Origin of the sequence: Novosphingobium sp. TCA1, assembly GCF_009811895.1 — a bacterium.
GTDB lineage: Bacteria > Pseudomonadota > Alphaproteobacteria > Sphingomonadales > Sphingomonadaceae > Novosphingobium > Novosphingobium panipatense_A.
In genome coordinates, this window is the sequence record NZ_BLJH01000005.1 from 56,837 (window position 1) to 114,507 (window position 57,671).

The 57,671-nt window shown below is 67.2% G+C and carries 46 protein-coding genes and 1 riboswitch (2 of these 47 running past the window's edge); of the genes, 20 read left to right on the forward strand and 26 right to left on the reverse strand.

All coding sequences use genetic code 11. The features are described from left to right. From NTCA1_RS08130 to NTCA1_RS08140, 3 genes are all read right to left on the reverse strand, one after another. Positions 1-1,311, reverse strand: partial view of an MFS transporter gene (locus NTCA1_RS08130; protein ID WP_159829930.1) — the 5' portion only. Its footprint begins 24 nt before the window's first position; the window shows 1,311 of its 1,335 coding nt (coding positions 1-1,311); the start codon lies at positions 1,309-1,311; its stop codon lies beyond the left edge, outside the window. 55 nt (positions 1,312-1,366) lie between these two features. Continuing rightward, positions 1,367-2,191, reverse strand: coding sequence for a 2-keto-4-pentenoate hydratase (locus tag NTCA1_RS08135; RefSeq protein WP_374705168.1), 825 nt, complete (start codon positions 2,189-2,191; stop codon positions 1,367-1,369). 86 nt (positions 2,192-2,277) lie between these two features. After that, entirely contained in the window at positions 2,278-3,795 is a 1,518-nt protein-coding gene (locus NTCA1_RS08140; RefSeq protein ID WP_159829932.1) for a UxaA family hydrolase, read from the reverse strand. 226 nt (positions 3,796-4,021) lie between these two features. Here NTCA1_RS08140 and NTCA1_RS08145 point away from each other — a divergent pair, with 226 nt between their 5' ends. The 5 genes from NTCA1_RS08145 to NTCA1_RS08165 all read left to right on the forward strand — a co-directional run bounded on the left by NTCA1_RS08145 (position 4,022) and on the right by NTCA1_RS08165 (position 9,623). Next, positions 4,022-5,056, forward strand: coding sequence for a LacI family DNA-binding transcriptional regulator (locus tag NTCA1_RS08145; protein ID WP_159829934.1), 1,035 nt, complete (start codon positions 4,022-4,024; stop codon positions 5,054-5,056). A gap of 150 nt (positions 5,057-5,206) precedes the next feature. Continuing rightward, positions 5,207-6,043: a 5-dehydro-4-deoxy-D-glucuronate isomerase gene (kduI, locus tag NTCA1_RS08150; protein WP_086490108.1), complete on the forward strand. Its 837-nt coding sequence runs from the start codon at positions 5,207-5,209 to the stop codon at positions 6,041-6,043. Between the two features lie 111 nt (positions 6,044-6,154). After that, positions 6,155-6,910 carry a 2-dehydro-3-deoxy-D-gluconate 5-dehydrogenase KduD gene (gene kduD, locus NTCA1_RS08155; protein WP_159829936.1) on the forward strand — a complete coding sequence of 252 codons (756 nt, stop codon included), beginning with the start codon at positions 6,155-6,157 and terminating at the stop codon, positions 6,908-6,910. Positions 6,911-6,924: 14 nt separating this feature from the next. After that, entirely contained in the window at positions 6,925-7,935 is a 1,011-nt protein-coding gene (locus NTCA1_RS08160; protein ID WP_159829938.1) for a sugar kinase, read from the forward strand. A 134-nt stretch (positions 7,936-8,069) separates the two neighbouring features. Further along, positions 8,070-9,623, forward strand: coding sequence for a carboxylesterase/lipase family protein (locus tag NTCA1_RS08165; protein ID WP_159829939.1), 1,554 nt, complete (start codon positions 8,070-8,072; stop codon positions 9,621-9,623). Positions 9,624-9,646: 23 nt separating this feature from the next. On the opposite strand, the gene NTCA1_RS08170 is transcribed toward NTCA1_RS08165, so the two are convergent. The 4 genes from NTCA1_RS08170 to NTCA1_RS08185 are packed head-to-tail and all read right to left on the reverse strand — an operon-like array spanning position 9,647 to position 16,751. Continuing rightward, positions 9,647-9,925, reverse strand: a complete 279-nt coding sequence (locus NTCA1_RS08170; protein ID WP_236549178.1) for a DUF1294 domain-containing protein — start codon at positions 9,923-9,925, stop codon at positions 9,647-9,649. Between the two features lie 13 nt (positions 9,926-9,938). Beyond that, positions 9,939-10,820: a transglutaminase family protein gene (locus tag NTCA1_RS08175; RefSeq protein WP_159830152.1), complete on the reverse strand. Its 882-nt coding sequence runs from the start codon at positions 10,818-10,820 to the stop codon at positions 9,939-9,941. Then, complete coding sequence (locus NTCA1_RS08180; RefSeq protein WP_159829940.1) at positions 10,820-13,357, reverse strand: circularly permuted type 2 ATP-grasp protein; 2,538 nt, start codon at positions 13,355-13,357, stop codon at positions 10,820-10,822. The genes NTCA1_RS08175 and NTCA1_RS08180 overlap by 1 nt, the downstream gene beginning before the upstream one ends. 4 nt (positions 13,358-13,361) lie before the next feature. Continuing rightward, entirely contained in the window at positions 13,362-16,751 is a 3,390-nt protein-coding gene (locus tag NTCA1_RS08185; RefSeq protein WP_159829941.1) for a DUF2126 domain-containing protein, read from the reverse strand. Between the two features lie 199 nt (positions 16,752-16,950). Here NTCA1_RS08185 and NTCA1_RS08190 point away from each other — a divergent pair, with 199 nt between their 5' ends. Then, positions 16,951-19,119 (forward strand): RNA degradosome polyphosphate kinase, encoded by a 2,169-nt coding sequence (locus tag NTCA1_RS08190; protein WP_201282446.1) that lies wholly within the window; start codon positions 16,951-16,953, stop codon positions 19,117-19,119. Positions 19,120-19,166: 47 nt separating this feature from the next. Beyond that, a complete protein-coding gene (locus tag NTCA1_RS08195; RefSeq protein WP_159829943.1) occupies positions 19,167-20,648 on the forward strand; it encodes a Ppx/GppA family phosphatase in 1,482 nt (493 codons plus the stop codon). A gap of 221 nt (positions 20,649-20,869) precedes the next feature. On the opposite strand, the gene virB11 is transcribed toward NTCA1_RS08195, so the two are convergent. The 8 genes from virB11 to NTCA1_RS08235 form a co-directional block, all read right to left on the reverse strand. Then, complete coding sequence (gene virB11 / locus NTCA1_RS08200; RefSeq protein WP_086490118.1) at positions 20,870-21,901, reverse strand: P-type DNA transfer ATPase VirB11; 1,032 nt, start codon at positions 21,899-21,901, stop codon at positions 20,870-20,872. Between the two features lie 6 nt (positions 21,902-21,907). Continuing rightward, a complete protein-coding gene (locus tag NTCA1_RS08205) occupies positions 21,908-22,993 on the reverse strand; it encodes a TrbI/VirB10 family protein (protein ID WP_159829944.1) in 1,086 nt (361 codons plus the stop codon). Between the two features lie 3 nt (positions 22,994-22,996). Then, complete coding sequence (locus NTCA1_RS08210; RefSeq protein WP_159829945.1) at positions 22,997-23,926, reverse strand: TrbG/VirB9 family P-type conjugative transfer protein; 930 nt, start codon at positions 23,924-23,926, stop codon at positions 22,997-22,999. After that, positions 23,923-25,200 (reverse strand): type IV secretion system protein, encoded by a 1,278-nt coding sequence (locus tag NTCA1_RS08215; protein ID WP_159829946.1) that lies wholly within the window; start codon positions 25,198-25,200, stop codon positions 23,923-23,925. The genes NTCA1_RS08210 and NTCA1_RS08215 overlap by 4 nt, the downstream gene beginning before the upstream one ends. Positions 25,201-25,205: 5 nt before the next feature. Beyond that, positions 25,206-27,635 (reverse strand): VirB4 family type IV secretion/conjugal transfer ATPase, encoded by a 2,430-nt coding sequence (locus NTCA1_RS08220; RefSeq protein ID WP_159829947.1) that lies wholly within the window; start codon positions 27,633-27,635, stop codon positions 25,206-25,208. Positions 27,636-27,660: 25 nt separating this feature from the next. Next, a complete protein-coding gene (locus NTCA1_RS08225) occupies positions 27,661-27,942 on the reverse strand; it encodes a type IV secretion system protein VirB3 (protein WP_086490123.1) in 282 nt (93 codons plus the stop codon). A 3-nt stretch (positions 27,943-27,945) separates the two neighbouring features. Then, entirely contained in the window at positions 27,946-28,299 is a 354-nt protein-coding gene (locus NTCA1_RS08230; RefSeq protein WP_159829949.1) for a TrbC/VirB2 family protein, read from the reverse strand. 252 nt (positions 28,300-28,551) lie between these two features. Continuing rightward, positions 28,552-28,926: a hypothetical protein gene (locus tag NTCA1_RS08235; protein ID WP_159829951.1), complete on the reverse strand. Its 375-nt coding sequence runs from the start codon at positions 28,924-28,926 to the stop codon at positions 28,552-28,554. A 296-nt stretch (positions 28,927-29,222) separates the two neighbouring features. Here NTCA1_RS08235 and NTCA1_RS08240 point away from each other — a divergent pair, with 296 nt between their 5' ends. The 4 genes from NTCA1_RS08240 to NTCA1_RS08255 all read left to right on the forward strand — a co-directional run bounded on the left by NTCA1_RS08240 (position 29,223) and on the right by NTCA1_RS08255 (position 35,676). Then, positions 29,223-30,830 carry a hypothetical protein gene (locus NTCA1_RS08240; RefSeq protein WP_159829953.1) on the forward strand — a complete coding sequence of 536 codons (1,608 nt, stop codon included), beginning with the start codon at positions 29,223-29,225 and terminating at the stop codon, positions 30,828-30,830. Positions 30,831-30,952: 122 nt separating this feature from the next. Continuing rightward, positions 30,953-33,655: a TonB-dependent receptor domain-containing protein gene (locus NTCA1_RS08245; RefSeq protein ID WP_159829955.1), complete on the forward strand. Its 2,703-nt coding sequence runs from the start codon at positions 30,953-30,955 to the stop codon at positions 33,653-33,655. A gap of 256 nt (positions 33,656-33,911) precedes the next feature. Beyond that, positions 33,912-34,065: riboswitch (yybP-ykoY riboswitch) on the forward strand. 58 nt (positions 34,066-34,123) lie between these two features. After that, complete coding sequence (locus NTCA1_RS08250; RefSeq protein WP_159829957.1) at positions 34,124-34,699, forward strand: TMEM165/GDT1 family protein; 576 nt, start codon at positions 34,124-34,126, stop codon at positions 34,697-34,699. Between the two features lie 137 nt (positions 34,700-34,836). Continuing rightward, complete coding sequence (locus NTCA1_RS08255; protein WP_236549179.1) at positions 34,837-35,676, forward strand: IclR family transcriptional regulator; 840 nt, start codon at positions 34,837-34,839, stop codon at positions 35,674-35,676. A gap of 168 nt (positions 35,677-35,844) precedes the next feature. Here the strand turns inward: NTCA1_RS08255 and NTCA1_RS08260 are convergent, their stop codons facing one another. Both NTCA1_RS08260 and NTCA1_RS08265 read right to left on the reverse strand, forming a co-directional pair. After that, positions 35,845-36,915: a glycosyltransferase family 1 protein gene (locus NTCA1_RS08260; RefSeq protein WP_159829959.1), complete on the reverse strand. Its 1,071-nt coding sequence runs from the start codon at positions 36,913-36,915 to the stop codon at positions 35,845-35,847. After that, positions 36,912-37,874 (reverse strand): UDP-2,3-diacylglucosamine diphosphatase, encoded by a 963-nt coding sequence (locus tag NTCA1_RS08265; RefSeq protein ID WP_236549180.1) that lies wholly within the window; start codon positions 37,872-37,874, stop codon positions 36,912-36,914. The genes NTCA1_RS08260 and NTCA1_RS08265 overlap by 4 nt, the downstream gene beginning before the upstream one ends. Before the next feature lie 232 nt (positions 37,875-38,106). Here NTCA1_RS08265 and NTCA1_RS08270 point away from each other — a divergent pair, with 232 nt between their 5' ends. Then, positions 38,107-38,781, forward strand: coding sequence for a response regulator transcription factor (locus NTCA1_RS08270; RefSeq protein WP_086490130.1), 675 nt, complete (start codon positions 38,107-38,109; stop codon positions 38,779-38,781). Between the two features lie 14 nt (positions 38,782-38,795). On the opposite strand, the gene NTCA1_RS08275 is transcribed toward NTCA1_RS08270, so the two are convergent. The 8 genes from NTCA1_RS08275 to NTCA1_RS08310 form a co-directional block, all read right to left on the reverse strand. Continuing rightward, positions 38,796-38,957: a hypothetical protein gene (locus tag NTCA1_RS08275; RefSeq protein WP_159829961.1), complete on the reverse strand. Its 162-nt coding sequence runs from the start codon at positions 38,955-38,957 to the stop codon at positions 38,796-38,798. A 134-nt stretch (positions 38,958-39,091) separates the two neighbouring features. Further along, the gene (gene phoB / locus NTCA1_RS08280; RefSeq protein WP_086490131.1) at positions 39,092-39,778 is read right to left on the reverse strand and encodes a phosphate regulon transcriptional regulator PhoB; all 687 of its coding nucleotides are present in this window, start codon (positions 39,776-39,778) and stop codon (positions 39,092-39,094) included. Beyond that, on the reverse strand, positions 39,775-40,470 hold the full coding sequence (phoU, locus tag NTCA1_RS08285) for a phosphate signaling complex protein PhoU (protein ID WP_086490132.1): 696 nt from the start codon (positions 40,468-40,470) through the stop codon (positions 39,775-39,777). Before phoU ends, phoB begins: the two co-directional genes overlap by 4 nt. A gap of 30 nt (positions 40,471-40,500) precedes the next feature. Further along, entirely contained in the window at positions 40,501-41,295 is a 795-nt protein-coding gene (gene pstB / locus NTCA1_RS08290) for a phosphate ABC transporter ATP-binding protein PstB (protein ID WP_159829963.1), read from the reverse strand. Between the two features lie 4 nt (positions 41,296-41,299). Continuing rightward, positions 41,300-42,217 (reverse strand): phosphate ABC transporter permease PstA, encoded by a 918-nt coding sequence (gene pstA / locus NTCA1_RS08295; protein WP_086490134.1) that lies wholly within the window; start codon positions 42,215-42,217, stop codon positions 41,300-41,302. Continuing rightward, on the reverse strand, positions 42,210-43,583 hold the full coding sequence (gene pstC, locus NTCA1_RS08300) for a phosphate ABC transporter permease subunit PstC (RefSeq protein ID WP_086490135.1): 1,374 nt from the start codon (positions 43,581-43,583) through the stop codon (positions 42,210-42,212). The genes pstA and pstC overlap by 8 nt, the downstream gene beginning before the upstream one ends. Positions 43,584-43,620: 37 nt before the next feature. Continuing rightward, on the reverse strand, positions 43,621-44,664 hold the full coding sequence (locus tag NTCA1_RS08305; protein WP_086490136.1) for a substrate-binding domain-containing protein: 1,044 nt from the start codon (positions 44,662-44,664) through the stop codon (positions 43,621-43,623). 123 nt (positions 44,665-44,787) lie between these two features. Continuing rightward, a complete protein-coding gene (locus NTCA1_RS08310; protein ID WP_133084332.1) occupies positions 44,788-45,153 on the reverse strand; it encodes a hypothetical protein in 366 nt (121 codons plus the stop codon). A gap of 78 nt (positions 45,154-45,231) precedes the next feature. Here NTCA1_RS08310 and NTCA1_RS08315 point away from each other — a divergent pair, with 78 nt between their 5' ends. The 3 genes from NTCA1_RS08315 to NTCA1_RS08325 all read left to right on the forward strand — a co-directional run bounded on the left by NTCA1_RS08315 (position 45,232) and on the right by NTCA1_RS08325 (position 48,946). Further along, entirely contained in the window at positions 45,232-46,665 is a 1,434-nt protein-coding gene (locus NTCA1_RS08315; protein WP_159829965.1) for an OprO/OprP family phosphate-selective porin, read from the forward strand. 248 nt (positions 46,666-46,913) lie between these two features. Then, complete coding sequence (gene miaB, locus NTCA1_RS08320) at positions 46,914-48,239, forward strand: tRNA (N6-isopentenyl adenosine(37)-C2)-methylthiotransferase MiaB (protein WP_159829967.1); 1,326 nt, start codon at positions 46,914-46,916, stop codon at positions 48,237-48,239. Next, positions 48,236-48,946, forward strand: a complete 711-nt coding sequence (locus NTCA1_RS08325) for an alpha/beta fold hydrolase (protein WP_159829969.1) — start codon at positions 48,236-48,238, stop codon at positions 48,944-48,946. Before miaB ends, NTCA1_RS08325 begins: the two co-directional genes overlap by 4 nt. 13 nt (positions 48,947-48,959) lie before the next feature. Here NTCA1_RS08325 and NTCA1_RS08330 read toward each other — a convergent pair whose 3' ends face one another. Then, positions 48,960-49,958 carry a cell wall metabolism sensor histidine kinase WalK gene (locus NTCA1_RS08330; RefSeq protein ID WP_159829971.1) on the reverse strand — a complete coding sequence of 333 codons (999 nt, stop codon included), beginning with the start codon at positions 49,956-49,958 and terminating at the stop codon, positions 48,960-48,962. Positions 49,959-50,327: 369 nt separating this feature from the next. On the opposite strand from NTCA1_RS08330, the gene zwf reads away from it, so the two are divergent. From zwf to NTCA1_RS08355, 5 genes are all read left to right on the forward strand, one after another. Beyond that, a complete protein-coding gene (gene zwf / locus NTCA1_RS08335; protein WP_255490439.1) occupies positions 50,328-51,785 on the forward strand; it encodes a glucose-6-phosphate dehydrogenase in 1,458 nt (485 codons plus the stop codon). Between the two features lie 219 nt (positions 51,786-52,004). Beyond that, positions 52,005-53,819 carry a phosphogluconate dehydratase gene (edd, locus tag NTCA1_RS08340; protein WP_159829973.1) on the forward strand — a complete coding sequence of 605 codons (1,815 nt, stop codon included), beginning with the start codon at positions 52,005-52,007 and terminating at the stop codon, positions 53,817-53,819. Positions 53,820-53,827: 8 nt separating this feature from the next. After that, positions 53,828-54,820: a glucokinase gene (locus NTCA1_RS08345; RefSeq protein WP_159829975.1), complete on the forward strand. Its 993-nt coding sequence runs from the start codon at positions 53,828-53,830 to the stop codon at positions 54,818-54,820. Continuing rightward, entirely contained in the window at positions 54,817-55,443 is a 627-nt protein-coding gene (gene eda, locus NTCA1_RS08350; protein WP_086490142.1) for a bifunctional 4-hydroxy-2-oxoglutarate aldolase/2-dehydro-3-deoxy-phosphogluconate aldolase, read from the forward strand. The genes NTCA1_RS08345 and eda overlap by 4 nt, the downstream gene beginning before the upstream one ends. Positions 55,444-55,481: 38 nt before the next feature. Beyond that, a protein-coding gene (locus tag NTCA1_RS08355; protein ID WP_374705170.1) for a phosphoenolpyruvate carboxylase crosses the window boundary here: on the forward strand, positions 55,482-57,671 show its 5' portion. 597 nt of this gene lie beyond the right edge of the window; 2,190 of the gene's 2,787 nt are visible here — the first part of the coding sequence; its start codon is at positions 55,482-55,484; the stop codon falls past the right edge of the window.

Genomic DNA, 57,671 nt, shown 5'->3' on the forward strand with positions numbered 1-57,671 from the left:
CGGGCTGAGCAGGTGGACCACCGCCAGGGCCAGCAGGTAGGCGCTGGCGCAAATGGCGAAGAGCACTTCGTAGCTGTGCGTCGCATCGAGGATGTAGCCTGCGAAAAGCGCCATGCCCATACCGCCGAACGCGCCGACCGTGCCGCCGATCCCCACGACCGATCCTACAGCGCCGCGCGGGAACACGTCGGACGGCAGGGTGTAGAGATTGGCCGAGAAGGCCTGGTGTGCGGCCGTGGCAAGGCCGATCACCAGCACGGCTGACCAGACGCTGTCGATGCTCTGGGCGAACCAGATCGGCAGGACGCAGAAGGCACAGATCAGCATCGTGATCTTGCGGGCGAAATTGGGCGTCTTTCCGGCCTTGATCAGCTTTGAAGACAGCCAGCCGCCGCCCACGCTGCCGAGGTCGGAAATCAGGTAGATTCCGGCGAGCGGCAGGCCGAAGGTCTTGAGATCGAGATCATAGCGTTCGAACAGGTAGCCGGGCAGCCAGAACAGGAAGAACCACCAGATCGGATCGATCAGGAACTTGCCGAGGGCATAGGCCCAGGTCTCCTTCACGGTCAGCAGGCGCGCCCAGCCGATCTTCTCCACCGGGTCGGCCGGGTCCTGCTGGATCCAGTCGAGTTCGCCGCGCGTGACGCGGCCGTGCTGCGTGGGATGGCGGTACATGGCCCACCAGGCGGCCAGCCACACGATGCCGAAGATGCCGGTGACGAAAAAGGCCATGCGCCAGTCGAACCAGAGCACCAGCAACGGCACGATCAGCGGCGTCAGGATCGCGCCGACATTGGCGCCCGCATTGAACAGGCCGATCGCGAAGGCCCGCTCCTTCTGCGGGAACCAGTCGGTCACGGCGCGGATGCCTGCCGGGAAATTGCCCGATTCCCCGATCCCCAGGCCGAAACGCGCCGCCGCGAAAGAGGTGACCCCGCTGGCGAAACCATGCGCCATGTGGCTCACCGTCCAGATCACCAGCGCGATGGCATAGCCCAGCCGCGCGCCCAGCACGTCCACGACTTTACCGAACGAGAGGTAGCCGATGGCATAGGCCAGCTGGAACCAGAAGACGATCTCCGCAAAGTCGGATTCGGTCCAGTGGAACTCGGCCTCCAGCGTGGGCTTGAGCACGCCGATCATCTGCCGGTCGACATAGTTGATCGCCGTCGCCGCGAAGAGCAGCGCCACGATCACCCAGCGGTAGCGCCCCGCCGTGGGATGGAGCCCCGCCCGATCGACTGTGGAAGTTCCCGCGATTTCGCCGCCTTCGATCGCTCCGCTTCCGATCTCTTTGGCACCTGCGTTCATGTGATCCTGCTCCCTTTTCGGCGGCGCTGTTTTCCGGCCTGCCGATGGATCCTTGTCAGGCGGGTGCTGCCGCCACGATCTTGCAGCCGATGCTGCCGTGCCCGTCGAAATGGGCCAGGACATCCTGCCCCGGCGTTACGGGATGGACCCCGGTGACGGCGCCGGTGGAAACCCAGGTGCCGCCACTGCAATCCAGCCCCCGCGCGGCGAGGTTCGCCAGGAGGAACCGCACCGCGCCAAGCGGGCCGTCCAGCATGGTCGCCGTGGTCGCCGAGGCGATTTCCAGTCCCTCGATCTCGAAACGGACGGTGATCGCATCGAAATCGGCGCTTTCCCAGCCTTGCAGCAACGGGCCGACCACCATGCCGGCATTGTTGCCGAAATCCGAGATCGTGACCGGCGGCCCATCGGCATTGATGCCGGGATAGGGCGAGCTGGCCACTTCGATGCCGATATGCACCGCATCGAGCACCGCGCGGGTGGCCGCGTCGTCCGTGGGAACCACGCCGTTCCAGCCGGGCGCGACATGAAGCAGGAATTCCGCCTCCGCCGCCGCGAACCCTTTGGCGAAGACGGGCATTTCCGGCGTCTCTCCGCCCTCGGCCAGGACCACGCTGTCCGCGAAGATCGGGCCGGACAGGCGATCTGCGCCAAGGCGCGCATCTTCGGGCACGTTGATCCTGCCGACTTTCCAGCCCGCGACCGGGCGGCCGTCGATCCCGATGGCAAGGTCCTGGATGGCATAGGCGGCGGCAAGGTCCGAAGGCGCCTCACCGGGGTATGTCGTCAATGCACGCTTTTCACGGCGCGCCGCCACGAATGCCCCGGCAACCGCGCGGGCGCTATCGTGGGAGGCCTGTTCCTTGGAGCTCATCCCCATCCCTTCTTTATTCTGTTTCGGTGGTTAAAGGAAACCGGTGTCATAAGCAAATCAAAAGCATCGCGCGGCATCGAGTCATGGCGTTTTCAGAGAGTTACGCCGCGCTTCCAGACGGCGATCGCGCGCTGGCCCGCGCGTTCGGATGCGGTCGGCGTTCCGCTCGCGAAATCGCAGATCGCTTGCAGGAACGCGGCGTCGGCCGCGCCCTGTCCCTGGTCCAGCGCGATCGAGGCGTCGAAGTCGATCCAGTGCGGCTTGGCTTCGGACAGGCGGCGGTTGGAGGCAACCTTCACGGTCGGCACCGGAAAGCCCAGCGGGGTGCCGCGCCCGGTCGTGAAGAGCACCAGCGTCGCGCCCGAAGCGGCCAGCGCGGTGGAGGATACCGCGTCGTTTCCGGGCGCTTCCAGCAAGGTCACGCCCGGCACGCTCGCCTGCCCGCCATAGTCGATGACGTCGGCCAGCGGCGCCGTGCCTGCCTTCTGCACCGCGCCCAGAGACTTTTCCTCCAGCGTGGTGATGCCGCCCGCGATATTGCCGGGCGAGGGATTTTCCGAAACCGGCAGGCCCTGATCGAGGTAGTAGCGCTTGAAGCGGTTCACGAGGCCCGCCGCCGCCTCGAACACCGCGCGCGAGGTCGCACGGTCCAGCAGGGCCTGCTCGGCGCCGAAGATCTCGGGAATTTCGGTCAGGATCGCCTTGCCGCCCGCCTCGGAGATCGTCTCGGAAAGCCGCCCCAGCAGGGGGTTGGCGGTCAGCCCGGAAAAGCCGTCCGACCCGCCGCACTTGAGCCCGATGGTGAGCGCCGAGAGCGGCAGTTCGCTGCGCTCGGCGCGGGCCGCCTCCGCCACCAGCTCGTCCACCAGGCGCCCCGCTTCCGCGATCTCGTTGCCGGCCGACTGGCTGGAGAGCATGCGCAGCGTGGAGCGGGCCCAGACCGGCACCGCTCCCACCAGCGCGTCCAGTTGATTCGATTCGCAGCCCAGCCCCAGCAGCAGCACGCCTGCGGCATTGGGACTGGCCGCAAGGCCCGCCAGCAGCGCGCGGGTGCCGTCCAGATCGTCGCCGAGCTGCGAGCAGCCGTGCGGGTGGGCGAAGGCGTGGATGCCGTCCACCTTGCCTGCGGCGATCAGGTCTCCGTGGCGTGCCTGCGCCTCGCGCGCGACTTGCTCCGCGGTCATGCCGACGCAGCCGACGGTGGGCAGGATCCAGATCTCGTTGCGGGTGGCGGCGCGGCCGTCGGCGCGCAAGTAGCCGCGCCAGGTGGGGTGCCCGCCCTTAGGAGCGGCAGGGCCTTCGCGCTGGCCGAGATGCGGCGAATAGGCCAGCTCGCCCGCCAGCGCGGTTTCGACATTGTGGACATGGACATGACTGCCCGCCGGAATCGCCTGCTTCGCGCGGCCGATCGGCTGGCCATATTTCACGACCGTATCCCCTGCGGCGATATCCGCGAGCGCGAACTTGTGCCCCTGCCCCACGTCTTCGCGCAGGATCACGCCATTTCCGTTTTCTCCGGCCACACGCTCCCCGGCAGAAAGCGGCCGCAGCGCGACGGCCACGGTATCGCGGGGATGAATACGGATCGAGGGGGGAATTTCGAAAGACATCGTCTGACCGGAACCGAGGAGAAATTGAGGGGCTATCCAGATCTGGAAACCGGTGTCATCTTGCCTTTCCGCGTGCAGGAAGGCAAGCGGAACCGCGATGGCCTGAAACGGATACGTCACCGCACGGGTTTTCCCGCAGCGGGTCGGTTTCAGGCGCTTCATTGGTGATGCACTTCAGGTGCAATCGATTAACTGGCGTTATCGGGCGCATCAAGCAGGGACCAGAATGCCGGACGAACCCAAACGCGACACCAAGCCGACCATCAACGATGTCGCGCGCCTTTCCGGCGTATCGAAGAAGACCGTCAGCCGCGTCATCAACAAGTCGCCCCTGCTGAACCAGGCCACCCGCGAAAAGGTCGAGGCGGTCATCGCCGAGATCGGCTACGTGCCCAATCCGCAGGCCCGCGCCCTTGCCCTGCGCCGCAATTTCCTGATCGGCCTGATCCACGACAATCCCAACGCGCAGATGGTGCTGGGGGTGCAGGAAGGCATTCTCGAGGCCATTCGCGACACCGAGTTCGCCCTCGTCGTGCGCCCGGTGGACCGCCACGCGCCGACGATGCTCGACGATATCCGCCGCTTCATCGAACAGCAGCGGCTCTACGGCGTCTTGCTGCTGCCGCCGATTTCCGAGAACGACGAACTGGCGGCGGTCTGCCGCGAGCTGGGCTGCACGCTGGTGCGCATGGGCTCGGCCAGGCTGGACCACGACCGGCACCTCGTGGCTTCGAACGATCGCCACGCCGTGCGCGAGGCGGTGTCCTGGCTGACCACCCTCGGCCATCGCCGCATCGGCTTCATTGCCGGGCCTGAGGGCTTCCGCTCGGCAAGCGAGCGCGAACTCGGCTTCATCGACGGACTGGCCTCGGCCGGACTGAAGCTCGACCCCGCCCTTTCCCAGCGCGGCAACTACCGCTTCGAATCGGGCCTGGCCGCGGGCGAGCGCCTGCTCTCCGCCGATCCGCGTCCTACCGCGATCTTCTCCAGCAACGACGAGATGGCGGCAGGCGTGCTCCATGCCGCGCGGGCCAAGGGGATTTCGGTGCCCGAGCAACTCTCGATCATCGGCTTCGACGATACCGCCATCGCCGCGCATATCTGGCCGCCGCTCACCACCGTGCGCTGGCCGATCGTGGCCATGGCGACCGCCGCCGCGCACAAGCTAATCGAACCGGCCAATGCCGCCGACCAGCCCTCGCTGTTCCTGTCCGATCTCGTGCGCCGGGCCTCGGTCGCACCGCCCTCATCCGGCACCTGACAGCGCCTGCTCCCGCAACCGACCCACGCAACAGGCCCGGCAATATCGGTCCTCCGCATTGACACCGGTTACCAAGACCGGATAAGACTTGACCTGAGGCGTAATGACGTCCCACCATACGGAACTGAATTCCACAAGGGAGAGTCCCCCGTGTTCTGCAAGACCTACCACGCCACCCATCCCGACATGATGGAGTGCGTCTCCAACGAGGAACTGCGCGATCGCTACCTCGTCGGCGGCATGTTCGAAGACGGCAAGGTCAACCTCAACTATTCGCATAACGAACGCTTCGTGATCGGCGGCGCGGTGCCCTCTCAGGGTCCGCTCAAGCTGCCCGCGCAGACCGTTCCCAAGAGCGCGGAAGGCAAGCCGTTCCTGGAGCGCCGCGAAGCCGGCATCACCAATATCGGCGGCCCCGGCGCGATCACGGTCGACGGCCAGCGCTTCGAAGTGGGCAACAAGGAATGCCTCTATGTGCCGATGGGCTCGGACGAGGTGATCTTCGAAGGCGAGACCGCGCGTTTCTATATCGCCTCGGTTCCCGCCCACAAGGCCTGCCCGATCAAGCTCATCACGCTTGAAAACGCCAACCCGCTGGCGCGCGGCGACCTGGCCAATTCGAACCAGCGCACGATCTACCAGCTCGTCATCCCCGGCGTCTGCGAGAGCGCGCAGCTGCTGCTGGGCCTTACCGTGCTGGAGGAAGGCTCGGTCTGGAACACCATGCCGCCGCACCTTCATGACCGCCGCAGCGAGATCTACCTCTACTTCGAACTGCCCGAAGAGAACGACCGGATCTTCCACTACATGGGCGAGCCGGAACAGATGCGCCATATCGTGATCGCCAACGAAGAGGCCGTGATCAGCCCGCCCTGGTCGATCCACATGGGTTCGGGCACCAAGAAATACGCGTTCATCTGGGCCATGGGCGGGGAAAACCTCGACTATACCGACATGAACGTGCTGGATATCTGCCAGCTTCAGTAGGCCCATCGCCCCTGGCGGGGCGGAACGGGAACACGGTGGCAAGTCGATCCGGGGCATGGCTCCGGGTCGCTTCGACCTGCCACGAACGAGATTGGGACAGGACTGAACTTTATGGCGATTTCCTTCAGCCTCGAAGGCAAGGCCGCGCTGGTGACCGGCGCCAATACCGGGATCGGGCAGGCCATAGCCGTGGCGCTCGCCGAGGCCGGTGCCGATGTCGCGCTGGCCGGGCGCAGCGAACCCGCCGAGACTCTCGCCCTGATCGCGGCGACCGGGCGCAAGGCGGTGAACATCAAGGCCGACCTTTCCTCGATCGAACCCGTCGGCCGCGTCATCGCGGAAGCCGAAGCGGGTCTCGGCAAAGTGGATACCCTGGTCAACAATGCCGGGATCATCCGCCGCGACGACCTGCTGCAGTTCTCCGAGGAAGACTGGGACGCGGTGATCGACACCAATCTCAAGACCCTGTTCTTCCTCAGCCAGGCGGCGGCCAAGGGCATGGCCGCGCGGGGGAGCGGCAAGATCGTCAACATCGCCTCGCTGCTGACCTTCCAGGGCGGCATCCGCGTGCCCAGCTATGCGGCGGCGAAGTCCGGCGTGGGCGGCGTTACCAAGGCCATGGCCAACGAGCTGGCCGCCAGGGGCGTGCAGGTGAACGCGATCGCGCCGGGCTATATCTCCACCAACAATACCGCCGCCCTGCAAGGCGACGAGACGCGCAACCGCCAGATTCTGGAGCGGATCCCGACCGGCCGCTGGGGCCGTCCCGAAGATATTGCGGGCGCTGCGGTGTTCCTGGCTTCCCCGGCATCGGACTATGTGACAGGACACGTGCTCGCCGTGGACGGCGGTTGGCTAGCACGCTGAGGAATATCGATAGAATGACCGGTCACGTTACCTGCTTCGGCGAAGTTCTCATCCGTTTCGCCACCCATGATGCGCGGCTGATGGTCCAGTCGGATGCGCTCGACATGGTGGTCGGCGGGGCGGAAGCGAATGTCGCCTCGGGCCTCGCCTCGCTCGGGCATCCGGTGCGCATGGTGTCGCGCCTGCCCGCCAGCCCGCTGGGCGACAAGGCCCGCGCGGCGCTCGGCGCGGCGGGGATCGGCCTGTCCGGCGTGACCTCCGGGCCGGGGCGCATGGGCCTCTACTTCCTCGAAACCGGCGCCGGTCTGCGGCCCTCCTCGATTACTTACGACCGCGCGGGCAGCGCCTTCGCGCAATCGGCGGTGGAGCATTTCGACTTCGCCGCCGCGCTGGACGGCGCCCGGCTGCTGCACCTTTCGGGTATCACGCCCGCGCTCGGCCCCGGCGGCGTGGCGCTGGCCAAGGCCGCCGTGCGCGCGGCGCAGGAAGCGGGCGTGCCGATCTGCTTCGACGGCAACTACCGCGCGCTGCTCTGGGAAAGCTGGGACAGCAACCCGCGCGAAGTGCTGACCGAGCTGGTCTCCGCCGCCACGGTGATGATCGGCAACCACCGCGACATCTCGCTCCTGCTCGGCAAGACGTTCTCGGGCGACGGCGAGGATCGCCGCCGCGAGGCAGCGGAAGCGGCCTTCGCCGCCTTCCCGGGCCTCCAGGTGATCGCCTCCACCGCGCGCCACGTCGTCAACGCGGCGCACCACCGTATCGCCGCGCGGGTCGATGCGCGCGATAGCGGCTACCAGACCGACGAGGCCGACGTGACCGGCATCGTCGACCGCATCGGCACCGGAGACGCTTTCGCGGCGGGCGTGCTGCACAAGTGGCTGGAAGGCGCGGACATCCGCGCCATGGCCGATGCCGGGCTGGCCTATACGGTGCTCAAGCATTCGCTTCACGGCGACATGAGCCTGATCGGCAAGGCGGAACTCGAAGCGTTCTCGATCGCGGGAGCTGACGTGCGGCGCTGACCGGCAGGAACAGGTCGTCCCGGACCTGATCCGGGACAGCTGGCCTGACCGCGCCCGGCCCGCAGACTCGCGCCTCAAGGACTGACAGCGGTCCCGGATCAAGTCCGGGACGACGGGATGGGGGAGAGAAGCACATGACGGCCAGCGGCATGACCCGGCGCTCGCTCGTGACGACGGCAGCCGCCGCCGTGGCGGCCGGTTCCGCCCCTCTCCTTGCACGGTCTCCGACAACTCCGGTCGTGGGCCGCTACTTCGGCCTCGACGAACAGGGCGTGCGCGCCTTCAGGGGCATCCGCTATGGCCGCGCGGCGCGCTTCGCCCGTGCCGTGGCCGAGCCCTGGGACGGCCCGCGCGCCGATGCGCTAAGCTTCGGCCCGATCTGCCCGCAGCGCGGCATGGATGGCGAGCCGCAGTCCGAGGACTGCCTCTTCCTCAACGTCTGGACGCCCGAGGCGAACCCGGCCGCCCGGCGCGCGGTCATGGTCTATTTCCACGGCGGCGCCTATACCACCGGCTCGGTCACCGACCCGCTGACACAAGGCGCGCGGCTGGCGGCGGAGGGCGACGTGGTGGTCGTCACCGTCAATCACCGGCTCAATGCGCTGGGCTATGCCTGGCTGAAACCTTTCGGCACGCGCTATGCCGATAGCGGCAATCTCGGTCAGCTCGACCTGATCCTCGCCCTGCAATGGGTGCGCGCGCATATCGCCGCGTTCGGCGGCGATCCGGCGCGGGTCATGGTGTTCGGCCAGTCCGGCGGCGGCGCCAAGATCGCGACGCTCATGGCCATGCCCGCCGCCGCAGGCCTGTTTCACAGCGCCGCCACGATGAGCGGGCAACAGGTCCAGGCCAGTGGGCCGATGCATGCCTGGGCGCGTACCCAGGCGCTGATGGCGGCGCTGAAGCTGGCGCCCGGCGATGTCGAAGGCCTGCGCACGATGCCGGTCGAGCGATTGGTCGAAGGGCTCGCCGCCAGCGATCCCGTGATGCGCGGCCCGGTCTATTTCGGCCCGGTGCTGGACATGACCAACCTGCCGCGCCACCCCTTCTGGCCGGACGCCGCGCCGCAGTCGCGCGCGGTGCCGATGATCCTCGGCAATACGCACGAGGAAACCCGCGCCTTCATCGATCCGCGCGGCAGCAAGCTCAAGGGTCTCGACTGGAGCAATCTGGCGGAGCGCATGGGCCGCGAGGTGAAGATCGACCTCGACCCGCAATGGGTGGTGGACCAGTACCGCGCCCGCGAACCGCTCTGGAGCGCGGAGCAGGTGTTCTATGCCGCCACCACGGCGGGCCGGTCCTGGCCGGGACAAGTGATCGAGGCGGACGAACGCGCGAGAGCCGGGGCCGCCGCCACCTGGGTCTACCAGCTCGAACGCCCCTCCCCCATCGATCCCCTGCGGGGCGCGGCGCATACCGACGATATTCCCTACGTCTTCGGCACGCTGGACGCACCCGGCAGCTATTCGGGCAGCGACGCCGCCGCGCAGGCGCTTGGCCGGGCGATGATGGGCGCCTTTACCGGGCTGGCCAGGACCGGGCGGCCGGGGCTGCCCGGCTGGTCGAACTATGTCCTGCCGTCCCGCGCGACGATGATGTTCGGCAACACCGTCCGCATGGAAAACGACCCGCGCGGCTGGCAGCGCGAACTCTGGGCGAGAGCGCCCTACGTCCAGCCCGGAAGCTGATTCCTCCCCGTTTCGGGGAGGAACTAAATGGCCATCCACGCCAGACCGGCCAGGACCGCCGCTTGCAGCGTCACGATCGCGAAAAGCCGGCCGACGAAAGGCTGCTTGCGCGTCTTGTGGCGCAGGACGCGGCGGGCCAGCAGGGCGCCGGGAGAGCCTCCGGCCGCCGCCAGGGCCAGGAGGCGCCGTTCCGGCACGCGGCGCCCGCCCGCCATGGCCCGGCCCTTGTCGAAGGCGAAAGCGAAGAAGGCGGCAAGGTTCATCAGGCCGAGGTAGACGGCGAGTGCGGCGGACATATCCATGCCCGCGCCTTTCTCAGTCCAGCGGCGCGACGTCCACTGAGAACAGCATGGTCTGCTGCGACGATCCCCGGAACGTGCCGTCGAGCGGGGCGACATCGGAATAGTCGCGGCCCATGCCGATGAAGACATGGTCGGTATCGGCCAGGATGGCATTGGTGGGATCGAAACCGACCCAGCCGAGTTCCTCGCCGCACCACAGGTTCACCCAGGCATGCATGGCGTCCACCCCCACCAGCCGCGCCTGCCCCGGCGGCGGCAGGGTGCGCAAGTAGCCGCTGACATAGGCCGCCGGAATGCCGTGGGCACGCGCGGCGATGATCATGATATGGCTGAAGTCCTGACAGACCCCGTGGCGCGCGTGGAAGGCCTCGATCGGCGGGGTATCCGCCGCCGTAGCCCCGGAATCGTAGGCGAACTGATCGTGGATCGCCGTCATCAGCGCGCGCCCGGCATCCATCACCGGCATCGCATCGCTCAGGAACCCGCTGGACCAGAGGGCGATGTCGCGCTCCGGGGCGGCGAGGGGCGAGGCGAAAATGTAGGACGCCGGCCCCAGCGCCGAGAGATCGGGCAGCCGCATGGCCCGTTCGCGCAAGTCGGAAAGGACCGGCCCGCTTGCGGCGGTGACGTAGAACGGCAGGGCTTCGCGCTCCACCACGAAGCGGCTGTCTATCCGCAACCGGCTGATCGGTTCGCGCAAGGAAAAGCGGGTCTCGTTGACGTAGTAGCCGCCGTCGCCATCCGTCACTTGCGCCGGGCCGGGGTCCAGCGCGAGGGCATAGTCGCTGACCTGCTGGCCGGGCCAGGACGCCGGGCGCAGCCGCACGTTGAACTGCGCGAGCTGCACGGGCGCGGCATATTCCAGGGTCGTGGCATGGCTGACGGCGTAGCGCATCACAGCACCGGGGTCCGTTTCTCCGCCTCGTCGGGATCGAACTGTAGAAAATAGCGCGAGGAAATGGCGTCGGACAAGTCCAGCAGCCGCGCCTCGATCCCGGCGATCCAGTTCCAGTCGGTATCCCCCGCCGTCGCCGCCTGGACTTCGCCCAGCAGCGCCCGCGCCGCGCGCATCGGCGGCTCGGGCAAGTTGTCGTCGCGGGCGCTGGGAAGCGCGGCGAGGTGCTCGACCACGCCCGCGATCTGGAACACCAGCGCGCGCGGATTGTCGGGATCGAGCAGGACGAGATCGCGTACCGGTCCCGGCATCGGCCCGGTCAGGTAGCGGGTGCGGTAGATGATCTGGCTGTCGCAAAGGTCGAGCAGGACACCCAGCGCGCCCGGCGCTTCCGCCAGTTCGCCAAGGCGGCGGACCATGCGGCAGATGCCCTGTGCGCGCTCCATGCGCTGGCCGATCTCCAGGAAGCGCCAGGCCGCCGAGCGCACCATGTTTTCGGAAACCAGGCCGGACAAGGCGCTGAAATGCTCGGTCAGCGTGCGAACGGCGCCCAGCAGGCTGGCCGGACGGTGCAAGTCGAAGTCCGGCATTGGCCTGCTGACGAGGCGCCAGAAATCCCGCGCAAAACGCTCGCGCAGCGAAAGCCCCACCGCCTGCCTGCGCCTGAGCAGCGCGGCGACGCCGCCGGGAAGCTGCGTCTCTCCCAGGGCCGCGGCGCAGGTGGCGGCGGCGGGCTGGCCGGGCGGCGGCGCGAGCACGGCTCCGCTTTCCACCAGCATGTCCACCAAGGCCTGCAGCACCCCGGATTCGTCGCCCGTACCGTCATAGGTGCTGGCGCTCAGGCCCCCGTCCACTTCCACCGAGCCGTCGAGCAGCGCCCGCAGCAGGCGGGTGACGAACTGCGCGCGTTCGTTGTAGCGGCCGAACCAGAACAGGTTGTCCGCCGCCTGGCTGGCGAGGATCCCGCCCCCGCGCGAGATCGGCGGCTCGCCCGCGGCGCGCACCGGCTGGAACCCGGCACCGGGCTGGTCCTCGATCACCCAGAGATCGGCGGAAAGATCGCCCTCGCCCATCAGCGAAGTCGGCAGCGCCTTGGCCGAGGACAGGCGCGCGAACCCGCCGGGCATAACCCTCCATGCGCCTTCCGCATCGCGCGCCACGAAAGCGCGTACCGTGAAGGGCCGGGGTGCGAGTTCACCGGCGATGATCGCGGGAGTGGTGGAAAGCTTGACGATCTCCTGCCCGCAATAGTCCATCGGGCGCCGGGAAAGCGCTTCGAGCAGGGCCGTGCGCTCGGCCCCGGAAAGCTCGGACGCGGCGACAGGCTCGCGGCGGGAGAGGCCCTCGACCGGCTGGCCGAAGGCGGGCAGGACTGCCAGTTCGTCCAGCCGCGCGGCCACGGTGGCGCTTTCGGCCGCCTGCCCGCACCACCAGGTGGCGATATTCGGCAGCAGCGGTTCCTCGCCCAGCAGGACCCGGCAGAGGCGCGGCATGAAGGCGGCGAAGGCAGGCGTTTCCAGCACTTCGGTGCCCGGCCAGTTGACCATGCCGACACTGCCGCCCGCCCAGGCCTCGAACAGGTTGGCGACGCCGAGCCGAGACTTGGCGTCGAACGAGAGCGGATCGAGCGCATCGGTATTGATCCAGCGCCAGATCGCATCGACGCGCTTGGGCCCGGCGATCGTGCCGACCCATAGCCGGTCCTCCACCACCGAGAGATCCCGCCCCTCGACCAGCGGAAAGCCGAGATAGCGCGCGAGATGGGCCTGTTCGGCGTAAGTCTGGTTGAAGCGCCCGGCCGTGAGCAGGGCGATGCGCGGCGATTCGCGCCCGCAGGCTGCCACCATGCCTGCGCGCATCTGCCCGAAGAACTCGACGATGCGCCGCACATGGTTGTCGGCCAGCACGGTGCCGCCGGTACGCGTCATCGCCAGGCGGTTTTCCAGGGCATAGCCGATGCCGCTGGCCATGCGCACCCGGTCCTGCAACACCCGCCAGTGTCCGCGCGGCCCCCGCGCAAGGTCGGCGGAATAGACCTGGATGAAGTGGCCGTCACCGCCTTGCCCGCCCTGAGGCGCGCGGCCGGGCATCTTGCGCGCGAAATAGGGGCTGCCGGCAATGACGGCGGCGGGAAGGTGCCCCTCCCTGACCAGCCGCTGCGGCCCGTAGATGTCCGCGGCGAGCCTTTCGAACAATGTGGCGCGCTGGATCAGGCCGCGCTCGATTTCCGCCCATTCCGCCGATCCCACCACCAGCGGCATGGCGTTGAGCGGCCAGTCGCGCTCCTCCTCGTCCCCGGTGACGCGGAACGTCAGGCCGAGATCGGCGGCATGGCGGGTTGCCGCATCCTGCAAGGCCGAGGGGTCGCCTTCGGCCAGCAGCGAAAGCCCCGCCGCCACCTTGTGCCAGTGCGCGGCGATCGGCTCGGCAGCGTCCCCGAACAGGTCTCCGCCGCTGACCGCCACGGGATAGGCATCCAGCCACCCCGCAGCGGGTCCGATCAGGTCCGTGGGACCGGAAGGGGAAACGAGAGACATAGGCTCACACTACGCGCGGCGGGCGGCGAAGATCCAGCGAACAGGGAAATTCGCCCGGCGCTTCCTCCGGCGGGAGCGGCAGGCTACCCGGCGAATGGCCGTGCGGCAGGAACCGCGCCTTGCGCCGCGCTTCCGCCTCGTAGCCGTTGATCGGCACATCGTCGTAATTGCGGCCGCCCGGATGGGCGACATGATAGACGCAGCCGCCCAGCGAGCGCCGGTTCCACAAGTCGTAGATATCGAACGTGAGCGGCGCATGGGCGGCCATCATCGGATGGAGGCATTCGGCAGGCGCCCAGGCCTTGTAGCGTACGCCCCCGATCCCCACCGGGCCTACCCCCACCTCGCCCGCACCGGTCATCGTCAGCGGCACGCGGCGGCCGTTGCAGGAAATGACGTGGCGCCCGGCCACCAGCCCCTGCGCCCGAACCTGGAGGCGCTCGGTGGAACTGTCGACATAGCGCACGGTGCCGCCGATCGCGCCGGTTTCGCCCAGCACGTTCCACGGCTCCAGCGCATGGCTGATTTCCAGCGAGACGCCCCCGCCCTCCACCGCGCCGTGGACGGGGAAACGGAACATGCGCTGCGCCTCGAACCAGGCGGGATCGAAGCGGTAGCCCGCCCGGCCGAGGTCATCCAGCACATCGAGGAAATCGGCCCAGACGAAATGGCCCAGCATGAACCGGTCGTGGAGCTGCGTGCCCCAGCGCACCAGTTCGCCCCCTTGCGGTTCCTTCCAGAACCAGGCGGTGAGCGCCCGCAGCAGCAGTTGCTGGGCCAGGCTCATCTTCGCATCGGGCGGCATCTCGAAGCCGCGAAACTCGACGAGGCCGAGACGGCCGGTCGGCCCGTCGGGGCTGAACAGCTTGTCGATGCAGATCTCGGTGCGATGGGTATTGCCGGTGACGTCCACCAGCAGGTTGCGCAGCAGGCGGTCGATCACCCAGGGGGCGGGCGGGGCTTGCTCCCCATCCGGTCCCGGCACTTGCGCCAGGGCGATCTCCAGTTCGTAGAGCGCATCGTGCCGGGCCTCGTCGATGCGCGGCGCCTGGCTGGTCGGGCCGATGAACAGGCCGGAGAACAGGTAGCTGAGCGAGGGATGGCGCTGCCAGTAGGTGACGAAGCTCTTCAGCAGGTCCGGGCGGCGGATGAAGGGGCTTTCGAGCAGGCTCGGCCCGCCCAGCACGATGTGATTGCCGCCGCCGGTGCCGATCGAGCGGCCATCGACCATGAACTTGTCCGCCGTCAGCCCCACGTCGCGCGCGGCGTCGTAGAGCGTCTCGGTGATCTCCACGGTCTCGCGCCATGAGGCCGAGGGGTGGATGTTCACTTCGATCACGCCGGGGTCGGGCGTGACTTTCAGCACTTGCAGGCGCGGGTCGGGCGGCGGCGGATAGCCTTCGATGCGGATCGGCAAGCCGTGCCGCTCGGCCACGACTTCCACCGCGGCGATGAGTTCGAGATAGTCTTCCAGCCGCTCGGTGGGCGGGATGAACACGGCCAGATAGTCCCCGCGCGGCTCCACGGTGATCGCGGTGCGCACCGCGCCCTCGATGATCCGCTGCTCGACCAGGTCCTGCGCGCCGTGCCCGCCTTCGGCCTGCTCGACATGCTGCACCCGCTGCGCGCCGAGATGTTCCGCCCCCCGTGCCGCCGCCTGCTCCCGGAAATCGCCCAGCGGCACGCGCGGCTCGGCCGTGTCGCGCGGGTGGATATAGGGATAGTCGGAAGGCGGCACATAAGGCAGCGAACCGAGCGGCAGGCGGTAACCGAGCGCGGAATCGCCCGGCACCGCAGTCAGCATGTCCTTGCGCAGGCGCCAGCGCTCGCTCTTCCAGCGCACCGGAGAGGCATCCGCCGCATTCCAGCGCTGCACCGGCAGGACATAGCCCACCGCCTTGTCCAGCCCGCGCCGGTAGGTTCGCACGAAGCGGCGCGCCAGTTCCTCGTCGGCCACCTTGGGGTCGAGCGGCGTGACGTTGACGGGCAGCTCGGCTTCCTTCTCCGCCCAGTCCCCGGTGTCCTCGTAGACCGGCTGGACGAAGCCTTCCTCGACGCCGAGGCCCCGCGCCGTCTCGCGCAGCAGGGTTTCGGCCAGGGCCACGTCGAGCGTAGGCGCAGGTTCGGCCTCGTCGTGCTGCCCGCGCGGATGCTCGGGCGCGATCAGCGCAGGGTCGCGCCAGATCGGCGTGCCGTCCTTGCGCCAGTAGATCGAAAAGCCCCAGCGCGGCAGGCTCTCGCCCGGATACCACTTGCCCTGCCCGTAATGGAGCAGCGAACCGGGTGCGAACTTCTCTCGCAGGAGGCGGATCAGGCGGTCGGCATAGGCCGCCTTGGTCGGGCCGACAGCGCCGTTGTTCCACTCGTCCGCCTCGAAATCGCGGTCGGCGATGAACGTCGGCTCGCCGCCCATCGTCAGCTTGGCACCCACAGCGTCAAGGTCCGCATCGACCCGGTCGCCAAGCTCGAGCAGGGCCTGCCAGCGTTCCTCGGTGAAAGGCCGGGTGATCCGCACCGCCTCGGCGATGCGGCTGACGCCCATCTCGAAATGGAAGTCCACTTCCGCAGGCTCGGCCATGCCCTCGATCGGGGTGGCGGAGCGATAGTGAGGCGCGGCGCAGAGCGGGATATGCCCCTCCCCCGCGAACATGCCGGACGTGGCGTCGAGCGCGATCCAGCCCGCGCCCGGCACGTAGGCCTCGGCCCAGGCGTGGAGGTCCGTCACGTCCTCCAGCACCCCCTGCGGCCCTTCCTTGGGGATCACGTCGGCCACGAGCTGGATCGAATAGCCCGAGACGAACCGCGCCGCGAAGCCCAGGCGGCGCAGCAGCTGCACCAGCAGCCAGGCCGAATCGCGGCACGAGCCGATCCCCGCCGCCAGGGTTTCCTCCGGGGTCATCACCCCGGTCTCCATGCGGATCACATAGCCGATGCGCTCTTGCAGGCGGCGGTTGATCTCCACCAGGAAATCGACCGTGCGTCCCTCGTAGCCGAGGTGCGACGCCACCAGCGATTCGAACAGCGGCCCCTGTTCCTCCAGCTCGAAACAGGCGGCCAGATCGGATTGCAGCACCGGCGAATAGGCGAAAGGATAGTTCTCCGCCTCCGGCTCCACGAAGAAGTCGAAGGGGTTGATCACGGCCAGGTCGGCCAGCAGGTCCACCTCGATCGAAAAATGATCGACCGGATCGGGGAACACCACGCGCGCCTGCCAGTTACCGTGCGGATCCTGCTGCCAGTTCAGGAAATGCTCGGGCGGGCTGATCTTGAGCGAATAGTTCGGCACCGCCGTGCGGCTGTGCGGCGCCGGACGCAGCCGGATCACCTGGGGGCCGAGACGCACCCGCCGGGAATAGCGGTAGCGTGTGAGATGGTGGAGCGCCGCCTTGATCATCAGGCGTGACTGTGCGTCAAACGATGCTGCACTGCAACGATGTTCCATCATCGTGGTCAACAAAGGCGGATTGATTGCGCGAAAACTCGGCGCGCGGGAATAACCGCCGGACAGAAGACTGGCTCAATTGAAGCCAAGCTGTCATGATGCGCGTGCAAGGGCCTAAACCGTAGAAGGGGCAAAAGTGAAGACCAGCGATATGCTCGAAGTTTCCGAAACCACTGAAGAACAGGACGGCGCAGAGGCCGTAGCGCTTGCCGACCAGCCCTCCCGTTTCTTCAACCGCGAGCTGAGCTGGCTCGCTTTCAACGAGCGTGTCCTGGCCGAAGCCACGAACCCCAATTATCCGCTGTTGGAACGGCTGCGGTTTCTCTCGATTTCCGGCAGCAATATCGACGAATTCCTGATGGTGCGCGTCGCCGGCCTGTCCGGGCAGGTGCGCCGCCAGATCGAGGAAATCTCGATCGACGGCCTCACCCCCTCGCAGGCCCTCGCCTCCACCCACGAAAAGGTGATCGCGCTGGAGCAGATCCAGCAGGAAATCTGGAAGGGCCTCAAGGTCCAGCTGGGCGAAAGCGGCATCCGCGTAGTGGGCGACGAGCGGCTCGACGGCGATCGCGAGGCCTGGCTGCGCAGCTATTTCCTCGAACATGTCATGCCGGTGATCACGCCCCAGGCGATCGACCCGGCGCACCCCTTCCCCTTCGTGGCCAACCAGGGCATCGGCGTGCTCTTCGCGCTGACCCGCCTGGCGGACGATGCGCCGGTCATGGAAATGGTGCTGATCCCCGCCCCCCTACCCCGCTTCGTGCGCATTCCGGGTGAGGAAGCGGCCTGGATCTCGATCGAGGACCTGATCTGCCGCAATGCAGGCGAACTGTTCCCCGGCTTCGGGGTCAACGGCCACGGCGTGTTCCGCATCCTGCGCGACAGCGATATCGAGATCGAGGAAGATGCCGAGGATCTGGTGCGCTACTACCGCACCGCCATCCAGCGCCGCCGCCGCGGCCTCGTCATCGTGCTCCAGCTTCAGGGCGCCTTCGATCCCTCGGCCGAGGACCTGCTGCGCAACCAGCTGGGCCTCGACAAGGCGCTGATCATGAAGACGGAAGGCCTGATCGGCTTCTCCGGCCTTTCCGCGATCTGCGACGAGGACCGGCCGGAACTCAAGTTCGAGCCTTATTCCCCCCGCTATCCCGAACGCATCCTCGAGCATGACGGCGACATCTTCGCCGCCATCCGCGAGAAGGACATCGTCGTCCAGCATCCCTACGAAAGCTTCGAGGTGGTGATCGACTTCCTGCGCCAGGCCGCCCGCGACCCGGACGTGATCGCCATCAAGCAGACCCTCTACCGCGCCGGCAAGCAGTCCGCGATCATCTCCGCGCTGATCTACGCCGCCGAACAGGGCAAGTCGGTAACGGCCGTGGTCGAGCTGAAGGCCCGCTTCGACGAGGAGCAGAACCTGCTCTGGGCCAGCCAGCTCGAACGCGCGGGCGTTCAGGTGATCTACGGCTTCGTGGACTGGAAAACCCACGCCAAGACCTCGATGATCGTGCGCCGCGAGGGTGAGGGTTATCGCACCTACTGCCACTTCGGCACCGGCAACTACCACCCGATCACCGCGCGCATCTATACCGACTTGTCCTACTTCACCGCCGATCCGGCGATGGGGCGCGATGTGGGCCGGCTGTTCAACTTCATCACCGGCTACGTCGAACCCAAAGTCACCGAGTGCCTCTCGATCTCGCCGATCTCGCTGCGCTCGACGATCTATGCCGGGATCGACGGAGAGATCGAGAACGCCCGCGCCGGCAAGCCTGCGGCGATCTGGGCCAAGCTCAATTCGCTGACCGATCCCGACCTGATCGACCGGCTCTATGCCGCCAGCCAAGCGGGCGTCGATATCGATCTGGTGGTGCGCGGCATCTGCTGCCTGCGTCCGGGGATCGAGGGCCTTTCCGAGAATATCGCCGTCAAATCAATCATCGGCCGCTTCCTCGAACATTGCCGCATCTGGGCTTTCGCCAACGGCGCCGAACTGCCCAACCGCAAGGCCAAGGTCTACATCACGTCGGCCGACGCGATGAGCCGCAATCTCGACCGCCGTGTGGAAGTGATGGTGCCGATCACCAACAAGACCGTCCACGACCAGGTGCTGGACCAGGTCATGCTGGCCAATCTGCTGGACACCGAACAGTCCTGGATTCTCCATCCCGACGGCAGCTACGACCGGGTGGGAGAAGTGGACAACCCCTTCAATCTCCACCGCTATTTCATGACCAACCCGTCGCTTTCGGGGCGCGGTGCATCGCTTGCCAGTGGACGAAAAGTGCCAAAGCTCTCGCTAAGACGCGGCAATATCTGACATAGGGGGTGCAGGCTGCCCGGTTTCGGGCGATTCGTCTGAACGGAATGATCGGCATTAGCCAAAGCAGCGAAAAGCGCGCAATCATCGACATCGGTTCGAATACGGTTCGCTTGGTCGTCTATAACGGACCGCCACGCGCTCCGGTCGTTATCCTGAACGAAAAGGTCAATGCCCGGCTCGGCCGCGATCTGGGCAAGACCGGGGCGATCAACGAAAAGTCGATGAAGACCGCGCTGGTGGCGCTGGCCCGTTTCTCGGGGCTGCTGCGCCTGCTCGACGTCAGGGACGTGGAATGCGTGGCCACGGCCGCCGCGCGCGATGCCTCCAACGGCAAGGTGTTCCTGGACGCCGTGCGCCAGTTTGGCCTTTCGCCGCGCCTGCTTTCGGGTGAGGAAGAGGCCCGCGCCAGCGCCACCGGCGTGATCGCCGCCTTCCCCGGCGCGCAAGGCGTCGCGGCCGATCTCGGCGGCGGCAGTCTCGAACTCGTCGAGATCGCGGACGGTCGCAGCACGGGCGGCATTACCCTGCCGCTGGGCACCCTGCTGCTGCCGGATCTCCGCGCGGCGGGCGAGGCGAAGTTCTCCGAGACCGTGAAGAAAGGCCTCGACAGGGCCGGGTGGGACCGGGGGCGCGGCCAGCCGCTCTACATCGTCGGCGGTTCCTGGCGTGCCCTGGCGCTTCAGGCCATGCGCGCGCTCGACTTCCCGGTGGACGATCCCCACGGCTTCGAACTGCCCGCCTCCGAGGCCATGCGGCTCGCCCGGATCTTCGCCAGGGGCAAGCTCAACAACGTCGATCCGCGCATCTCTACCAGCCGCCTCGCCAGCCTGCCGGACGCCGCCGCGCTGATGGTGGAAGTGATCGCCCGGCTCAAGCCGTCGAAGCTGGTATTCTCGTCCTGGGGCCTGCGCGAAGGCCTGCTCCATGCCCAGCTTCCCGCCGAGATCCAGGCGCAGGACCCGATGCTGGCCAGCGTCGCGGGCTTCTCCGCCTCGGCCCGCGTCACCGCCGAGGATGCCATGGCCCTGGCCCGCTGGACGGCCCCGGTCTGCCGCGAGGAACCGCAGGACCGCCAGCTCCGCCAGGCCTCCGGCCTGCTCGCCCTCGCCGCCATGCGCACCGAACCGAACTTGCGCACCGAGGAAGCCATGACCTGGGCGCTACGCAAGCGCTGGATCGGCCTCGACATGCACGGGCGCGGGATGATGGCCATGACCGTCTTCGCCAATTCCGGCCAGACCGAAGTGCCCGAGCAGTTCACCCGCCTCGCCTCGCAGGAGGATCTCGACCGCGCGATCGGCTGGGGTCTTGCGGTGCGCCTGTGCCGCCGCCTCACCGGCTGCTCCGCGACGGGCCTCGCCCGTACCTCGATCCGCAGCGAGGACGGCAAGCTGGTCCTGGCCCTCGATGCCTCGATGCGCCCGCTCTACAGCCCCGGCGTGGCCAAGGACCACAAGGCGCTGGCCGACTGGCTTGGGCTGGAATGCGAAGTCCGCGATTCGAGCGGACTGGCTCTGGTGGACTGAACGACAGGCGCGGCTTTGCGCTTGTCACGAGGGCAGAGTTTGTCGCGAGAATCGCGCCGTAAACCGACGTCATCCTGAACTTGTTTCAGGATCTATCTTGCCGATCGAACTGCCGTCGATGGTCAGAAATGGATCCTGAAACAAGTTCAGGATGACGGTTGTTCTTGAACGGGGTGATGCGCCTATAGTGCCGCCGATAGAGACGACGGGCAGTAGCACCACTACCCCACCAGACTCGCGCTTTCGGCAATGGCCGAGATGCCGCGCTTGCCGCCCTGACGGTCCAGCTGGACGACGATATCGATCACCGAGGCCGCATATTCCAGCGTCTCGGCGCGGGTGAGGCCGATGCCGGTCTGCATCGACATCAGCGCGATCTGTTCCAGCGCGCCGCGCGGGGTGTTCGCGTGGACGGTGGAGAACGAGCCGGGGTGGCCGGTATTAATCGCGCGCAGGAACGAGACGGTCTCACTGCCGCGCAGCTCGCCCAGCACGATGCGGTCGGGGCGCAGGCGCAGCGCGGCCTGGAGCAGGTCGTTGGCGGAAACCTTGGCCTCGCCCAGTTCGCCCTTCACCGCGATCAGGCCCACGCCGTTGGCGCCCGGCAGGCGCAGTTCGGCGGTATCCTCGACCAGGACGACGCGCTCATGCTCCGGTATCTCGGACAGCATGGCGTTGAGGAAAGTGGTCTTGCCGGTGGAGGTGCCGCCGGAGATCAGGATCGTGCGGCGGCGCCGGATGGCATCGCGCAGGAAGGCGATAGGCTCGGCCATGGGATCGGGCGTCGGCGCTTCCTCCGGTGCGGCGATGGGGCCGCGATCGTAGGCGTCCAACGGCAGTTCCAGCAGGCGGTGGCGGCGGATCGCCATGGCCCAGTTGGCACGCGTCGCGGGCGGCCCGACCAGCTGGATACGCGCGCCGCTCTGGCTGCCGTAGCCGGGCAGCGTGGCGGAAAGCAGCGGATGTTCGCGGTTGATGCCCTGATGGCTGATCCGCGCGACCTGCTCGGCCAGGCGCTGGAGCAGACGGTTGTCCATTTCCGGCAGCATGATGTGCTGCATGCCGGGATGGGCGGCATCCTCCACCCAGATCTCGCCGGGGCGGTTGACCAGGATTTCGGTGACGCTCTCCCGGTCCAGCCAAGGCCGCAAGGGCGCGAGATAGGCGTCGAGATAGACGGAGCGCGCCGCCGCCAAGGTGGGCGGCGCCTCAGCCACCGGCGCGGCGCCTTGCAGAGTGAGGATATCGGCCATCGTGCGTCACTGGACCTGGCTGAAATCGAGATCCTTGGCGGTGAACACCCGGATCGGCTCGCCCTGTCGCACGCGGATCGTCGGGCCGACGCTGCCGCTCTGCTGGACTGCCGCCGCTGCCGCCGACTGGCCGCCGCCGATCACCACGCTGGAGCCGCTGGTGGCCAGCGTCGAAAGCCCGCCGACCACCGAAAGCAGCATGGCCGAGCCGAAGCGTTCGAAGAAGTGGCTGTTGACCTTGCCGGGCAGGCCGGTTTCGCCGCCGAAGGCGATCGCGGGCGAGCCGAGGTTCACCGAAACGCCGTCCGGGCGGATCAACCGGCTCCAGATCACATAGGCGCGCTTCTGTCCGGCAGTGAGGCCGCTCTTGTACTGGCCAATCAGGCGCGAAGAGCGCGGGACGAGCGTACGCTTGCCGTCGAAGCTGCGCACGTCGGCCGAGACGATGGCGCGGACATAGCCCGGCACGTCGGTGTCGATCGCGGTTTCCAGCACGGCGGGAATCAGTGTGCCCTGCGTCACCGTGGTGGCGGGGTCGAACGTGCGCGCGGCGGCGGCGGTGCTGCCGGTGCCGCCGATGCGGGCGGCGAAATCGTCGTTGGCATTGCCGCCCTTGGCTTCGCCCGCCGGACCCACTGCCGGGATCGTGACGGCATTGCCGCCCGCGTCGAAGACGACGGTGGGGTTGGCGAAAGGATTGGCCTCCGGCGCGGGCGCGGCGCCCGGCGCGGCGGCGAGCACTGGCGCAGGGGCAGGCGCGGGTAGCGGCGCGGGCGTCTGCTGGGGCTGCGGCACGGCCGCCACCGGAGCGGGGACGGCGGGCGCGGGCACGGCTGGCTGCGGCGCGGCGGCCTGCGGCTGCGCGGCGGGGCCGTTGCGCACCGAGTCCATCGACCACAGGGTCAAACCGCCCAGCGCGGCGACGATCAAAACGCCTGCGGCAAGGCCCAGGCCGTCGGCCTTCTTGCGCTGGCTGACCTGCGGCATGACGTTGCGGGTTGCAAGGTCGATGACCTGTGCGCCCTCGCCGTCACGCGGATCGGCGGCAGCCGCCTTGTCGAACGTCTCGCGCAAGTTGGAATTGGGCGCCATGGATCAGTTCCCCTGAGGATTCGGGCCATTGGCCGGAGCGGCCGTGGCGACGGCGGTAGTCGCGGGATTCGGCGTGATCTTCCCGGAAGCCGCGGCAGGCGCGACGGCCGGAGCAACCGGCGCAGCAATCGGGGGGCGCGAGGCCACCGGACGCGCATTGACCAGTTCGGCGCTGGACTTGCCCGAACGCAGGATGATGTTGTCCGGCACGTCGTCGATCACGATCATCGCGCCGCGCACCGCATAGTTCACCGGGCCTTCGTCACCCTTCTCGTTGGTGACGAGGATCGCGGGAACCGAGGTCTTTTCGGGCCACAGCAGATAAGTGGAGGTGCCGTCGTCATAGATGCGGCTGGGCAGCAGCTTTGCCGTGCCCACGCGCTTCCATTCGAAATTGAGCGCCGCCGGATCGGTTGGCAGCGCAGCGGGATCACCGGCGGCCAGCGCCTGTTCGTCCGGGTCCAGTCCCGCCACTTGCGGCCCGCCGGGCGTGCCCGGCAGGGGTTCGGCAGGCTCGTCCTTGTAGGTGAAGCGCAGCATGTAGAGCGGGCGCGACTTGGGCGAGGCGACGAGGTCGAAGAAATAGGTATGGTGGTTGGTCACCACCGTCATGTTGGTGCGCGCGCCGGCTTCCAGCGGCTTGACGAACAGCAGGTCGGCCCGCTTGTTCGGCGTGATCTGCCAGGTCTGCGAATCGCCCACGGCCACGTTCTCGATCGCCTCGTTCTTGCCGAAGGCGATCGTGGCCTGAACGCCGGTCCGCCCGTCGATCCGCACCACCTCGTTCTCGGAATAGGCGTGCTGGACCAAGCGGTCGTCCGCCTGTGCGGCGGTCACGGCGAGAGGCGCCATCACGGCCAGCGCGGCGGTCGCGGCCAGGGCGCGGGCCCCGGACAGGACCTGGGCCTGAACCTGGGCCTGGTGGCGGATCATTTGAACGTCTCCTTGGCCGCCCCGCGGCCGGTACTGTTGGAATTCACGTCGTTGGAAGCGCGGAAACGGCTGCCGATCCCGCGTGTGCGCGAGGCCTGGCTGGCGCCCAGCGGCTCGATCCCGCCGCCCGAAACCTGGGTGATCACGGTGCGCCGGTCGCCCTGTTGCGGCGCCGCGCCCTGCTCCATGGCCGGTGCGGCGGCCATGGCGGCGGCGCTGGCGGCCGATACGGCAGGCGTGCGCGAGGCCGTTCCCGCCGGTACGAAAGGCTGGACCTGACCGCCCACCGAGACCGCCGGAGCCGGAGGCGCCGCGCTGTCACGCCCGCCGCGCGAAGTCTCGCTGCGCGCCAGGCCGAAGACCTGCCAGCCGGATACCAGCGTGCCCGCGACCTTGAGCACCATGCCCATCAGCGCGAGGTGGACCGCCGCGACCACGAACAGCGCCATGGCAGCGCGCCCGTCGATCTCGCCCAGTTGCGCGCCCTGCACCAGCGCCGAGACGATCGGCACCAGCAGTTCGAGCGTGATGCCACCGCCGAGCACGACGAAAAGCGGTGTTGTCGCGGTCAGGACGACGCCGCGCAGCCAGCCCGCGGTCAGCCCGCGCGTGCCGCCGAACAGTGCCATGACCACGAAGATCGGGCCGAGCGCGAGCAGGATGGCCAAGGCGATGCGGGCCGTGAGGAGCACGCCCACGGTGCCGAGCAGCAGCATCAGCGCGCCCATCCACATCACGCTGTCGGGCGAGAACAGCCCCGCCGCGCCGCCGCCAGCCGCCGCGGCCTTGGCGGGGGCGGCACCCTCGGTAGCGGCCTGCGCGGCCTCGCCGCCGCCCTGCCCTGCATTCTGCGAGGCTTCGGCAATGGCGTTGAAGACCACGTCGATGCGGTCGCCAAAGATCTGCGTCGCCGATCCCTTGGCGCCCATCAGCTGTGAGGCGATCCAGTCCGGCCCGCCCACCGCAAGGTTCCAGACCACGCCCTGATAGGCGATCCAGCTCGTTGCGAAAGTGAGCACCAGTCCGAGCGTCAGCATGCGCGGGGTCAGTGCCGAAATGCCGAGGCTGGAGCGTCCGGTCAGCAGCGAGATCGCGAAGAAGGCGATGTAGAGCGTGAGCAGGATGGTCAGCACCGGGGCCATGGCCCCCTCGGCGCCGAACAGGCGGCCGAAGGCGGCGGATGCCATCTCGTTGGCCACGCAATCGACCGCGCGCAGCGCCGGAGAGACCCCGGCGCTGGCGACTTCGGTAAGCTGTTCGCAGGCGCTGCTCATGGCGCCTACTCCGCCGCCTCGATCCAGGCGGCGTCTTCGTCACCTTCTCCCGGCCACTGGAAGCCGGTGAGCACCGGATACCAGGCCGAGGGATCGTCACCGTAGCGCTCGCGCAGCTGGTCGAGCTTGCGCACAGTGCTTTCGCGGCCGGACAGGACGGTCAGCACTTCGGGCATGCCCGAAAGGTCGAGCCTTACGACGGCCGAGGCATCGGGCTGGCGCACCAGGAAGCAGCGCGACTGCGCCGGCAGGGTCTTGATGACGTCAAGCTCGTGCTGCGAGAGGCCGAAGCCCTCGCAGTAATCCTCGTAGCGGGCGCGGGCATTGGGCATGAAGACCATCGTCGCGGTCTGTTCGACCAAGGCGGTGGCGATCTTGCTGTCCAGTGCATCGCGCGCGGACTGGGTGGCAAAGCCCACCAGCGCGTTGCGCTTGCGCAAGGTCTTGAGCCAGTCGCGGATGCGCGCGGCGAAGACTTCGTCGTCCAGCGCTTTCCAGCCCTCGTCGATGAGGATCATCGTCGGTTCGCCATCCAGCCGCTCGTCGATGCGGTGGAACAGGTACATCATGACCGGCGTGCGCAGACGCGGGCTTTCCAGCAGCGCGGTCATGTCGAAGCCGAGCACGCGGGCCGAGAGGTCGAGCCGGTCGTACTGGTTGTCGAACAGCCAGCCATGCTCGCCACCCTGAATCCAGGCGTCGAGGCGCGATGCGAGGTCGCCCGGTTCGGGGCGACGCGCGCCTGCCAGCAGTTCGCGGAAGTGCGAAAGGCGGCGCAGCGAGGGATCGTTGTGATAGGCCGCGTCGACCGCACCGGCGATCGTCGCAAGCTCTTCCGGTCCCTTCGCTTCCAGCAGCACGCCCAGCCAGTCGCGCAGGAAGGCGCGGTTGGCGGCGGTGTCCGGCAGCGAGAGCGGGTTGAAGCCGGTGGGATGCCCGGCGGCGACGCGGCTGTAAGTGCCGCCGATGCCGCGCAGGAACACCTCGGCGCCGCGATCCTTGTCGAACAGAACAGTGCGCGGCGCGAACTTCTGCGCCTGTGCGGCCAGGAAGTTCATGACCACCGTCTTGCCGGAACCCGACGGTCCGATGACGGTGAAGTTACCGAGGTCGCCCTGGTGGAAGTTGAAGAAGAACGGCGTCGAGCTTGTGGTGGAGAGCAGCGTGACTGCATCGCCCCAGTGATTGCCGCTCGCCTGTCCCATCGCGAAGCCGTGGAGCGAGCCGAAACAGGCCATGTTGGCGCTGGAAATCAGCGCGCGGCGCACGATGAAGGCCTCGTTTCCGGGGAGCTGGCCCCAGAATGCGGGCTCCATGTTGACGTCCTCGCGCACGGCCACCGCACCGGCATCGGCCAGCGAGGCGGCGCACATCGCCGTCACTTCGTCGAGCGCGTCGAGCGTGTCGGCACGTACCAGCACCGAGAGATGATGGTCCCCGAAGCCGACCGCGCCGGTGCCGAGCGAATCGCGCGCGGCAGACATTTCGCGGCGTTCGGCCATGGCTTCCTCGTCGGCCGAGCGCAGGCGGCGGATGGCGAGGTCGATGCGCTCGCGGGCGATCTGACGATCGGCGGGCGCATAGCTTTCGGTGAGCACGAGTTCGCAGGGCAGGCGCAGCAGGGCGTCGGTCAGGCCCGGCGCGGTGCTGTCGGGATAGTCCTTGAGGCTGACCACCGAACCGAACGAGGGTCCGGCGGCGCCGCGCAGTTCGAGCGCGTCCATGCCGAAGTTGATGCGACGATAGGGCAGCATGTGGCCGATGTCGGTGCCCTCAACCGGCCTGCGCACGGGGCGCATTTCGCCGTTGTAGAGCGCCGAGAGCAGTTCCAGCACTTCCGAGCACTGCCCCGCCTGCCCTTCGTAGTCGCCGAGCAGGCGCGCGCCATAGGCGCCGAGCGAGGCGACCATGGCCGAGGCGGCGGCGCGCAGCGAGCGGACATCGCCGGCGTCGGCTTCGGCCGGGGCCTGGCCCTTGTTGCGCAGCATGCGCGAGAGCTTGTCCGGCCAGCCCGCCTTGCCGCGCGCGGGACGGCGCACCAGGGTGATGAACTGGTCGTTGACGAAGAGCGCGCCCGAACCGGTGCGTGCGCGCCAGCGGGCATCGATATGGGCCGCGAGCGGATCCTCGAACCGTCCTTCCATGGCGATCTGCACGCGGCGGCGGATGACATGGTGGTACAGCACGAAGCGGGCATCGAGCGAGGAGCGCAGCAGCACTTCGCGCGTGGCGACGTGGGCGTTGAGTTCCTCGCTGTCGGCGGTTTCGAACGCAAGGCCCGGCACCATCAGCGACAGCATGACCGAGCCGTCGCGCAGCAGCACGACGTTCTCGTCCACCAGTGCCTGGTAAGGCAGCCGGTCTCCGACCAGCGTTTCCTTCGCGCCCCAACCGCTCAGCACGCCCTTGAAGGCCGTTTTCCTGCTCTTGGACATCGTCGTTTCCCCCGCGTCCCCCGTTTCAGGGCGCGTAGCTGTTGCAACCCCAGCGCTGCCAGTTGGGCACGCGCGGGCACTTGCTGACCTTGGCGATCCACAGGTCGAACACCCGGGGTTCGCGAAGACATGCGAGGTATCCGGCGCCGTGGATCGCGAGCGCTGCTGGCAGCGCCCAGAAGCTCTTGGTGATGAGGAAGATTTCCGTCGTCACCGCCGCATTGATGATGAAGAAGCTGTACGTCACGCCCGCGAACATCTGCGGCCGTGTCAGCGCGCGGTGAACGGGGAAGCGCGCGAGGCTCATGGCTCAGCCCGCCGCCGACTGGATGCCGGACACGATCGCGCCCGCACCGAACAGCACGAAGCAGCCGATGATCACGGTGGCGCCAAAGCGCCAGTTCATGCGGCCGGTCAGCATCATGAAGCCCACTGCGGCCACCGCCATCACCGCAACCGCCGTGGCGACATTGCCGAGCAGCGTGCCCTGGAGCCAGCCGAGCGCGTTCACGATCGGGCCGGAGCCGGCCGGATCGGCGCGCGTCACCTGCTGGGCCTGCGCCGCCGCCGGCACGCAGCCGAGCGTGGCGACAACCAATGCCGCGAAATTGGAGAAATATACCCGTGCCTTACGGGTCTGAAGCTGAGCGTAACGAATCACCATGCCCTCCGTATGAGGGCGCAGTGCTCCATCTGGATGACAGAAGTGTGACGATGAGACGGCGAACTTCGCCGCCCTATTGCAGTCGCCACACGAAATCAGGTCATCAAAACGGGGCGCCGCAACCCTCAACACACCCTTATTGTGTAGGCATCTTATAATTCAGGTGCGTCCCGAAAGGCCAGCGTCGGATGATTTCGCGGGGAGGAGATCATCCCTCCCCGCATTACAGGTACTTGGCAGGAAAAGACCGGTTCAGCGCGATGCGCGGGCCGTCGTGCGCAGCAGGTTGTTCAGCGCAAGACGAGCAGCGGCGCGCGAATCGACCCAGGATCCGTCGGCCAGCTGGAGGTCGTAGCGGTCGGAACTGGCCACGGCAGCGCGGTAGGTCGCCAGTGCCTTTTCGGTCTGCCCATTGGCCGCATAGGCCGCGCCCAGGTTGATCAGAGTGGCGGGATCCTCGGACTTTGCCGCATTGCCGCTTTCCAGCTTGCGGACGGCGGCTTCGGCATTGCCGGTGGAAAGCTCGGTATAGGCCACGTCGATCCTGTCGTTCAGCGGAGTCGCGGGGGCCGCAGTGACGGCGGACTGGCTGAGCAGGAGAGTGGCGGCAAGGACAGTAAGGGACATGGCGGTTCTCCCGGGTTCGATCTGTTGATGAAATGCAACATCCGCCAAAAAACCGGGCCCGACAAGAAAATGACGTAGGTGTCATAAAACTGCAATGAGGCTGTGAACGACCCTGTTTGAGCGAGTCGCCCCTACCCCTTTCGGAGTAGAACGGCGCTCTTGTCATATCACCGTCGCATAACCGTAGATTACTGTCATGGTAACGCCAACAAACTGTCACCGCGTCACCCTAGACCCCGCGCTCAGCGTAGGCGGACTCGCCGCCTCGGCTCGACCTGAAAAACGGGGGAATTCACGTGAAGACCATTCATGGCGCGCTGCTGATCGGTTGCAGTGCTCTCGCTCTTGCCGGTTGCGGCGCCGACGATATCGCATCGCCGGGTGCCGGCGGCATCACCATCCCCACCCCGACGCCTGCTCCCACGCCCGCGCCGACGCCGACGCCCGGCACGGTCGTCGCAGCGGCAAGCTGCCCGACCTTCACCGCCACTGGCGGCCTCAAGGACGACGGCGTGCTGCCGACCGCGCAGGGCACCTGGCGCGTCTGCACCCTGCCCGCCCTGGTGGACAAGAGCTCCAGCCTGCCCAAGGTCACCGGCGTGATCTACCGCATGAACGGCCGCGTCGACGTGGGCTGCGACGGCGGCTTCAAGGCGCCGACTTCGGCCGCGCCTGTCGTCACCTCGACCGTCAGCTGCGCCAACCGCTCGCTGACCGCCGACACCGACGTCACCCTGACGGTCGATCCGGGCGTCATCATCTACGGTGAAAACGGCGCCGAGCCGGCCTGGATGGCCGTCAACCGCGGCAACAAGCTCAGTGCCGTCGGCACCGCCGCCCTGCCGATCATCTTCACCAGCCGCGCCAACGTCGTGGGCACCGCCACCGACACCGACCAGGGCCAGTGGGGCGGCGTCGTGCTGCTCGGCCGCGGCATCGTGACCGACTGCAACATCGGTTCGACCACCGGCGGCAACTGCGAACGCGACACCGAAGGCTCGGCCAACCCGGCTCGCTTCGGCGGCGCCGACAACACCTACAACGCCGGCTCGATGAAGTACGTGCAGATCCGCTACTCGGGCTACTCGCTCGCAGTCGGCAAGGAACTGCAGTCACTCACCGGCGGCGGCACCGGCACCGGCACCACCTTCGACTACTTCCAGTCGGTCAACAGCTCGGACGACGGTTCGGAGTTCTTCGGCGGCGCCGTGAACTTCAAGCACTACATCGCCGTCAACGCCGACGATGACAGCCTCGACCTCGATACGGGCGTCATCGCCAACTTCCAGTACGGCCTGATCCTGCAGCGCAGCGGCAACGGCGATGCCTTCTACGAGATCGACTCGAACGGCAACGAAGACAACGCGCCGCGTTCGAAGATCAACATCGCCAACTTCACGGCGGTTCAGCCTGCCACCAGCAGCAACAACGAATCGAACGACCTTGCCTCGATCCTGATCCGCGGCAACTCGGACGTGACGCTGGTGAACAACGTGATCGCCTCGCCCGCCAACGAGTGCATCCGTCTCCACGGCACCAGCACCAACGGTTCGGCCCCGGCCACCCTCGCGGCGTTCGCGACGGTCCTGACCTGCGGCGGCACCGGGCCGTTCCTGGGTTCGGGCAGCTACAATGCCGCCGCCACCCAGAGCCAGTTCGGCACCGCCAACGGCAACAACTCCGCCTTCACCTCGACGCTGACGAGCACCTTCGTCAACGGCGCGAACGAAAGCGGCGTCGCCGGTTACGCCAACATCACCGCGCTCTCGAGCTTCTTCGACAACGTCGCCTACATCGGCGCCGTGTCGGGTGCGAGCGACGTCTGGTATCGCGGCTGGACCTGCGACAACGCGACCGGCAACTTCGGTTCGAACGCAGCCTGCACCTCGCTGCCGACAGCCTGATCCGGCCACCCGTGACAACGAGGGGGCGGCCATGGCGCCGTCCCCTCTTGTCACAACAGAGACGCCGATCCGGCGCCTCACCCACGCAAGAACGACCTTTCCGTGTTCCAGGGGGACTCACCATGACCAAGCCGCGGCTTCTTCCTCTGCTGCTGCTTTCCACCTCGCTCCTCTCGCCGGCAGCGGCGTGGGCGCAGGACAGCACTGCCACTTCGGGCGAGAGCGCCCCCGCACCCGACGATCAGTCCGCAACCGAAGCTGGCGACACGGAAGCCGCCGCTCCCGACGTTTCGATCCCCGGCGGCGCGATCATCGTTACCGGCAATCGCAACCGCAACATCGTGCGCACTTCGCCCCAGGTCGTCTCGGTCCTGTCGAACGAGGAAATCGAGCGCACGGGTGAAGGCGATATCGCCGGCGCCCTCAGCCGCGTCACCGGCCTGTCGGTAGTCGGCAACGGCTACGTCTACGTGCGCGGCCTTGGCGACCGCTACTCGCTGGCCCTGCTCAACGGCTCGCCCCTGCCCAGCCCGGAACCGCTCAAGCGCGTCGTTCCGCTGGACCTGTTCCCCACCAGCATCGTCGCATCCTCGCTGGTGCAGAAGAGCTACTCCGCCAACTTCCCCGGCGAGTTCGGCGGCGGCGTGATCAATCTCACCACCAAGGCCATCCCGACCGAGAGCTACCTCGAAATCGGCGGCGGCATCGGCTGGGACACCGAGAGCACCAACAAGCTCTCCTACAGCTATTACGGCAGCAAGACCGACTGGACCGGCTACGACAACGGCAACCGCGACATCCCCGCGCCGCTGAAGTCCTACCTGGCCGGCGACACCCCGCTGGTCTCGACCAGCGACCAGGCCAAGGAAATCGGCTCGGTGCTGTTCACCGGCCGCAATTCGGTCGTCCAGAGGATCAACAAGACGCAGCCGAACTTCTCGGGCCAGATCAACGGCGGCACCTCGTTCGACCTCGGCGGGGCCACGCTGGGCGTGATCGCTTCGGCCGGATACTCGAACACCACCCGCACCCGCGACGCGATCCAGCAGCTCACCCAGGGTTCGAGCGCGCAGACCGACCAGCTCTATGAAGACTTCCACGCGGTGCAGACCAGCAACCGCGTCGTCGCCAACGGCCTGCTCGGCCTCGGCATCGAGTGGGGTTCGAACAAGGTACGCTGGACCAACACCTACATCCACGACACCGACAAGTTCACCAGCCTCAAGGTCGGCCAGAAGAACGGCGCCACCGGCGTCGACTTCATGCAGCAGAAGACTGCCTGGTACGAACGCCAGCTGTTCAATACGCAGCTCGCCGCCGAGCTGAAGCCGGCCGACGATACCGAGATCGACCTGCGCGCGGGCTATGCGAATTCCAAGCGCGACGCGCCCTTCGAGATCGACGCCGAATACGTCCGCACCAACACGCCGGGCGTCTACGGCAGCAACTTCGTCAACACGCTGGGCACCGGCTCGGTCGACCCGACGACGATCAGCTTCTCCAAGCTCGACGAAGACGTGTGGTCGGCCAGCGCCGACGTCTCGCACCGCTTCGCGCCGGGCTGGACGGGCACGGTGGGCTATGCCTACCAGCTCAACAGCCGCAGCAACGAAAACCGCCAGTTCGGCGTCTTCGCCTCGGGCGATTCCGCGCTGATCCAGGGCCTGGGCCTGCTGCGCCTCGACCTGCTGCTCCAGCCGGACATGTGGTATGTCAGCGAAGCCGGTCCGAACTACAATCTGGAACTGCGCGACCTTACCTACAACGTCGGCAAGTTCGAATCGCGCCTGCTCAACCATGCCTTCTACGGCAAGGTGGACGGCGAGCTGACGCCCGGCCTGACTTTCGACCTCGGCGCCCGCTGGGAATATGCCAAGGAATCGTCGACCCTGCTGCCGGTCGGCGCGCCCGCCCAGACGGCCACCAACCTGAAGAACGAATACTTCCTGCCCGCGCTCACGCTCACTTACGAGATCCAGCCGGGCATGCAGGTTCGCGTCAACGGTTCGAAGACCATCGCCCGTCCGCAGTTCCGCGAACTGGTGTACCAGGCGTTCTACGATCCCGACAGCAACCGTACCTACCAGGGTAACCCGCTGCTTCAGGACAGCCAGCTCTACAACGCCGAAGCCCGCTTCGAATACTACTTCGCACCGGAGCAGCGCTTCTCGGTCGGCGCCTTCTACAAGCACCTGAAGAACCCGATCGAATCGTATCTGACCGGCACCGAGGCCTTCATCACCTCTTACGCCAACGCGCCTGCCGCCGATCTCTACGGCGCCGAGATCGAGGCCGTGAAGTACGTTCCGCTCGACAGCATGGGCTCGTTCTTCGACACGCGCCGCCTGATGCTCTCGGCCAACTACACCTTCACCGAATCCAAGCTGAAGGTGAAGGATGACGACACCGTCCTGATCTACGGCGCCAGCACCACGCAGCGCGCCAGCGACTACTTCCAGGACGGCGCGCCGCTGACCGGCCAGTCGAAGCATCTCGCCAACGTGCAGATCGGCTTCGAGGACACCGAGCACCTCTCGCAGCAGACGCTGCTGCTGAACTACGCCAGCAAGCGCACGGTCAGCCGCGGCTTCATCGGCGTCACCCGCCAGCCCGACATCATCGAGAACCCGGGCTTCACGCTCGACCTCGTGATTCGCCAGGGCATCGAACTGGGCGGCGACAAGCAGATCGAACTGAAGCTCGAAGGCCGCAACCTCACCGGGCGGAAGCACGAAGAGTACCAGGACCTGGAAGACGGCCGCATCGAGTTCAACACTTACGACCTTGGCCGCGTGTTCACGCTTTCGGCGACGGCCAAGTTCTAAGTCTTTTCCGCTATCGCGGAAGCGGCACCGGCCCACACCCCCACCCGACCACCCATAGGGTACTATCGTCGGGTGGGGGCGCGGGCCGGTACCGCAGGAACTTCTAACCATCTCACCAGGGAGGCTCCTGCCCTCCCGACGGCAACTGACGGGCCGGTCGCATTGCGACCGGCCCTTTTTTCTTTGCCAACTGGCCCGGTCGCATCGCGACCGGCCCTTTTTTTTGCTTTGCCGGACGCCTCGTTCCCGCTAAGGGCAGCGCGTCATCTGGGGAGTAGCCGCCTGCGCCCCTCCCGCTTCTCGCGGGAACCAGCAGGACCTGTCGTCAACACACTTGGTCGAGAGACCATGGCGCACAGGAGGACGGAAAATACCGTCCGGGCGAGACCAATGGCGTTGCAGCTCCGTCCGGCCGGGCGGGTTCTGCCGCGCTATTGTCTTGTCTGTCGCCCGGCCCCGGAGAATTCAGTGGAAGCCCTGCTCACGTCGACTGCCGTGGTCGCCCTTGCCGAGATCGGCGACAAGACCCAGCTCCTCGCCATCGTCCTGGCTACCCGCTTCAAGCGGCCCTGGCCGATCGTCGCGGGGATCTTCGTGGCGACGCTCGCCAACCACTTCCTTGCAGCGCTGGTGGGCGAGCAGGCATCGGCCTTCCTCGACGGGCAGTGGTTCCGCTACCTCGTCGCCGCCAGCTTCATCGCCATGGCGGCCTGGACGCTGATCCCCGACAAGTTCGACGAGGACGACGAGCCCAAGCCCAGCCGTTTCGGCCCCTTCGTCGCCACTGCGCTCGCCTTCTTCCTGGTCGAGATGGGCGACAAGACCCAGATCGCCACGATCGCGCTGGGTGCCCGTTTCCAGAGCGTGCTGCCGGTCATGGCCGGTACGACCATCGGCATGATGCTCGCCAACGTGCCCGCCGTGTTCCTGGGTAACGCGATCATCAAGCGCGTGCCGCTCGCCGCCGTGCGCACGATCGCCGCGCTGCTGTTCCTGGTGATCGGCCTCTGGCTGCTGGCCCAGACGGCCGGGCTGCTCGGCTGAGGTTCGGCCTCAGCGGGCGAAAGGCGCTGCGGCGGCCTTGCGGGCATCGGCGCCGACGGTCCTTCCGGCCGGACCCGCCCCTCCCCGGTCAAACCTTGCTTATGCCTGGATCTTCGCGGAAGAGGTGATCCGCGAACATGGAACTGGAGGAAGGCTTGGGCGGGGACGGTATGGGCGGCGACGGTAGGGACTCAGGGCGGGAAAGCGCATCGCGCGCGGCCTCGCCCCAGTCGGTGACGCGCGTGATCCGGCTGCTGGAAGCGCTCTGCTCCAGTAGCGAGGCCCAGTCGCTGGCCGATCTCAGCCGCCGCCTCGCCACGCCCAAGAGCAGCCTTGCCGCGCTCCTGCGCGGGCTGGCCGAGGAAGACTTCGTGATCGGCGCGGACGGCCTGTGGCGCCTCGGCCCCGGCGCCTTCGGGCTTGGCAGTGCGCTCACCGAGGCACGGCGCCGCCTGCAAAGTTCGGACCTGATCCGTGACGGCATGCGCCGCCTCTGCATCGCCACGGGAGAAACCGTGCTCTTCGCGGTAGCCGACGCCGAGGGCGACCAACTGACCTATGTGGACATGGTGGAGAGCCGCAATGTCGTGCGCTATTCCGTCAGCGTGGGCGATCGGCGTCCGCTCTACGCCACGGCGGGGGGCCGCGCGCTGCTGGCAGCCGGTGCGCTGGATGCCTCGGACGCGTACTTGCGCCGCCTGAAGGGGCAGGCGTTCACCCCCGCCACGCTGGTGGAGCGCCAGCCCCTTGCCGCTGCCATCGCCGAGGCGCGCGAACGGGGCATCGCACAAACCGTCGATCAGGCCGCCGAAGGGGTTACAGGCACGGCCGCCGCGATCCGCGACGCGGCCGGTCTGGTGCTGGGCGCGCTCGTGGTCGCCGCGCCGAGCGCCCGCGCGCAGGACCGACTGGAGCAACTCGCGGCGCTGGTCACCCGCGAAGCCGCCGAGATTTCACGCAGCCTCGGGTTTCGGTGATCGCCTTCAGAGTCTGTTCGAAAATTCGCTGTAGGCGAATTTTGCGGCACCGGCACCGGCCCACGCCCCCACCCGACCTCCCACGAGTGTATCCTGATGGGAGGTCGGGTGGGGGAGAGGGCCGGTGCCGCCACCAAAATGCCTCCGGCATTTTTCAAACGAACACCCTCAGGCCGCAGCGCGGGCCGGGCGTTCGGAGGCTTCCAGCGCCATCAGGATCGTGGTCAGGAACTGGTCCGTCGCGCGCTGCCAGGAAAAGCGCGCGCCGAGCCGGGCGGCATCCTCGCGCCGTACCTTGAGCGCTGCTGCAATGGCCCGTTCGAGCACGCTGTCCACCGCCCCTGCCGGAGCGTCCAGCCCTTCGTCCAGGCCGCGTCCGTCCTGCCCGAGAATGTCGACCGGTCCCGTCACCGGATAGGCCGCCACGGGGGTTCCGCAGGCCAGCGCCTCGATCACCACGAGGCCGAAAGTATCGGTGAGGCTGGGGAACACGAAGCAGTCGGCGGCGCGATAGGCGCTGGCCAGTTCCTCGCCCGAAAGCGCGCCGAGGAACAGCACATGGGGATAGCGGCGCTTCAGGCTTTCCAGCGCCGGGCCGTCTCCCACCACGACCTTGCTGCCGGGGACTTCGGCATCGAGAAAGGCTTCGAGGTTCTTCTCCGGCGCCACGCGGCCGACGTTGAGCAGGACCGGGCCGGGCAGCGCCGCCATTGCCGGATGACGCGCGCCTTCGGGGCGGAACTGGGCATGATCGATGCCCCTGCTCCAGCGCCGGGTATGGCCGATGCCGCGCCCCGCCAGTTCCTGCGCGAGGCTTTCGGTCGAGACCAGCACGGCCTGGCTCGGCGCGTGGAAGCGCTGCATGATCGGCCAGAAGCGCTCGGCGCTGAGTCCGGTGCGGACGGCGGCATATTCGGGGAAGCGGGTGTGGAACGCCGAAGTGAACGGCACCCCGCGCGACAGGCACCAGCCGCGCGCCGCCCAGCCGATCGGGCCTTCGGTGGCGATATGGACGATTTCCGGCTGCGCCTTGTCGAGCATCCGGCGAACCCCGAAGCGCGGCGCCATGGCCAGCCGGATCGAGGCATAGCCCGGCATCGGCACGGTGAAGAAGCGATCGGGCGTGAGGGTTTCCACCTCGTGCCCCCGCCGCGTCAGTTCATCGAGCGTGGCCGAGAGCGAGCGGACGACACCGTTCACCTGGGGAAGCCAGGCGTCGGTCGCCAGAGTGAGCCTCACTCTGCAGGCTCGTGATGGGCGGGCTCGTGGTGGCCTACCTCGTGATGGCTGGCCTCATGATGGACCGGAACCCCCTCCGCCGTATGGCCGCCGGTTTCCGCGATCCAGTCGATGATGGCGATATGGCCCTGAAGGTCCTCCACCAGCGCGGTGCAGCTCTCCACCCAGTCGCCGTCGTTGTAATAGGTGATGCCGCCGAACTGGCGGATCTCGGCGCAGTGGATATGGCCGCAGACCACCCCGTCGTATCCGCGTGAGATGGCCTCGTTCGCGACGGCCTCCTCGTAGCTGCAGACGTACTGGACGGCGTTCTTGACCTTCTTCTTCATATAGGCCGAGAGCGACCAGTAGGGCATCTTCAGCTTGCGGCGCACGGCGTTGAACACGATGTTCGCGCGCAGCAGCGCCCCGTAGGCCTTGTCGCCCAGGAAGGCGAGCCACTTGGCGTAAAGCACCACGCCGTCGAAGGCGTCTCCGTGGGTCACCAGCAGGCGCCGGCCGTCGAGCGTCTCATGCACCGCTTCCAGCACCAGCTCCACGCCGCCGAAAGTCAGCCCGGCATAGTCGCGCAGCATCTCGTCGTGATTGCCCGCGACGAAGACCACGCGGGTGCCCCGGTGCGCCATCTTGAGGATGCGGCGGATCACTTCGTTATGGGCATCGGGCCAGTACCAGCCCTTGCGCAGGCGCCAGCCGTCGACGATGTCGCCCACCAGGTAGAGCGTCTTGCATTCCACCGAGCGCAGGAAATCCACCAGCATCTCGGCATTGCAGCCGCGCGTGCCGAGATGGACGTCGGAGATCCAGATCGTCTCGTACTTGCGCTTGGGGCGGAAGCCCTTGGGATCGGGCAAGTCGAGCCAGGCGGGAATGTTGGTCCCGGCAAATCCGGCCTTGTTGCCGCCGGTCGTTTCGAGACCAGTCGCGTGTTCGAGAAGGGTGTCCACGTCTTTCCGCATCGTTGCGCCCCCGTTCCAGTTGCCGGAATATTCGCATTTTCCCGTTGCGCGCCAGTGACGGTTGCGGGTCACTTCCGTGACAGCCGTTCCGGCCTGCTTGCGGGCCTGAAAATGCCGCCTCTCCAGGCCGGTTCTACTTGCGCGGATCTTTTCATGCGCAAGTCATCGATATGTCACCTGTTCGTCACACTGACACGGCAAGTAGCCGCGCGTAGTAACCTGGCAGGGGGCCATGAGGCGGATCGACATATTGCTGGCAAGCGAGCTTTCGGGCGGCCTTGCGGCCTTCCGGCACGACGATTTCGACGTCGTGCTGCATCGCTGGACGGACTTTGCCGAACTTCCCCTGATCGAGGGCGCGCTCTGGATCTTCATCGACTGGGTGCTCCCCGAAATGTCGGGGCTGGAACTGTGCCGCCGCCTGCGCGCCGACAGCCTGACCTCGCACGCCCATGTCACGATCGTGCTTGAGGAAGACAACGTCGAGGACCGCAAGCGCGCGCTGCGGATGGGCGCGGACGACTACATGGTCGGCCCGCTGACCCGCTCGGCCCTGCTCGACCGCGTATTGGGCGCCAATATCAGCGAGCAGGATACGGCCAACAGCCGCGTCCTGGCCCAGGGCGAACTCTCTGTGGACGTCGCCGCATTCCAGGCGCGCTGGCAAGGCAGGCCGATTTCGCTGATGCCGAACGAACTGCGGCTGCTGCGCTATTTCATCGAGCATCCCGGCCGCGTCTTCACCCGCACCCAGCTGATCGCCGCACTCGGCAAGCAGGAGCCTGCGGTGGACGAGCGTACGGTAGACGTCTGGATCGGCCGCCTGCGCCGCGCGCTGAAGGGCGTCGGCGCGGGCAATCCGCTGCGCACCGTGCGCTCTCTGGGATATGTCTTCGACGCGATCTAAAAGCCCGCGTGGCTCTAGGCCTTGCTGCGCCCGAATGTCACGATCCCGAAACCGACGACAAGCCCGGCAATGATGCCGAATGCCATGTTGTCGATCAGGGCGCCGAAGACGATGCCGCCGATAAGCGCCATGGGAAAGCCCACCCTGGCGCAGTCCGCTCCAGACCCTTCGTCCATCGTTCTCCCTCCCGCATCCCGTCCCCGCGAAGAGGCGCATCGGAAGCTAGAACCCGGCTCCAGTCAATCTCCTGCGGGAAATATCGTGGAGCCGGATCTGGAGGCCCCGGATCTGGAGGCCTGGGACCTGAGGCTCAGGTCACGTCCATGGCATAGCCCGCCGCGCGGACGGTGCGGATGGGGTCGGTATCACCATCGCGGTTGATCGCCTTGCGCAGGCGGCGGATGTGGACGTCCACGGTGCGCTCGTCGATGTCGGAATCCATGCCCCAGACGCCGTCGAGGATCTGCTGGCGCGAGACGACGCGGTTCGGGCGCTCCATGAAATAGCGCAGCAGGCGGAACTCGGTGGGGCCGAGGTGCAGCGCCTCGCCCGAGCGACGGACGCGGTGGCTGGTGGCGTCCAGTTCGATGTCGCCCCACTGGAGCACGTTGCCCGCCAGCGACGGGCGTGCGCGGCGCAGCAACGCCTCGATGCGGGCCAGCAGTTCACGCGGGGAGAACGGCTTGGTCACATAATCGTCGGCGCCGGTCTTGAGTCCGCGGATGCGGTCCTCTTCCTCGCCGCGCGCCGTCAGCATCAGGATCGGGATCTGCGCCGTATCCTTGTCCTTGCGGAGCTGGCGGCAGACCTCGATGCCGGGGACATGCTCGATCATCCAGTCGAGGATGATGGCGTCGGGCGCCTGTTCCTGCACCATCAGCAGGGCTTCCTCGCCGTCGCTGGTGCTGCGCACCTGATAGCCTTCGGCGCTGAGATTCCAGGTGAGCAGTTCGCAAAGCGCGCGGTCGTCTTCGACGACGAGGACGGAGGGGTTCACGGCAGGTCCCTTATATCGTCGGTCTGGCTGTCGCGCTCGGCGTGGTATTCGCCGGTGGCGGCATAATAGACCATTTCGGCGACATTGGTGGCGTGGTCACCGATGCGTTCGAGGTTGCGGGCGATGAAGAGCAGCTGGGCGGCGCTGGTGATCGTCGCCGGGTTCTCCATCATGTGGGTCAGCAGCGATCGGAACAGCGTGTTGTAGAACTGGTCCAGCTTCTCGTCGCGGCGGATCACTTCCTGCGCCAGCGCGGCATCGCGCGAGCCGTAGGCATTGAGCACGTCGCGGACCATGCCCTCGGCGATCTCGGCCATCATCGGCACGAGTTCGAGCGGCTCGATCTTGCCCCGGCTCTCCATCGCGTTGACGCGCTTGGCGATGTTCTTGGCATAGTCGCCGATACGCTCGATCACGCCGGAGATCTTGAGCGCGGCGATCACGTCGCGCAGATCGTCGGCCATCGGCGCGCGCAGGGCGATGGTGCGGACCGCCAGGCGGTCCACTTCGGCTTCCAGCGCATCGAGGCGGGCATCGGCGGCGACGACTTGCGCCGCGAGTTCCTCGTCATGATGCGACAGCGCGATGATGGCATCGCGGATGGCGACTTCGGCGAGGCCGCCCATCTCGGCGACGAGGCCGCGAAGCTGCCCGATCTCGCTGTCAAAGGCCTTTACGGTATGATCAACCATGGCTCTTGTCCTGTTTCCCTGTCTTCGCCGTCAGCCGTAGCGACCGGTGATGTAGTCCTTGGTCTTCTCCTCGCGCGGGGTCGTGAAGATCTGGCTGGTATCGCCATATTCCACGAGATTGCCGAGGTGGAAGAATGCCGTGCGCTGCGAAACGCGGGCGGCCTGCTGCATCGAGTGGGTGACGATGACGATGGCGTAGGTGTCCTTCAGCTCGTCGATCAGTTCCTCGATGCGTGCGGTGGCGATCGGGTCGAGCGCGGAGCACGGCTCGTCCATCAGGATGACCTCGGGGCTGACGGCGATGGCGCGGGCGATGCAGAGGCGCTGCTGCTGGCCGCCCGACAGCGCGGTGCCGGGCTCGTTCAGGCGGTCCTTCACTTCGTCCCACAGGCCCGCCTTGGTCAGCGAGCTTTCGATGATCCCGTCCATGTCCGCTTTCGAGGGCGCCAGGCCGTGGATGCGCGGGCCATAGGCGATGTTCTCGTAGATCGACTTGGGGAACGGGTTCGGCTTCTGGAACACCATGCCCACGCGGGCGCGCAGGGCCACCGGGTCCATCGATGCGGCGTAGATATCCTCGCCGTCGAGCAGGATCTCGCCGGTGACGCGGGCATCGGCGATCGTGTCGTTCATGCGATTCAGCGAACGCAGGAACGTCGACTTGCCGCAGCCCGAGGGGCCGATGAAGGCGGTGACGAGGCCGTTGTCGATCTCGATCGAGACACTGTTGATGGCCTTCTTGGGGCCATAGAACACGTCGACGTTGCGAGCAGTAAGCTTGGGGGCAGTAAGCTTGGGAGCGTCAGTGAGTTTGGAGTTTGTCATATCTCTACCAGCGCACTTCGAACTTGTTTCGAAGGTAAATCGCAAGGCCGTTCATCGCCAGCAGGAAGACCAGCAGGACGATGATGGCGGCGGAAGTGTTCTGCACGAAACCGGAATTGATCTCGTCGGACCACAGGAAGATCTGCATCGGCAACACGCTGGAAGGATCGGTGATCCCGCCCGGCGGGGTGACGACGAAGGCGCGCATGCCGATCATCAGCAGCGGCGCGGTTTCACCCAGCGCACGGGCCATGCCGATGATGGTGCCGGTGAGGATGCCCGGCAACGCCAGCGGCAGGACGTGATGGAACACGGTCTGCATCTTGCTGGCGCCGATCGCGAGCGCCGCGTCGCGGATCGAGGGCGGCACCGCCTTGATCGCATTGCGGCCCGAGATGACGATGACCGGCATCGTCATCAGCGCCAGCGTCAACCCGCCGACCAGCGGCGAGCTGCGCGGCATGCCCAGGGTATTGATGAACACCGCCAGGCCGAGCAGGCCGAAGATGATCGAGGGCACGGCCGCAAGGTTGTTGATCGAGACTTCGACCCATTCGATCCAGCGGCTGCGCGGCGCGAACTCTTCCAGATAGATCGCCGCCAGCACGCCCATCGGGAACGAGAGCAGCAGGGTGACGAGCATCGTCAGCAGCGAGCCCTTGGCGGCGCCCCAGACGCCTGCGACGTCGGGATCGGTCGAGTCCGAGCCGGTCAGGAACGACCAGTCCAGCCCGGAAAGGCCGTTCTTCAGCATGATCACCAGCAGCAGCGCCAGGAAGGCGAGGCTGAGGACGATCGCGCCGAGGCCGATCAGTTTGAAGCGGCGTTCGGCGGCGTTGCGACGGGAAATCCGGCGCAGGGCCTCCGGCGTTTGCCACCGTGCGTGCCCTGCGCGCGCATTACTGAGAGATGCGTTACTCATAAGCTTCCCGGAAGCGCTTCACCACGCGAAGGGCGATGATGTTGAGGATGAGGGTGACGATGAACAGCACTAGGCCCAGCGCGAAGGCGGAGAGCGTCTTGGGGCTGTTGAACTCCTGGTCGCCGGTCAGCATCTGCACGATCTGATAGGTGACCGTGGTCATCGAGGCGAAGGGGTTCGCGGAAAGGTTCGCGGCGGCGCCTGCGGCCATGACCACGATCATGGTCTCGCCGATGGCGCGGCTGATCGCCAGCATCACGCCGGCGACGATGCCGGGGAGCGCGGCGGGCAGCAGGACCTTCTTGATCGTTTCCGACTTGGTGGCACCCAGCGCCAGCGAACCGTCGCTCATCGCGCGGGGCACAGCGGCGAGCGCATCGTCGGCCATCGAGGAAACGAAGGGAATGATCATCACGCCCATGACGACACCGGCGGCCAGCGCGCTCTCGGTCGAAGGGTTGGACATACCGAGCGAGGCCGCGAAATCGCGGAAGATCGGTGCCACGGTCAGTGCGGCGAAGTAGCCGTAGACCACGGTGGGAATGCCCGCGAGGATCTCCAGCATGGGTTTCAGCCACTTGCGGATCGTGGGCGAGGCATATTGCGTGAGGTAGACCGCGCTCATCAGGCCGAGCGGGATCGCCACGATCATGGCGATGATCGCGCCGATGTAGATCGTGCCCCAGAACAGCGGCACGGCGCCGAAGCTCTCGCCCAGATTGTCGCCGCGCGCCGAGCCGGGCGACCAGTGGGTGCCGAAGAGGAAGTCGATCGGCGAGACGTCCTTGAAGAACATCCCCGCTTCGAACACCAGCGAGGCGACGATGCCGAAGGTGGTGAGGATCGCCATCAGCGAGGCGACCAGCAGCAGCCCCAGCACGCCACGCTCGACGCGGGTGCGCGCCGGATAGTTGGCGCTGATGCGGGTGAAGGCCCAGCCGCCGCCCGCCACCGCGACCACGGCCACCAGCAGCGCGCCGATCAGGCCGAAGCGGCCATGGGCATCGCGCACCGGCCCGGCCAGCGTATTGGCCAGCGGGTTGAAGGCGACCGCATCGGGATTGTCGGCAACGGCCTTGGCTTCGGCCAGGATCGCCGCGCGGCTCATGGCATCGGCGGGAAGCTGCGCCGCCACGGGGTCGGCCATGACCGCCCCGTCGACCAGCCCCGGCATCACCGCCTGCCACGCGCCCCAGGCGATCAGTGCCGGGAAGACGATCCACAGCGCGACGTGCCAGCCGTGGTAGCCCGGCATCGAATGCATCGTGCCGCGCCCGGTGTGGAGCAGCCGGGCCCGGCCCCGCGCGGCAAACCAGCCGACGAGACCGAGGCCGAGGACGGCCAGAAGTACTCCGGTAAGAATCATGTATGGCCGCCCTTCGCGTCCCTGACCCGCAAGGGGCTTACTTCAGAACCGAGGGATCGAGCGGGGTCATCTTGGCGACGATGTCTGCGTTCTTCGCGCGGACGTCCTCGGGCGAGATGACCATGCCCTTTGCCTTCAGGCTGCCTTCGGGACCCCAGGACTTCGCCCATTCGGCGACATAGGCCTGGAGACCCTTGATCGGTGCGAGGTGCTGCTTCTTCACGTAGATGTAGAGCGGACGCGCGCCCGGGTACGAGAAGTCCGAGATCGAGGCATAAGTCGGCGCGACGCCGGACATCGGAATGCCCTTGATCGTGCCCATGTTCGATTCGAGGAACGAGAAGCCGAAGATGCCGATGGCCTTCGGGTTCTGCGAGATCTTCTGGACGATCAGGTTGTCGTTCTCGCCCGCGTCAACATAGGGGCCGTCCTCGCGGATGTCGTGGCAGGTCGCCTCGTACTTGTCCTTGTCGCTGTCCTTGAGCGCAGCGGTGGCGGCATCGGTCTTGCAGCCGGCTTCGAGGATCAGCTCCTTGAGCGCATCGCGCGTGCCCGAAGTCGAGGGCGGGCCGTAGACGAGGATCGGCTCGGCCGGAAGCGACGGGTTCACGTCCTTCCAGGTCTTGGCCGTGTTCGGCTTGCCGAAGGGATTGGCGGCCAGAGCCTTGTAGATGTCGGTCGGGGTCAGCTGCATGTTGGGGCCTTTCTGGCCCTCAGCAAAGGCGATGCCGTCGATGCCGACCTGGATCTCGACGATCTCGGTCACGCCGTTCTTCTGGCATTCCTCGTACTCGGACTTCTTCATCCGGCGCGAGGCATCCTCGATATCGGGGTGCTGGGCGCCGATGCCGGCGCAGAACAGCTTCATGCCCGCGCCCGTGCCGGTCGATTCGATGACCGGCGACTTGCCGCCCGCCTTGGCGGTCTGTTCGGCCACGGCGGTGGCGAAAGGATAGACTGTGGAAGAGCCGACGGCCCGCACGAAGTCGCGCGAACCCGCGGTCGAGCCGCCCGATCCGCCGCAGGCGCTCAGGGCCATGGCAGAGGCAGCGGCGATGAAGATGGTCTTGGTCGAACGCATGGTTTGAACCCCTTGGGTTTTATCTCTGCGACGCCCCTATTGGGGTAGCATGACACTTCCATGACAAGAAAGTGACATAACTCGCCAAGCCACGCAAATGCGGCGATTTCTGCGGTGCTTACCTCATTTTCGCACGATCGGCCCGACCCGTTGTCCAGAATGGTCGCGACCTTTCATGACAGTGTCGTGATCCTCGAGTCTCCTGCATTCGCAGGGCGCCTTGCGGCCCGGCGCCCTGCCCTCGCGACGTGTCGGGATTGTTTCCAGACGATGTCGATGAGAAACTTTGTCGCGACTCGGATCGGCCGGTCCGGTCGCGAAGGCATCGTTGAGAGCCCGCGCAAGAAGGCTGGTGTGGCCTTGAGGGAAGACTTGCAGGAAGGCCGGGCCGCCATGCCCGGAAAGAAATCCCGGCCGCTCGCCGGATCGGTTCGGCGAAGCCGCTATAACGTTCGTCACAATCGTCACATTTACCGTCACATTCGTCATCAAAGCGTCATCGAACGGCCATAGTCGGCCGTCGTCGCGCCCCGGCACCTGCCTGCGGCGCTCTGGAGAATGCCCGTTATGCGTCTCTTTATGGCCAGTGCGACTGCGGTCGCGGTAGCGCTTACCGCCCCAGGCGCCTATGCGCAGGCGATCTCGGCGGAAGAGGCCGAGGCCTTGCGCGCGCAGATCCGCACGATGAAGGCGCAGATGGAAGCCATGGAGGCGCGGCTCAACGCCGCCGCACCTGCTTCCGCCGCGGCTGCTCAGGAAAGCACCTCGCCTGCCGCCGCCCCGGCCACCGCGCCTGCACTGGCCGCAGGCTCCGGCGCCAAGCCCGAAGGCAAGGATGAAAAGGGCGACGAGACCCAGATCGAGTGGAAGGGCAGCCCGCAATTCGCGCAGGGCGACCGCCAGTTCAAGGTCAAGGGCCGCATCCAGGCCGACGCCAACTATGTCGGCGCGCCGAAGGGCCTGGACGACCAGGGCCTCGGCTTCTCCAGCGAGATGCGCCGTATCCGGCTTGGCGCGGAAGGGGCGATCGGCGCCGGGTTCGACTACAAGCTGGAGCTGGAGCTTTCGGACAATGCCGTCGATCTCGTCGATACATATGTCGGCTATCACAACGGACCGTGGTCGATCCGGCTCGGCAACCAGAACTCGTTCCAGTCGCTCGACGAACTGACCGGCGACACCAGCGGCAGCGTGATGGAGCGCGCCGCCTTCACCGATGCCTTCAATTTCGAGCGCCGCCTCGGCGCCGCGTTCCAGTACAACAAGGGGCCTTGGCTGGCGCAGGCCGGCGTGTTCACCGACGATATCGGCGCGCTTGCCAACGACAGCGACGGCGTGGACGGCGGCGACGAGAACAACAGCTACGGGCTGGACGGCCGCCTCGTCTACTCGCCGAAACTGGGCGGCTTCCAGCTCCACTTCGGCGGATCGGCGCATTATCGCCGCCTCGGCCGCCTGGCGGAGAGCGACACCCGCTATCGCCAGCGGCCCTACGTCCATTCCACCAATACGCGCCTGATCGGCACGCCTGCGATGAACGTCGCGGAAGAGGATCACTACGGCGTGGAATTCGCGGCCATTCGCGGACCATGGCATGCGGCGGCGGAATATCACGCGCTCACCGCCAACCGCGTCGATGCCTCCACCGTGACGTTCCAGGGCGCCTATGCCGAGACCGGCATCTTCCTCACCAAGGGCGACCATCGCGGCTACAAGGAAGGCATCTTCCGCGTCGAGAAACCGGCCCATCCCATGGGCGAGGGCGGCATGGGATCGCTGCTGTTCACCTTGCGCTACGACTGGCTGGACCTCAACGACCGCGACATTCGCGGCGGCACCCAGAACGGCTACATCGCCGCGCTCGTCTGGGAACCGATCCAGAACCTGCGCTTCAACGTGAACTACGCGCTGATGGACTACACCGGCGCCACGGCCACCGCCTCCGGCAAGACCGACTACGACGCGCAAGTGATCGGCACGCGATTCGAACTGGATTTCTGAGAGGGGGGGTAGCGGCGCCGGTCCGAGTCTTTGTTGAGTGCGCTCGTCACATCCGTGACGAGCTTGCGGCACCGGCCCACGCCCCCACCCTACCACCCAACGATAGTATCCTAGCGGGTGGTAGGGTGGGGGCGCTTGAATCCGACTGGGGCCGGTGCCGCAAGAAATGCCCCAAGGGCATTTCTCAAACCAACTCCAACCCCACCCACCTCTTCAAAATCGCCCGAAACGCGTGTATCGGCGCGGCTATGCCTGATACCCAGATTCCCCGCACCTACCGGGTCAAGAGCTTCGGCTGCCAGATGAACGTCTATGACGGCGAGCGCATGGCCGAGCTGCTGGCCGAGCAGGGCATCACCGCCGCGCCGGAGGGCGAGGAGGCCGATCTCGTCGTGCTCAACACCTGCCATATTCGCGAGAAGGCGGCGGAAAAGGTCTATTCCGACATCGGCCGTCTGCGCCGGACGGACGGCTCCTCGCCGCTGATCGCGGTGGCGGGCTGCGTCGCGCAGGCGGAAGGGGACGAGATCATGAAGCGCTCGCCCGCGGTGAAGATGGTGGTCGGCCCGCAAGCCTATCACCGCCTGCCGGGCATGATCCGCGAGGCGACCGGGGGCAAGCGCGTCACCGATACCGACATGCCCGCCGAGACCAAGTTCGGCGCCCTTCCCAAGCGTCGGCGCTCCGGGCCGACCGCCTTCCTCACCGTGCAGGAAGGCTGCGACAAGTTCTGCACCTATTGCGTCGTGCCCTATACGCGCGGCGCCGAAGTATCGCGCCCGCATGGCGACCTGATCGACGAGGCGAAGCGGCTGGTCGATGCCGGCGCGCGGGAGATCAGCCTGCTCGGGCAGAACGTCAACGCCTGGTACGGCGAGGATGCGAAGGGCCGGAAAGTCGGCCTCGACGGGCTGATCCGCGAGCTTGCGGAGATCCCCGATCTCGCCCGCATCCGCTACACCACCAGCCACCCCAACGACATGGCCGAGGGGCTGATCGCCGCGCATGGCGAAGTGGCGAAGCTGATGCCGTTTCTCCACCTGCCGGTGCAGGCCGGCAGCGACCGGGTGCTGAAGGCGATGAACCGCAGCCACACTGCCGAAAGCTATCTGAAGATCCTCGACCGCGTGCGCGCGGTGCGGCCCGACATCGCGCTGTCGGGCGACTTCATCGTCGGCTTCCCCGGCGAGACCGATGCCGAGTTCGAGGATACCCTCTCGCTGGTCGATGCGGTCGGCTATGCGCAGTGCTTCAGCTTCAAGTATTCCCCGCGCGCCGGTACGCCCGCCGCGACGATGGAGCAGCAGATCCCCGTCGCCGTGATGGACGAGCGGCTCCAGCGCCTTCAGGCCGCGCTGCTGCGCGACCAGTTCGCCTTCAACACGGCTTCGGTGGGCAAGACCTGCGAAGTGCTGGTGGAGCGCAAGGGCAAGTATCCGGGGCAATGGGTGGGCAAGTCGCCCTGGCTGCAATCGGTTCACTTCACCGGTGACGTGGCGATCGGCGATCTGGTCACCGTCGAACTGAGCGAGGCCATCGCCAACTCGATCTCCGCGCGGCTGCTGGCGGCGTGAACGACAGGCAGGCGCTGGTTCTCGTTCCCGGCCTGTCCTGCGACCGCCGGGTCTGGCAGGCGCAAGTCGCGGGGCTGGCGGATATTGCGGACATCTCCATCGGCGATACGCTGAAGGACGATTCGATCGCGGCGATGGCCACCCGCGTGCTCGATGCCGCGCCGGAACGGTTCGCAATCGCCGGTTTCTCGATGGGCGGCTATGTCGCGATGGAGATCTGGCGCCGCGCGCCGGAGCGGGTGACCCGCCTCGCCCTCGTCGATACCAATGCCCGCGCCGATAGCGAGGAACAGGCGGCGCTGCGCCGCGCCGCCGTGGCCACGGCGCGGTCGCGCGGCTTCGAACATGTCCTGCGCGGCTCGCTGCGCCAGCTGGTGGCGCCCGATTGCCCGGAAGCGCTGTTCGAGGAGGTCGTGCAGATGGCCCTGCGCGTCGGCTTCGGCACTTACATGGACCAGCAGGCGGCGATCATCGACCGGGCGGATTCGCTGGAGACTCTGGGCACCGTCTCGGTTCCGGCCATGGTCATGGTCGGCGCGGCGGACGCCCTCACCCCGCCCCGCCTGGCCGAGGAAATGGTGCAGGCAATGCCCCCGGCATTTTCAGGCGTGGTCTACGAGGTGATCGCGAACGCCGGGCACATGGCGCCGATGGAGCAGCCAAACGCCGTCAACGCCGCCTTCCGCCGCTGGCTCATGCGCGTTTGAAATTTCGCGCCGTTCAGGCCGCGCCCTCTTCCTTGCGCAGCGGCAGCATGAGCGAGGCGGTGGTGCCGTGGCCCGGACGGCTGTCGATATCGAAACGGCCACGGTGGCGCTCGACGATGTGCTTGACGATCGAGAGACCCAGCCCGGTGCCGCCCACCATGCGGCTGCGGCTGGTGTCGGCGCGGTAGAAACGCTCGGTCACGCGGGGGAGGTGTTCGGGGGAGATGCCCTCGCCGTGGTCGCGCACCGTCACCAGGACCCAGCCCGTCGGCGTCGATTCCAGGCTGACGTCCACCGGCCCGCCCTGCTTGCCGTACTTCAGCGAGTTGTCGATGAGGTTGCGCAGCACTTGCGCCAGCTGGCCGCGATCGCCGGTCACCACGGCCTGCTCGCAGTTCGACTGGACGTCGATCTGCGCGTCGCCCCGCGCCTCGCCCGCGATTTCCTTTGCCAGCGCGACCATCTCGACCCGCTCGGAGGGCACTTCGTGCTTCACCGCCTCGATGCGGGAAAGCGACATCAGGTCCGAAATCAGCGCCTGCATGCGCTGCGCCTCATGCCGGATCGTGTCGAGAAAGCGCGTGCGCACGCTCTCGTCGCCGCCTGCCTTGGGGTTGTGCAGGGTTTCCACGTAGCCCAGCACGTTGGCCAGCGGCGTGCGCAGTTCGTGGCTGGCATTGGCGACGAAATCGGCGTGCGACTTGGCAACGCTGACGCGCTCCGACAGGTCGTAGAGGCTGACCAGCCGGTCCGTCGGCGAAACCACGCGGCAATCGACCTCCCAGACGCTGCCGCCGGTGGAAAGCCCGGTGACCCGCGCAATCCCGCCCTCATCGCTGAGAATCGCGGCAACCGCGCGCGGTTCGCGAATGGCGATGCGCACGTCCTGGCCGACGATATGGGCGCCCAGCAGTGCCCGCGCCGCGCCATTGGCGAAGCGCACCTGCCCGCGCGAGACCATCATCGCGGGCGTCTGGAGATGTTCGAGGAGGTGGACGCCGTCTCCGGCCATGATCTTCGCTTTCTATCCTTTGCGGCATTCCTATGACGGGGACGCCGATCGTTCTTCATGCCCGCACCAGACGACAGGACAAAGACGCCGCCGCAACGAACTTGCGGAAAATCGCATCCTGTACGGTGCTGAATACCTATGCGCGCACCTATCGGGTTCAATCCGTGCAATCATCCGTGCAAACGAGGTTGAGGTTTGGCCCACTCTCGCCTAGCACGTCGCACGCAGTTCGTGCCATGCTGCAACCGCGAAGAACGACGCTATTCCTCGCGGGGCGAATGGCAAGGCTGCACAGGAGGAGGAGCCCGTCGATACCCGGCGGAAAATGACCATATAGGTGGATAACCCCCAGAAGGTGGACTGCGCCCAGTGACCAATTCGATTTCGGCCCCATTCACGTCCGACCGCCTGCTCCTGTTCGGCGCCACCGGCGATCTTTCGCGCCGCATGCTCCTCCCCTCGCTCTGCGCGCTCGATGCCGAAGGCCTGCTCGATCCCAAGATCGAGATCATCGGAACCGCCCGGTCGGAGCATGACGACGCGGAATTCCGCGATTTCGCGCGGCAGTCGCTGGAACAGTTCCTCCCCGCCGAACGGCGCGGCGGCATGGCGCGGTTCCTCAACCGCCTGTCGTACCAGACACTCGACGCCAACCAGATGGAAGGCTTCAACGCCCTGGCCGCCAAAGTGGGCGAGCCGAAGGACGGCCTGTCGATCTTCCTCTCCACCGCCCCCAGCCTGTTCGAGCCGACCATTCGCGGCCTCCAGGCCAGCGGCCTCGCCGGTGACAACGTGCGTATCGGCCTGGAAAAGCCGCTCGGCATCGACCTTGCCTCCAGCAAGGTGATCAACGACGCCGTGGCCCGCGCCTTCCCGGAAGACCGGATTTACCGCATCGACCACTATCTGGGCAAGGAAACCGTCCAGAACCTGCTGGCCCTGCGCTTTGCCAACCTGATGTTCGAACCGCTGTGGAACGCGGCGCATATCGACCATGTGCAGATCACCGTGGCCGAGACTGTGGGCCTGGAATCGCGCGTCGCCTATTACGACGATTCGGGCGCGCTGCGCGACATGGTGCAGAACCACATGCTCCAGCTGCTCGCGCTCGTCGCGATGGAGCCGCCGGTCAGCTACGACGCCACCAGCGTGCGCGACGAGAAGGTGAAGATCCTGCGCAGCTTGCGCAAGGTCGCCGCCAACGAGACGGTGACGGGCCAGTACCGCGCCGGGGCCATCGGCGGCCAGGCCGTGCCGGGCTACGACGACGAACTCGGCAAGGATTCGAACACCGAGACCTTCGTTGCGATCAAGGCGCATATCGACAACTGGCGCTGGCAGGGCGTGCCCTTCTATCTGCGCACCGGCAAGCGCCTGCCCAAGCGCACGACCGAGATCGTCGTCCAGTTCCGCGACGTGCCGCACTCGATCTTCCATGGTCGCGGTGCGAAGACCGTGCCCAACCGCCTCGTCATCGGCATCCAGCCAAGCGAAAACATCACGCTCTCGCTCATGGCCAAGGTGCCGGGGCTGGACCGCAACGGCTTCGGCCTGCGCTCGATCCCGCTCGACATCGCCATGCCCGACGCTTTCGCCGGGCCGCAGCGCCGCATCGCCTACGAGCGCCTGCTGCTCGACCTGATCGAGGGCGAGCAGACCCTGTTCGTCCGCCGCGACGAAGTGGAAGCGCAGTGGGACTGGATCGACGCGATCCGGGCCGAGTGGGAGGAACAGGCGCAGGAGCCCAAGACCTACACCGCCGGAAGCTGGGGCCCCTCCGCCGCCATCGCCCTCGCCGAGCGCGACGGCGTAACGTGGCACGAGTAAAGAGGCCAGAACGGGCATGAACGCATCACGCACCCTATATGACCGGGGTGCGTGGGCGCCCCCTCATGCCCGGCCGCGCGAAATTCCCCGCAAACCGGTGGAAGTTAGATGTTGACACCGGTTACCTGAAAGCCTTCAAGCCTCGCCCGGGAGATCCCGGTGCGGCGGCTTCGGGAGGCTGAGACAAAAAAGACAGACGGAAAGTGCAGGAGTAACCCCATGAGCAACCTCAGCCCGGTGGTCGCCCGCGTGACCGATCGCATCATCGAACGGTCCAAGCCCAGCCGCGAACGCTATCTCGCCATGGTCGAGCGTGAAGCCGGCCGCCATTCCGACCGCTCGTTCCTTTCGTGCTCCAACCTCGCCCACGGTTTTGCGGCGAGCGGCGAGGACAAGCCCGCCATCGCCACCGGCAAGGCGATCAACGTCGGCATTGTCACCGCCTATAACGACATGCTTTCGGCGCATCAGCCCTATGGCCGCTATCCCGAGCAGATGAAGCTCTATGCCCGCGAAGTGGGCGCCACGGCACAAGTCGCGGGCGGCGTGCCCGCCATGTGCGACGGCGTGACGCAGGGCTTCGACGGCATGGAACTCTCGCTGTTCAGCCGCGACACCATCGCCCTCTCCACTGCCGTCTCGCTGAGCCACGCGATGTACGACGGCATGACCCTGCTGGGCATCTGCGACAAGATCGTGCCCGGCCTGGTCATGGGCGCGCTGCGCTTCGGCCACCTGCCTGCCGTGTTCATCCCCTCCGGCCCGATGCCGAGCGGCATCTCCAACAAGGAGAAGCAGAAGGTCCGCCAGCTCTATGCCGAGGGCAAGGTCGGGCGCGAGGAACTGCTGGCCAGCGAAAGCGCAAGCTATCACTCGGCGGGCACCTGCACCTTCTATGGCACTGCCAACTCCAACCAGATGATGATGGAGATGATGGGTCTGCACATGCCCGGCGCCGCTTTCGTGCCGCCCGGCACCTCGCTGCGCCAGGCCGTGACCCGCGCCGCCGTCCACCGTGTGACCGAGATGACCCGCAAGGGCGACGATTTCCGCCCGATGGCGCATGTCGTGGACGAGAAGGCGATCGTCAATGCCATCGTCGGCCTCTTGGCCACCGGCGGCTCGACCAACCATGCCATCCACCTGCCCGCCATGGCCCGCTGCGCCGGCATCCATATCGACTGGCAGGACTTCGACGAGCTTTCGGCCGCCGTGCCGCTGATCACCCGCGTCTATCCCAACGGTTCGGGCGACGTGAACCACTTCCATGCCGCCGGCGGCATGGGCTGGGTGGTGCGCGAACTGCTCGACGCAGGCCTTGCGCATGAGGACATCCTCACCGTCTCCAAGGGCGGCATGCGCGCCTATGCCACCGAGCCGACGCTGGACGAAGGCGAACTCAAGTGGAAGCCCGCCCCTGCCGTCAGCGGCGACGACACCATGCTGAGCACGGTGGCCAAGCCCTTCCTGCCCGACGGCGGTATGCGCCTCGTCTCGGGCAACGTCGGCCGCGCCACGTTCAAGACCAGCGCGGTCGATCAGGAACGCTGGACCATCGAGGCCCCCTGCCGCGTGTTCGAGACGCAGGAAGGCGTCATCAATGCCTTCAAGGCGGGCGAGCTGGACCGCGATGTCGTGGTGGTCGTGCGCCATCAGGGCCCACGCGCCAACGGCATGCCCGAACTCCACAAGCTGACCCCGCCGCTCGGCGTCCTTCAGGATCGCGGTTTCAAGGTCGCGCTGGTCACCGACGGCCGCATGTCGGGCGCCTCGGGCAAGGTTCCGGCGGCGATCCACGTCACCCCGGAAGCGCTGGCCGATGGCCCGATCGCCTATCTGCAGGATGGCGACATCGTGCGCCTCTCGGCCGAGGACGGCACGCTTTCGACCACCGCCGATCTCTCCGGCCGCACGCCCGCGCCGCTGCCCGCGCCTGCCGAAGGCATGGGCCGCGAACTCTTCGCGATGTTCCGCATGAATGCGGGCGGCGCCGAACAGGGCGGTTCCTCGATGCTGGAGGTCGCTGGCCTGTGAGCGGTTCCGTGAGCACTGAACTCGTAGCCGTCGATATCGGCGGCACCCATGCCCGTTTCGCCCTCGCCTCGGTGGACGATCAGGGCCAGATCACGCTGGACGAACCGGTCACCCTGCACACCAGCGACCACGGCAGCTTCCAGCTCGCCTGGCAAGCCTTCCGCGAGCGCAAGGGCGGCACGCTGCCCGATGCCATCTCGATCGCGATCGCGGGCCCGGTCGGCGGTGATGTGATCCGTTTCACCAACAACCCGTGGATCATTCGCCCGGCGATGATCCCCGAGAAGATGGGCGTATCACGCTATACCGTAGTCAACGACTTCGCGGCGGTTGCCTATGCCGTGGCGCTCGCGCCCGACGACCAGTTCCTGCATCTGGCCGGGCCGGACGTGCCCTTGCCCCGCTCGGGCACGCTCAGCGTCCTCGGGCCGGGCACCGGCCTCGGCGTCGCGCACTTGTGGCGTAACGGACTGCCCCACGGCAAGGGCGGCTTCTACCATGTGCAGGCGACCGAAGGCGGCCATACCGACTATGCGCCGCTGGACCTGATCGAGGACGCGATCCTCGCCCGCCTGCGCAAGCGCCACAACCGCGTCTCTACCGAGCGCGTCGTCTCCGGCCCCGCCATCGTCGACATCTACCAGACGCTCGCCGCCATGGAGACCCGCGCGGTGCATGACGTGACCGACGTGGAGATCTGGACCGCCGGCACCAATCATTCCGACCCGCTGGCCGCCGCCGCCGTCGATCGTTTCTGCCTCGCGCTCGGCAGCGCGGCGGGCGACTGCGCGCTGGCCCACGGCGCCAGCGGCGTCGTGATCGCGGGCGGCCTCGGCTACCGCATCCGCGAAACCATTCTTGCCTCGGGCTTTGCCGAGCGTTTCTGCGCCAAGGGCCGCTTTGCGGGCATGATGGCACAGATGCCCGTCAAGCTTATCACCCATCCGCAGCCCGGCCTGTTCGGCGCGGCTGCCGCCTATGTCAGGGAGCACGTCCAATGAGCAGCCCGTCCGAAGCCGTCGAAAAGGTCATGCGTCTTGCCCCGGTGATCCCGGTGCTGGTGATCGAGGATATCGAGCACGCCCTGCCGATCGCCGAAGCGCTCGTGGCCGGAGGCCTGCCCGCGCTGGAAGTGACGCTGCGCACCGAATGCGCGATCGAGGCGATCAAGGTGATGAAGCAGGTTCCCGGCGCCGTGGTCGGCGCGGGCACCGTACTTTCGCCGGACGACCTCAAGCGCTCGATCGATGCGGGCGCCGAATTCATCGTCTCGCCCGGCCTCACCCCGATGCTGGCCGAAGCCGCCTACAAGTCGCAGATCCCCTTCCTGCCCGGCACCGCCAATGCCAGCGACGTGATGTTCGCGCTGGAATGCGGGTTCGACCGCCTGAAGTTCTTCCCCGCCATGGCGGCGGGCGGTCCCTCGGCGCTGAAGGCGATCGCCGCGCCGCTGTTCAAGGCGAAGTTCTGCCCCACCGGCGGCGTCACCCCTGAAAACGCGCCTGAATGGCTGGGCCTCGACGCGGTGCTCTGCGTCGGCGGCAGCTGGATGGTGCCCAAGGGCAAGCCGGACGTGGCAAAGATCGAGGCGGCCGCCCGCGCCGCTGCGGGGCTCGCACGGTGAGCCGGGCGGCGCTGACCACGGCCCAGGCGGGATCGCCGCTGACAACAGTCGAGGATCTCGACCGCCGGCTTCAGGAACTTCACGTCCTGACCGCCCAGACGCCGACCTACAACCCGGTGTTCCAGCTCGGCCTCGAACTGTCGCGCAAGCTGGAGACCGGCGAGATGAGCCTCGATCACATCGAGGCTCTCGTCGCCGAGATGGAGTGCGAGGGCCTGCGCGCCCGCGCCGCCCGTCTCGACCGGCTGCTCGCCCCGACCGGCCTAGCCGAGAACGACGCGCGGATCGACGCCGTCGCGGCGGGAGACAAGGCGGAAGGCGACGACTTTTCCGCCTTCGCGGTCCGCTGGCAGCGCCCCGCCGCCCATGTCGTGTTCACCGCGCACCCCACTTTCCTGCTCTCCTCCGCCCAGAGCGAGGCGGTAACCGCCGCCGCCTCCAACGGCGATCTCAGCGTCGCCTCGGTCTGCGTCGCCTCGCCCGAACGCGACCAGATCACGCTCGACTACGAGCACGACAAGGCCATGGAAGCGATCGCGCGCGGCCAGAAGGCCCGCGACCGCATCAATGCCCGCCTCTTCGACATCGCCGCCGCCCGCTGGCCCAAGCGCTGGAAGGGCCTCTCGCCGATGCCGGTGCGCTTCGCATCCTGGGTCGGCTACGACATGGACGGCCGCACCGACATCGGCTGGTCCACCTCGATCCGCTACCGCCTGGAGGAAAAGGCCCTTCGCCTCGCAGGCTATGCGCAGAGCCTGGCGCAGGCCGCCCCCGACATCGCGGGCAAGCTGGAACGCGCCGCCGCGCTGACGCAGGACATGGTCCGCCGCTTCGCCGCCGATCTCTCCTCGCCCGAAGCCCTGTCCGAAGCCGCCAATGCCCTCACCGCCGAGCATCCCGACCGGCTGATCAGCCTCGAAAGCACGATCGCCGCGCTCGAGGAAGAAGCGCGCCATGCGGACCAGGATATTGCCCGCACCCTGCTCGTCACCGCCGCGGCCATGCGCGCCGACGGCCTGGGCATGGGCTGGATCCACTTCCGGGTAAATTCCTCGCAGCTCCAGAACGCGATCCGCCAGCGCATCGACCCGGAAGGCAAGCTCAGCCTTGCCAGCCAGGCCGCGCTCGTGCGCATGCGCGAGCTGCTGGCCGAAGTCACGCCGCTGAAGTCCAACTTCGCCGCGCTCGCCATCGAGAATTCCACGGCGATCCGCCAGTTCCTGGCAATGGCGCAGATCCTCGCCCATATCGACGCAGATGCCCCGATCCGCATGCTCGTGGCCGAGTGCGAGGAGCCGACGACGATCCTGGCCGCGCTCTATTTCGCGCGCATGTTCGGGATCGACGACAAGGTGGACGTCTCCCCCCTGTTCGAGACGGAAAGCGCGCTGGAACACGGCGGCCGATTCGTCGATGCCGTGCTGGCCGAGCCCGCCTACCGCGAATATGCCCGCAAGCGCGGCCGCGTCTCGATCCAGACCGGCTTCTCCGACGCGGGCCGCTTCGTGGGCCAGGTGCCCGCAGCGCTCGCCATCGAGCGCCTCCAGGGCCGCCTTTCCGAAGCCATGGTGGCCAACGGTTTGACCGACGTTTCGGCGCTGATCTTCAATACCCACGGCGAATCGATGGGCCGCGGCGCCCATCCATCCAGCCTCCAGGACCGCTTCCAGTGGCCGATGTCGCCCTGGGCCCGCCGCCGTTTCCTGCGCGCGGGCATCCGGCTGGAACCCGAAGTCTCGTTCCAGGGCGGTGACGGCTATCTCTGGTTCGGCTCCGACGAACTGGCCCTCGCCACGCTCACCCGCATGGCCGAAATGCCGCTCTGGGGTGCCGATACCGATGCGCCGACCGACTTGTTCTATCGCCGCACCGACCTCAGCCTCGACTTCTACCGCGCGATCCGCGGCGTGCAGCACGAGCATCTGGAATCGGCCACCTACAGCCGCGCCATCACCGCCTTCGGGCTGGGCCTGCTGAACGATACCGGCAGCCGCAAGTCGCGCCGCCAGTCCGACCTTGCGGCGGACCGTTCGATGAGCCTGCGCCAGATCCGCGCGATCCCGCACAATGCGATCCTCCAGCAGCTCGGCTATCCGGTCAACGTGATCGCGGGGATCGGCACCGCATCGGACGGCAACCGCGAGGAAGTGGCGGGCCTCCTGCGCGACAGCGAGCGCGGCCGGCAATTGCTGCGCCTGGCCCGGGCCGCCAATGCCCTGGCCTCGATC

Coding starts and splice junctions, on each gene's coding strand:
- NTCA1_RS08135 (WP_374705168.1), bottom strand. CDS start 2,191: ATGGGGATGAGCTCCAAGGAACAGGCCTCCCACGATAGCGCCCGCGCG.
- NTCA1_RS08140 (WP_159829932.1), bottom strand. CDS start 3,795: ATGTCTTTCGAAATTCCCCCCTCGATCCGTATTCATCCCCGCGATACC.
- NTCA1_RS08145 (WP_159829934.1), top strand. CDS start 4,022: ATGCCGGACGAACCCAAACGCGACACCAAGCCGACCATCAACGATGTC.
- kduD (WP_159829936.1), top strand. CDS start 6,155: ATGGCGATTTCCTTCAGCCTCGAAGGCAAGGCCGCGCTGGTGACCGGC.
- NTCA1_RS08160 (WP_159829938.1), top strand. CDS start 6,925: ATGACCGGTCACGTTACCTGCTTCGGCGAAGTTCTCATCCGTTTCGCC.
- NTCA1_RS08165 (WP_159829939.1), top strand. CDS start 8,070: ATGACGGCCAGCGGCATGACCCGGCGCTCGCTCGTGACGACGGCAGCC.
- NTCA1_RS08170 (WP_236549178.1), bottom strand. CDS start 9,925: ATGGATATGTCCGCCGCACTCGCCGTCTACCTCGGCCTGATGAACCTT.
- NTCA1_RS08175 (WP_159830152.1), bottom strand. CDS start 10,820: ATGCGCTACGCCGTCAGCCATGCCACGACCCTGGAATATGCCGCGCCC.
- NTCA1_RS08180 (WP_159829940.1), bottom strand. CDS start 13,357: ATGTCTCTCGTTTCCCCTTCCGGTCCCACGGACCTGATCGGACCCGCT.
- NTCA1_RS08185 (WP_159829941.1), bottom strand. CDS start 16,751: ATGATCAAGGCGGCGCTCCACCATCTCACACGCTACCGCTATTCCCGG.
- NTCA1_RS08190 (WP_201282446.1), top strand. CDS start 16,951: ATGCTCGAAGTTTCCGAAACCACTGAAGAACAGGACGGCGCAGAGGCC.
- NTCA1_RS08195 (WP_159829943.1), top strand. CDS start 19,167: ATGATCGGCATTAGCCAAAGCAGCGAAAAGCGCGCAATCATCGACATC.
- virB11 (WP_086490118.1), bottom strand. CDS start 21,901: ATGGCCGATATCCTCACTCTGCAAGGCGCCGCGCCGGTGGCTGAGGCG.
- NTCA1_RS08205 (WP_159829944.1), bottom strand. CDS start 22,993: ATGGCGCCCAATTCCAACTTGCGCGAGACGTTCGACAAGGCGGCTGCC.
- NTCA1_RS08210 (WP_159829945.1), bottom strand. CDS start 23,926: ATGATCCGCCACCAGGCCCAGGTTCAGGCCCAGGTCCTGTCCGGGGCC.
- NTCA1_RS08215 (WP_159829946.1), bottom strand. CDS start 25,200: ATGAGCAGCGCCTGCGAACAGCTTACCGAAGTCGCCAGCGCCGGGGTC.
- NTCA1_RS08220 (WP_159829947.1), bottom strand. CDS start 27,635: ATGTCCAAGAGCAGGAAAACGGCCTTCAAGGGCGTGCTGAGCGGTTGG.
- NTCA1_RS08225 (WP_086490123.1), bottom strand. CDS start 27,942: ATGAGCCTCGCGCGCTTCCCCGTTCACCGCGCGCTGACACGGCCGCAG.
- NTCA1_RS08230 (WP_159829949.1), bottom strand. CDS start 28,299: ATGGTGATTCGTTACGCTCAGCTTCAGACCCGTAAGGCACGGGTATAT.
- NTCA1_RS08235 (WP_159829951.1), bottom strand. CDS start 28,926: ATGTCCCTTACTGTCCTTGCCGCCACTCTCCTGCTCAGCCAGTCCGCC.
- NTCA1_RS08245 (WP_159829955.1), top strand. CDS start 30,953: ATGACCAAGCCGCGGCTTCTTCCTCTGCTGCTGCTTTCCACCTCGCTC.
- NTCA1_RS08255 (WP_236549179.1), top strand. CDS start 34,837: ATGGAACTGGAGGAAGGCTTGGGCGGGGACGGTATGGGCGGCGACGGT.
- NTCA1_RS08265 (WP_236549180.1), bottom strand. CDS start 37,874: ATGCGGAAAGACGTGGACACCCTTCTCGAACACGCGACTGGTCTCGAA.
- NTCA1_RS08270 (WP_086490130.1), top strand. CDS start 38,107: ATGAGGCGGATCGACATATTGCTGGCAAGCGAGCTTTCGGGCGGCCTT.
- NTCA1_RS08275 (WP_159829961.1), bottom strand. CDS start 38,957: ATGGACGAAGGGTCTGGAGCGGACTGCGCCAGGGTGGGCTTTCCCATG.
- phoU (WP_086490132.1), bottom strand. CDS start 40,470: ATGGTTGATCATACCGTAAAGGCCTTTGACAGCGAGATCGGGCAGCTT.
- pstB (WP_159829963.1), bottom strand. CDS start 41,295: ATGACAAACTCCAAACTCACTGACGCTCCCAAGCTTACTGCCCCCAAG.
- pstA (WP_086490134.1), bottom strand. CDS start 42,217: ATGAGTAACGCATCTCTCAGTAATGCGCGCGCAGGGCACGCACGGTGG.
- pstC (WP_086490135.1), bottom strand. CDS start 43,583: ATGATTCTTACCGGAGTACTTCTGGCCGTCCTCGGCCTCGGTCTCGTC.
- NTCA1_RS08305 (WP_086490136.1), bottom strand. CDS start 44,664: ATGCGTTCGACCAAGACCATCTTCATCGCCGCTGCCTCTGCCATGGCC.
- NTCA1_RS08310 (WP_133084332.1), bottom strand. CDS start 45,153: ATGACGAATGTGACGGTAAATGTGACGATTGTGACGAACGTTATAGCG.
- NTCA1_RS08315 (WP_159829965.1), top strand. CDS start 45,232: ATGCGTCTCTTTATGGCCAGTGCGACTGCGGTCGCGGTAGCGCTTACC.
- miaB (WP_159829967.1), top strand. CDS start 46,914: ATGCCTGATACCCAGATTCCCCGCACCTACCGGGTCAAGAGCTTCGGC.
- NTCA1_RS08330 (WP_159829971.1), bottom strand. CDS start 49,958: ATGGCCGGAGACGGCGTCCACCTCCTCGAACATCTCCAGACGCCCGCG.
- edd (WP_159829973.1), top strand. CDS start 52,005: ATGAGCAACCTCAGCCCGGTGGTCGCCCGCGTGACCGATCGCATCATC.
- eda (WP_086490142.1), top strand. CDS start 54,817: ATGAGCAGCCCGTCCGAAGCCGTCGAAAAGGTCATGCGTCTTGCCCCG.